52 protein-coding genes and 1 pseudogene (1 of these 53 cut by a window edge) are annotated in these 55,922 nt (G+C 61.3%); 21 read left to right on the forward strand and 32 right to left on the reverse strand.

The window, feature by feature from the left end; translation table 11 throughout:
- Positions 1 to 91: 91 nt before the first annotated feature.
- A complete protein-coding gene (locus tag DNK10_RS22070; protein ID WP_131179229.1) occupies positions 92 to 403 on the forward strand; it encodes a putative quinol monooxygenase in 312 nt (103 codons plus the stop codon).
- A 191-nt stretch (positions 404 to 594) separates the two neighbouring features.
- Here the strand turns inward: DNK10_RS22070 and amaA are convergent, their stop codons facing one another.
- The gene (gene amaA / locus DNK10_RS22075) at positions 595 to 1,881 is read right to left on the reverse strand and encodes an L-pipecolate oxidase (protein WP_131193039.1); all 1,287 of its coding nucleotides are present in this window, start codon (positions 1,879 to 1,881) and stop codon (positions 595 to 597) included.
- A 13-nt stretch (positions 1,882 to 1,894) separates the two neighbouring features.
- A complete protein-coding gene (amaB, locus tag DNK10_RS22080) occupies positions 1,895 to 3,385 on the reverse strand; it encodes an L-piperidine-6-carboxylate dehydrogenase (RefSeq protein ID WP_131193040.1) in 1,491 nt (496 codons plus the stop codon).
- A gap of 188 nt (positions 3,386 to 3,573) precedes the next feature.
- Between amaB and DNK10_RS22085 the strand changes: the two genes are divergently transcribed.
- The 3 genes from DNK10_RS22085 (at position 3,574) to DNK10_RS22095 (ending at position 6,655) form a co-directional block, all read left to right on the forward strand.
- Entirely contained in the window at positions 3,574 to 4,500 is a 927-nt protein-coding gene (locus DNK10_RS22085; protein ID WP_131193041.1) for a LysR substrate-binding domain-containing protein, read from the forward strand.
- Positions 4,501 to 4,603: 103 nt separating this feature from the next.
- Positions 4,604 to 6,001, forward strand: a complete 1,398-nt coding sequence (gene hglS, locus DNK10_RS22090) for a 2-oxoadipate dioxygenase/decarboxylase HglS (RefSeq protein ID WP_131179225.1) — start codon at positions 4,604 to 4,606, stop codon at positions 5,999 to 6,001.
- A 69-nt stretch (positions 6,002 to 6,070) separates the two neighbouring features.
- Positions 6,071 to 6,655 (forward strand): eCIS core domain-containing protein, encoded by a 585-nt coding sequence (locus DNK10_RS22095; protein ID WP_131179224.1) that lies wholly within the window; start codon positions 6,071 to 6,073, stop codon positions 6,653 to 6,655.
- Positions 6,656 to 6,796: 141 nt separating this feature from the next.
- Here the strand turns inward: DNK10_RS22095 and DNK10_RS22100 are convergent, their stop codons facing one another.
- The 3 genes from DNK10_RS22100 to DNK10_RS22110 form a co-directional block, all read right to left on the reverse strand.
- Positions 6,797 to 7,222 (reverse strand): thiol-disulfide oxidoreductase DCC family protein, encoded by a 426-nt coding sequence (locus DNK10_RS22100; protein WP_131193042.1) that lies wholly within the window; start codon positions 7,220 to 7,222, stop codon positions 6,797 to 6,799.
- A 48-nt stretch (positions 7,223 to 7,270) separates the two neighbouring features.
- On the reverse strand, positions 7,271 to 7,753 hold the full coding sequence (locus DNK10_RS22105; RefSeq protein WP_131179222.1) for a hypothetical protein: 483 nt from the start codon (positions 7,751 to 7,753) through the stop codon (positions 7,271 to 7,273).
- 94 nt (positions 7,754 to 7,847) lie between these two features.
- Positions 7,848 to 8,171, reverse strand: coding sequence for a hypothetical protein (locus DNK10_RS22110; RefSeq protein ID WP_208738855.1), 324 nt, complete (start codon positions 8,169 to 8,171; stop codon positions 7,848 to 7,850).
- A 695-nt stretch (positions 8,172 to 8,866) separates the two neighbouring features.
- On the opposite strand from DNK10_RS22110, the gene DNK10_RS22115 reads away from it, so the two are divergent.
- Positions 8,867 to 10,180 carry a methyl-accepting chemotaxis protein gene (locus DNK10_RS22115; protein WP_131193043.1) on the forward strand — a complete coding sequence of 438 codons (1,314 nt, stop codon included), beginning with the start codon at positions 8,867 to 8,869 and terminating at the stop codon, positions 10,178 to 10,180.
- 56 nt (positions 10,181 to 10,236) lie between these two features.
- Here DNK10_RS22115 and DNK10_RS22120 read toward each other — a convergent pair whose 3' ends face one another.
- The gene (locus DNK10_RS22120) at positions 10,237 to 10,674 is read right to left on the reverse strand and encodes an Lrp/AsnC family transcriptional regulator (RefSeq protein WP_131179218.1); all 438 of its coding nucleotides are present in this window, start codon (positions 10,672 to 10,674) and stop codon (positions 10,237 to 10,239) included.
- Positions 10,675 to 10,804: 130 nt separating this feature from the next.
- Between DNK10_RS22120 and DNK10_RS22125 the strand changes: the two genes are divergently transcribed.
- On the forward strand, positions 10,805 to 11,704 hold the full coding sequence (locus DNK10_RS22125) for a DMT family transporter (RefSeq protein ID WP_131193044.1): 900 nt from the start codon (positions 10,805 to 10,807) through the stop codon (positions 11,702 to 11,704).
- 550 nt (positions 11,705 to 12,254) lie between these two features.
- Positions 12,255 to 14,204, forward strand: a complete 1,950-nt coding sequence (locus DNK10_RS22135) for a rhomboid family intramembrane serine protease (protein WP_131193046.1) — start codon at positions 12,255 to 12,257, stop codon at positions 14,202 to 14,204.
- A 161-nt stretch (positions 14,205 to 14,365) separates the two neighbouring features.
- On the opposite strand, the gene DNK10_RS22140 is transcribed toward DNK10_RS22135, so the two are convergent.
- Positions 14,366 to 16,369: a peptidase U32 family protein gene (locus tag DNK10_RS22140; protein WP_131193047.1), complete on the reverse strand. Its 2,004-nt coding sequence runs from the start codon at positions 16,367 to 16,369 to the stop codon at positions 14,366 to 14,368.
- Between the two features lie 256 nt (positions 16,370 to 16,625).
- Here DNK10_RS22140 and DNK10_RS22145 point away from each other — a divergent pair, with 256 nt between their 5' ends.
- A complete protein-coding gene (locus tag DNK10_RS22145; protein WP_131179214.1) occupies positions 16,626 to 17,270 on the forward strand; it encodes a YecA/YgfB family protein in 645 nt (214 codons plus the stop codon).
- 51 nt (positions 17,271 to 17,321) lie between these two features.
- Here the strand turns inward: DNK10_RS22145 and DNK10_RS22150 are convergent, their stop codons facing one another.
- Positions 17,322 to 17,606, reverse strand: a complete 285-nt coding sequence (locus DNK10_RS22150) for a BRO-N domain-containing protein (RefSeq protein ID WP_131193048.1) — start codon at positions 17,604 to 17,606, stop codon at positions 17,322 to 17,324.
- 120 nt (positions 17,607 to 17,726) lie between these two features.
- On the opposite strand from DNK10_RS22150, the gene DNK10_RS22155 reads away from it, so the two are divergent.
- Positions 17,727 to 18,143 carry a transcriptional regulator gene (locus tag DNK10_RS22155; RefSeq protein ID WP_131179212.1) on the forward strand — a complete coding sequence of 139 codons (417 nt, stop codon included), beginning with the start codon at positions 17,727 to 17,729 and terminating at the stop codon, positions 18,141 to 18,143.
- A gap of 395 nt (positions 18,144 to 18,538) precedes the next feature.
- Here the strand turns inward: DNK10_RS22155 and DNK10_RS22160 are convergent, their stop codons facing one another.
- Both DNK10_RS22160 and DNK10_RS22165 read right to left on the reverse strand, forming a co-directional pair.
- Positions 18,539 to 20,185 (reverse strand): methyl-accepting chemotaxis protein, encoded by a 1,647-nt coding sequence (locus tag DNK10_RS22160; RefSeq protein WP_131193049.1) that lies wholly within the window; start codon positions 20,183 to 20,185, stop codon positions 18,539 to 18,541.
- 478 nt (positions 20,186 to 20,663) lie between these two features.
- Positions 20,664 to 21,011 carry a cupin domain-containing protein gene (locus DNK10_RS22165; protein WP_131179210.1) on the reverse strand — a complete coding sequence of 116 codons (348 nt, stop codon included), beginning with the start codon at positions 21,009 to 21,011 and terminating at the stop codon, positions 20,664 to 20,666.
- A gap of 237 nt (positions 21,012 to 21,248) precedes the next feature.
- Here DNK10_RS22165 and DNK10_RS22170 point away from each other — a divergent pair, with 237 nt between their 5' ends.
- On the forward strand, positions 21,249 to 21,914 hold the full coding sequence (locus DNK10_RS22170) for a DUF2076 domain-containing protein (RefSeq protein WP_131193050.1): 666 nt from the start codon (positions 21,249 to 21,251) through the stop codon (positions 21,912 to 21,914).
- A 178-nt stretch (positions 21,915 to 22,092) separates the two neighbouring features.
- On the forward strand, positions 22,093 to 22,842 hold the full coding sequence (locus DNK10_RS22175) for a class I SAM-dependent DNA methyltransferase (RefSeq protein ID WP_131193051.1): 750 nt from the start codon (positions 22,093 to 22,095) through the stop codon (positions 22,840 to 22,842).
- Between the two features lie 176 nt (positions 22,843 to 23,018).
- Here DNK10_RS22175 and DNK10_RS22180 read toward each other — a convergent pair whose 3' ends face one another.
- From DNK10_RS22180 to DNK10_RS22240, 13 genes are all read right to left on the reverse strand, one after another.
- Entirely contained in the window at positions 23,019 to 23,507 is a 489-nt protein-coding gene (locus DNK10_RS22180; protein ID WP_131193052.1) for a hypothetical protein, read from the reverse strand.
- A gap of 175 nt (positions 23,508 to 23,682) precedes the next feature.
- Positions 23,683 to 24,159 carry a hypothetical protein gene (locus DNK10_RS22185; RefSeq protein ID WP_131193053.1) on the reverse strand — a complete coding sequence of 159 codons (477 nt, stop codon included), beginning with the start codon at positions 24,157 to 24,159 and terminating at the stop codon, positions 23,683 to 23,685.
- Between the two features lie 32 nt (positions 24,160 to 24,191).
- On the reverse strand, positions 24,192 to 24,884 hold the full coding sequence (locus DNK10_RS22190) for a GNAT family N-acetyltransferase (protein ID WP_131193054.1): 693 nt from the start codon (positions 24,882 to 24,884) through the stop codon (positions 24,192 to 24,194).
- A 201-nt stretch (positions 24,885 to 25,085) separates the two neighbouring features.
- Entirely contained in the window at positions 25,086 to 25,583 is a 498-nt protein-coding gene (locus DNK10_RS22195) for an REP-associated tyrosine transposase (RefSeq protein ID WP_165496025.1), read from the reverse strand.
- A gap of 226 nt (positions 25,584 to 25,809) precedes the next feature.
- The gene (locus tag DNK10_RS22200) at positions 25,810 to 26,187 is read right to left on the reverse strand and encodes a DUF3597 domain-containing protein (RefSeq protein ID WP_131193055.1); all 378 of its coding nucleotides are present in this window, start codon (positions 26,185 to 26,187) and stop codon (positions 25,810 to 25,812) included.
- A gap of 163 nt (positions 26,188 to 26,350) precedes the next feature.
- On the reverse strand, positions 26,351 to 26,875 hold the full coding sequence (locus DNK10_RS22205) for an REP-associated tyrosine transposase (RefSeq protein WP_131193056.1): 525 nt from the start codon (positions 26,873 to 26,875) through the stop codon (positions 26,351 to 26,353).
- Between the two features lie 170 nt (positions 26,876 to 27,045).
- Positions 27,046 to 27,510, reverse strand: coding sequence for a BRO-N domain-containing protein (locus DNK10_RS22210; RefSeq protein WP_131193057.1), 465 nt, complete (start codon positions 27,508 to 27,510; stop codon positions 27,046 to 27,048).
- A gap of 465 nt (positions 27,511 to 27,975) precedes the next feature.
- Positions 27,976 to 28,599 (reverse strand): hypothetical protein, encoded by a 624-nt coding sequence (locus tag DNK10_RS22215; RefSeq protein WP_131193058.1) that lies wholly within the window; start codon positions 28,597 to 28,599, stop codon positions 27,976 to 27,978.
- A 118-nt stretch (positions 28,600 to 28,717) separates the two neighbouring features.
- On the reverse strand, positions 28,718 to 29,971 hold the full coding sequence (locus DNK10_RS22220) for a ribonucleotide-diphosphate reductase subunit beta (protein WP_042552772.1): 1,254 nt from the start codon (positions 29,969 to 29,971) through the stop codon (positions 28,718 to 28,720).
- A 154-nt stretch (positions 29,972 to 30,125) separates the two neighbouring features.
- Positions 30,126 to 33,041, reverse strand: a complete 2,916-nt coding sequence (locus tag DNK10_RS22225) for a ribonucleoside-diphosphate reductase subunit alpha (RefSeq protein WP_131193059.1) — start codon at positions 33,039 to 33,041, stop codon at positions 30,126 to 30,128.
- Positions 33,042 to 33,055: 14 nt separating this feature from the next.
- Positions 33,056 to 33,241: a hypothetical protein gene (locus DNK10_RS22230; protein ID WP_131193060.1), complete on the reverse strand. Its 186-nt coding sequence runs from the start codon at positions 33,239 to 33,241 to the stop codon at positions 33,056 to 33,058.
- 547 nt (positions 33,242 to 33,788) lie between these two features.
- Positions 33,789 to 34,622 (reverse strand): 5'-nucleotidase, lipoprotein e(P4) family, encoded by an 834-nt coding sequence (locus DNK10_RS22235; RefSeq protein ID WP_131193061.1) that lies wholly within the window; start codon positions 34,620 to 34,622, stop codon positions 33,789 to 33,791.
- A gap of 209 nt (positions 34,623 to 34,831) precedes the next feature.
- The gene (locus DNK10_RS22240) at positions 34,832 to 36,982 is read right to left on the reverse strand and encodes a TonB-dependent siderophore receptor (RefSeq protein ID WP_131193062.1); all 2,151 of its coding nucleotides are present in this window, start codon (positions 36,980 to 36,982) and stop codon (positions 34,832 to 34,834) included.
- A 388-nt stretch (positions 36,983 to 37,370) separates the two neighbouring features.
- On the opposite strand from DNK10_RS22240, the gene DNK10_RS22245 reads away from it, so the two are divergent.
- Positions 37,371 to 38,429: an ABC transporter substrate-binding protein gene (locus tag DNK10_RS22245; RefSeq protein WP_131193063.1), complete on the forward strand. Its 1,059-nt coding sequence runs from the start codon at positions 37,371 to 37,373 to the stop codon at positions 38,427 to 38,429.
- A gap of 52 nt (positions 38,430 to 38,481) precedes the next feature.
- Here DNK10_RS22245 and DNK10_RS22250 read toward each other — a convergent pair whose 3' ends face one another.
- Positions 38,482 to 39,405, reverse strand: a complete 924-nt coding sequence (locus DNK10_RS22250) for a LysR family transcriptional regulator (RefSeq protein WP_131193064.1) — start codon at positions 39,403 to 39,405, stop codon at positions 38,482 to 38,484.
- A 321-nt stretch (positions 39,406 to 39,726) separates the two neighbouring features.
- Between DNK10_RS22250 and DNK10_RS22255 the strand changes: the two genes are divergently transcribed.
- From DNK10_RS22255 to DNK10_RS22265, 3 genes are read left to right on the forward strand one after another with little or no spacing between them, the layout of a single operon-like run.
- Positions 39,727 to 42,102 (forward strand): TonB-dependent receptor, encoded by a 2,376-nt coding sequence (locus DNK10_RS22255; RefSeq protein WP_131193065.1) that lies wholly within the window; start codon positions 39,727 to 39,729, stop codon positions 42,100 to 42,102.
- Between the two features lie 21 nt (positions 42,103 to 42,123).
- The gene (locus DNK10_RS22260; RefSeq protein WP_131193066.1) at positions 42,124 to 43,023 is read left to right on the forward strand and encodes a TauD/TfdA dioxygenase family protein; all 900 of its coding nucleotides are present in this window, start codon (positions 42,124 to 42,126) and stop codon (positions 43,021 to 43,023) included.
- 54 nt (positions 43,024 to 43,077) lie between these two features.
- Positions 43,078 to 43,977, forward strand: a complete 900-nt coding sequence (locus DNK10_RS22265; RefSeq protein WP_131179191.1) for a TauD/TfdA dioxygenase family protein — start codon at positions 43,078 to 43,080, stop codon at positions 43,975 to 43,977.
- Positions 43,978 to 44,077: 100 nt separating this feature from the next.
- On the opposite strand, the gene DNK10_RS22270 is transcribed toward DNK10_RS22265, so the two are convergent.
- The 5 genes from DNK10_RS22270 to minC form a co-directional block, all read right to left on the reverse strand.
- Positions 44,078 to 44,656, reverse strand: coding sequence for a class I SAM-dependent methyltransferase (locus DNK10_RS22270; RefSeq protein WP_208738856.1), 579 nt, complete (start codon positions 44,654 to 44,656; stop codon positions 44,078 to 44,080).
- Positions 44,656 to 45,291, reverse strand: coding sequence for an RluA family pseudouridine synthase (locus DNK10_RS22275; RefSeq protein WP_131193068.1), 636 nt, complete (start codon positions 45,289 to 45,291; stop codon positions 44,656 to 44,658). The genes DNK10_RS22270 and DNK10_RS22275 overlap by 1 nt, the downstream gene beginning before the upstream one ends.
- Before the next feature lie 185 nt (positions 45,292 to 45,476).
- On the reverse strand, positions 45,477 to 45,731 hold the full coding sequence (minE, locus tag DNK10_RS22280) for a cell division topological specificity factor MinE (RefSeq protein WP_042552782.1): 255 nt from the start codon (positions 45,729 to 45,731) through the stop codon (positions 45,477 to 45,479).
- The gene (minD, locus tag DNK10_RS22285; RefSeq protein ID WP_131179188.1) at positions 45,728 to 46,543 is read right to left on the reverse strand and encodes a septum site-determining protein MinD; all 816 of its coding nucleotides are present in this window, start codon (positions 46,541 to 46,543) and stop codon (positions 45,728 to 45,730) included. Before minD ends, minE begins: the two co-directional genes overlap by 4 nt.
- Positions 46,544 to 46,769: 226 nt before the next feature.
- Positions 46,770 to 47,504: a septum site-determining protein MinC gene (gene minC / locus DNK10_RS22290; RefSeq protein ID WP_131193069.1), complete on the reverse strand. Its 735-nt coding sequence runs from the start codon at positions 47,502 to 47,504 to the stop codon at positions 46,770 to 46,772.
- A 250-nt stretch (positions 47,505 to 47,754) separates the two neighbouring features.
- Between minC and DNK10_RS22295 the strand changes: the two genes are divergently transcribed.
- From DNK10_RS22295 to DNK10_RS22305, 3 genes and pseudogenes are all read left to right on the forward strand, one after another.
- Complete coding sequence (locus DNK10_RS22295; RefSeq protein ID WP_165496024.1) at positions 47,755 to 48,270, forward strand: GNAT family N-acetyltransferase; 516 nt, start codon at positions 47,755 to 47,757, stop codon at positions 48,268 to 48,270.
- Positions 48,271 to 48,300: 30 nt separating this feature from the next.
- Positions 48,301 to 48,501 (forward strand): annotated as a pseudogene (locus DNK10_RS22300) (MFS transporter); the annotation flags it as partial.
- 451 nt (positions 48,502 to 48,952) lie between these two features.
- Positions 48,953 to 49,621, forward strand: coding sequence for a TIGR04211 family SH3 domain-containing protein (locus DNK10_RS22305; protein WP_131179184.1), 669 nt, complete (start codon positions 48,953 to 48,955; stop codon positions 49,619 to 49,621).
- Between the two features lie 237 nt (positions 49,622 to 49,858).
- Here the strand turns inward: DNK10_RS22305 and DNK10_RS22310 are convergent, their stop codons facing one another.
- Positions 49,859 to 50,758, reverse strand: a complete 900-nt coding sequence (locus DNK10_RS22310) for a LysR family transcriptional regulator (protein ID WP_131179183.1) — start codon at positions 50,756 to 50,758, stop codon at positions 49,859 to 49,861.
- 106 nt (positions 50,759 to 50,864) lie between these two features.
- Here DNK10_RS22310 and DNK10_RS22315 point away from each other — a divergent pair, with 106 nt between their 5' ends.
- Both DNK10_RS22315 and DNK10_RS22320 read left to right on the forward strand, forming a co-directional pair.
- Positions 50,865 to 52,220, forward strand: a complete 1,356-nt coding sequence (locus DNK10_RS22315) for an MFS transporter (RefSeq protein ID WP_131193071.1) — start codon at positions 50,865 to 50,867, stop codon at positions 52,218 to 52,220.
- Positions 52,221 to 52,305: 85 nt separating this feature from the next.
- The gene (locus DNK10_RS22320; protein ID WP_131193072.1) at positions 52,306 to 53,580 is read left to right on the forward strand and encodes a glucarate dehydratase family protein; all 1,275 of its coding nucleotides are present in this window, start codon (positions 52,306 to 52,308) and stop codon (positions 53,578 to 53,580) included.
- 45 nt (positions 53,581 to 53,625) lie between these two features.
- Here DNK10_RS22320 and DNK10_RS22325 read toward each other — a convergent pair whose 3' ends face one another.
- Positions 53,626 to 54,195 carry a cysteine hydrolase family protein gene (locus tag DNK10_RS22325; protein ID WP_131193073.1) on the reverse strand — a complete coding sequence of 190 codons (570 nt, stop codon included), beginning with the start codon at positions 54,193 to 54,195 and terminating at the stop codon, positions 53,626 to 53,628.
- 248 nt (positions 54,196 to 54,443) lie between these two features.
- Here DNK10_RS22325 and DNK10_RS22330 point away from each other — a divergent pair, with 248 nt between their 5' ends.
- Complete coding sequence (locus DNK10_RS22330; RefSeq protein ID WP_131179179.1) at positions 54,444 to 54,794, forward strand: hypothetical protein; 351 nt, start codon at positions 54,444 to 54,446, stop codon at positions 54,792 to 54,794.
- 116 nt (positions 54,795 to 54,910) lie between these two features.
- Here DNK10_RS22330 and pgm read toward each other — a convergent pair whose 3' ends face one another.
- On the reverse strand, positions 54,911 to 55,922 hold the 3' portion of the coding sequence (gene pgm / locus DNK10_RS22335) for a phosphoglucomutase (alpha-D-glucose-1,6-bisphosphate-dependent) (protein WP_131193074.1). Its footprint extends 653 nt past the window's final position; only the last 1,012 of its 1,665 coding nucleotides appear in the window; its start codon lies beyond the right edge, outside the window; its stop codon occupies positions 54,911 to 54,913.

The following is a 55,922-nucleotide window of genomic DNA, read 5'->3' on the forward strand; positions in this document are numbered from 1 at the left end:
TGCGCGAGCAAATGACTATTGACTGAAAGGCATGAATGTCCGGGTTTTATGTGTTGTAGGGTTTAAATAGCACTCACCACGGAGACTCCCCATGTACGGCTTTATCCTTCACGCCCATACCCGCCCGGAACAGGCCGAGGCCTTCGAGAAACTGTTCCGCGCCTATGTCGAACCGAGCCGCGCCGAGCCCGGCTGCATCGAATACCACATGCTGCGCGATGCCGAGGATCCCACGCTGTTCATCTTCTTCGAGGTCTGGCAATCCCGCGAGCACCTGGCGGTGCACAGTGCTTTGCCGCATATGCGCGACTTCCATCAGCAGCGCATGGATTACCTGCGCCGGGATTTCGAGATTCGCGAGATAGAGATGCTCAGCCTAGCATCGGCCAGCCTGACCGATTGAAAACCCCGCCCGCTCATCGCCGGCAAGTCGGCTCATACAGGAGCTGGGCTGCCGCCAATGCGTAGGAGCCGGCTTGCCGGCGATAGGGCCTCAGGCCAGCAATGCCTACCCAGCTCGCGCAGGGGGGCGAAGATTTTCTTGACCACGATGGGTACCACGTGGTGCCCATCGAAAGGCTGGTTCGGATCCGTTCAGAGGATGACCCTGAGGCACTGGCCCGCGTGATACAGCGAGAAACCGGTTTCGTACACGCTGCTTCTCAGCTCCGCACCGCGCACTGCCTGCATCGGTGAGAACGGAATGGGCAATGCTGCGTTGTCGTCGCTCAACAGGAACTGCGCCAGGGCCTTGCCGACTACCGTACCGGTGGTGTTGCCGCGGCCGTTGTAGCCGGTGACCGCGACCAGCCCGGTCGCAGGTTCGAACAGGCGCATCAGGTGATCCGGCGTGAAGTCGATGCAGCCCGTCCAGTGCAGTTGCCATTCGACCTTGCCCAGTTCCGGAAAATAGTGCTGCTGGATGCGATCGGCCCAGCCGCGGATGAACCAGTCCGGCTTGTTGTTGGCCCGGCCCATGCTGCCCAGCAGAAGACGGCCATCGGCATCGCGGCGGATGCTGCTGAGCACTGTGCGTGTGTCCCAGGAGCCCTGGCCATGGCGCAGCACCTGGTCAGCGGCGGCGCCGTGCAGCGGCGCCGAGGCGACCTGGTAGTAATAGCCGCGGAAGTAATGGCGCTGCAGCTCCGTCCATTCACCCTCGGTATAGGCGCCGGTAGAGATGATCACCTTCTGCGCGGTCACTGCGCCCAGGCCGCTGCGTACCTGCCAGGCATCGGCTGAGCGGGTCAGCGCCTTCACCGGCGAATGTTGGTGAATACGCCCACCGAGGCGGATGACCGCCTTGGCCAAACCCGTGGTGTAGGCCATGGGGTTGATGGTGCCGGCGCGGCGGTCGAGCAGGGCACCGGTGATCTTCTCGGTACCGCAGTATTCGGCACAGGCCGCACCCGTGAGCAACTCGACATCGGCACCGCGCCGCCGCCACTGCGTTTCACGATCCTTCAGGTCGGCCAGGCCGGCGGCGTTGTGCGCCATGTGCAGGGTGCCGTCGTTGCGTGCCTGGCAGTCGATGGCAAGGCGCTGGATCTGCGCGAAGACCTCGGCGGGTGCCTGACCGAGCACGTCGTTGAGGCGGCTGCCGTGGCGTTGGCCCAGGGTGGCTTCGACATCGTCCGGTTTTATCCAGGTGCCGGCGTTGACCAGCCCGACATTGCGCCCTGAGCCGCCGTGGCCCACCTCATGGGCGTCGAGCACACAGACCGTCTGGCCCTGCTCGAGCAGGTGCAGGGCAGCCGAAAGCCCGGTGATGCCAGCGCCGATGACGCAGACATCTGCCTGCACGTCGCCACTCAGCGGCCCGGACAATGCTTCGCGCGGCGTCAGCGTTTCCCACAGACAGGCATGCTGCAATTGGCGCATGGCGTGACCTCGCTCAGTCGAAAACGATGCCCTGGGCCAGGGGCAACTGGCGCGAATAGTTGATGGTGTTGGTCTGCCGACGCATGTAGGCCTTCCAGGCGTCGGAGCCGGATTCGCGACCGCCACCGGTTTCCTTCTCGCCACCGAAGGCGCCGCCGATTTCCGCACCGCTGGTGCCGATATTGACGTTGGCGATGCCGCAGTCGCTGCCCGAGGCGCTCTGGAAGCGTTCCGCTTCACGTACGTCGAGGGTGAAGATGCACGACGACAGGCCCTGGGGCACGTCGTTGTTCAGGTGCAGGGCGTCCTCGAACTCGTCGTAGCTCAGCACGTAAAGGATCGGCGCGAAGGTCTCAAAGCGCACCACTTCGGTCTGGCCGGGCATCTCGACGATGGCCGGGCTGACGTAGTAGGCATCGGGGTAACGATCCTGCAACTGGCGCTCGCCGCCGAACACCTTGCCGCCTTCGTCCCGGGCGCGGGCCAGGGCGCTTTGCATGGCATCGAAGGCCTGCTTGTCCATCAGCGGGCCGACCAGATTGTCCTGACGCGGATCGCCGATGCGTACCTTGCCGTAGGCGGCCTTGAGGCGGGCGACCACTTCATCCTTCACCGAGCTGTGGGCGATCAGGCGGCGCAGTGTGGTGCAGCGCTGGCCGGCGGTGCCGACGGCGCTGAACAGGATGCCGCGTACGGCCAGGTCGAGGTCGGCACTGGGCGCGAGGATCATCGCGTTGTTGCCGCCCAGTTCGAGAATGCTGCGACCGAAACGGGCCGCCACCCGCGGGCCGACTTCGCGGCCCATGCGGGTGCTGCCGGTGGCGCTGATCAGCGGTACGCGGGCATCGTCGACCAGCGCCTCGCCGGCTTCACGATCGCCGATGATCAGTTGCGCCAGGCCTTGCGGTGCTTCGCCGAAACGCTTCAGGGCCTTGTCGAACAGGGCCTGGGAGGCAAGGGCGGTCAGCGGGGTCTTTTCCGAGGGCTTCCAGATCACCGCATTGCCGGCGACCAGGGCCAGGGTGGTGTTCCAGGCCCAGACCGCGACCGGGAAATTGAAGGCGCTGATCACACCGACCACGCCCAGCGGGTGCCAGGTCTCGCGCATATGGTGGCCCGGGCGCTCGGACGCGATAGTCAGGCCGTACAGCTGGCGCGACAGGCCGACGGCGAAGTCGCAGATGTCGATCATCTCCTGCACTTCGCCGAGGCCTTCCTGGGTGATCTTGCCGGCCTCGATGGACACCAACTCGCCCAGATCGGTCTTATGCTCGCGCAGCACCTCGCCGAAGATGCGCACCAGCTCGCCACGGCGAGGGGCTGGCACGTCACGCCAGGCCAGAAACGCCTGGTGGCCGGTGGCGATCTTGGCGCGCACCTCTTCGGCGCTTTCCAGGGTCACTCCGGCGATGCGGCTGCCGTCGATCGGGGTGTGCACGGCATGTTCGCCGCTCTTGAAGGCATGCGGGTTTACACCGAGGCTTTCGAGCAGTTGGCCAACCATCGTTCTCTCCTGCGTTGCAGCCTGGCGACGATCTGTGCTGCTTCGGCAGCAGGCTCTGAATGGATTCATCGTTTGCAGCGACTTCACGCAGTATCGACCCGAATGTTTTTTTCGAACAAACGACCTTTACGCACCACATCATTCCCCCAGAGAATGAACCGCAGTCCAGTGTCTCTCTCGGAGCCTCCATGTCCAAACGCCTGCTTCCCACCATGGCCGCCCTGCAGTGTTTCGAATCGGCAGCCCGGCACATGAGCTTCACCCGCGCCGCCGAGGAGCTGCACCTGACTCAGAGCGCAGTCAGCAAGCAGGTCGCGCAGTTGGAGGAAATGCTCCAGCACCTGCTGTTCCATCGCATTCGCCGACGTCTGCAACTGACTCCCGCGGGCGAGCTGTACCTGGCCGAGGTCGACAAGATCCTGACCCAGGTCGATATCTCCAGCCGCTATATCCTCTCCTACGGCGGTGAGACCGAGGTGCTGCGCGTGTCGACCCAGCCGACCTTCGGCGTGCGCTGGCTGATCCCCAATCTTAAGGGGTTCTCCAGGGCGCATCCGAACATTCATCTGGATATCCGCAACGAGCTGGAGCCCTTCGATCTGGTGCAAGCCAAGGCCGACGTGGCCTTCTTCTATGGCAACGGCACCTGGCCCGGCGCGGTGTGCATCGAGTTGTTCGGCGAGGACGTGATCGCGGTCTGCGCACCGTCGATCCTGCCAGCCACGGCGTTCACCAGCGCGGGTGACCTGACGTCGCTGGTGTTGCTGCAATGCGCTTCACGGCCCGAGGCCTGGCATGAGTGGTTCGACGAGCAGGGCATCGACACCGAGTACAGCTATCACGGCCCGCGCTTCGACACCTTCTATATGTGCATCCGCGCCGCCCAGGACGGTTGCGGTGTCGCCCTGGTGCCGCGCTTTCTGGTCGAGGACGAGCTGGCCGAAGGCAAGCTGGTGATTCCCTGGCAGCACCTGAAGGTCAGCGAGGGCGCGCATTATATTGCCTGCGCCGAGCAGTCGCTGGAGTTGCCCAAGGTACGGGCGTTGGTCGAGTGGGTGCTGGACAAGGCCGGGGTGAAAGCGGAGGGCGGCGCTCTGCATTCCCTGGGGGAATGAAAAGCTGACGAGATGTCGGTTGCCAGGGCCAGGCTGGCTGCGCAGAATCCAACCCAGGCGTCAGCCAGCCGCTGGTGCTGATCCGAGGGAGAAACCGCTCACCATGAACAACCCGGCATTCGTCAGCCCGGACAGCATCCGCGCGCAGTTTTCCCGCGCCATGTCCGACCTGTACAAAAGCGAAGTCCCGCTCTATGGCACGCTGCTGGAGCTGGTGGCGCAGATCAATGCGCAGGTTCTGCAGCGCCAGCCGGAGGTCGCCGAGCACCTGCGAATCACCGGCGAGATCGAGCGGCTGGACGTGGAGCGCCACGGCGCCATTCGCCTTGGTACGGCCGACGAGCTGTCGACCATCCGCCGGCTGTTCGCGGTGATGGGCATGCAGCCGGTGGGCTATTACGACCTGGCACCAGCGGGCGTGCCCGTGCATTCCACGGCGTTTCGCGCCACCCATGAGGCCTCGCTGCAGGCCAGCCCCTTCCGGGTATTCACCTCGCTGCTGCGCCTGGAGCTGATCGAAGATGCCGAACTGCGCACGATGGCTGCCGATTTGTTGGCCAGGCGCCGGATCTTCACCCCGCGGGCCATCGAATTGATCGAGCAATGCGAGGCCGCGGGTGGCCTGCTGGCCGCCGAGGCGGACGAGTTCGTCGGCGAAGCGCTGGAGACGTTCCGCTGGCACACCCAGGCCACGGTCAGCGCCGAGCAGTATCGGCAACTGCACGACCAGCACCGCCTGATCGCCGACGTGGTGGCCTTCAAAGGCCCGCACATCAACCACCTGACGCCGCGTACCCTGGATATCGATGCGATCCAGGCCGGCATGCCACAACAGGGCATCACCCCCAAGGCGGTGATCGAAGGGCCACCGCGGCGCAACTGCCCGATCCTGCTGCGCCAGACCAGCTTCAAGGCGCTGCAGGAGGCCGTGGCCTTCGTCGGCCAGGACGGGCCGCAGGGTAGCCACACTGCACGTTTCGGCGAGATCGAACAGCGTGGCGCGGCACTGACGCCGAAAGGTCGCGAGCTTTACGACCGACTGCTCGACAGCGCCCGCGAGTCCCTGGGTGAAGCGCCCAGCGAAGCCAATGCCGAGCGCTATGACGCGCTGATGGCCGAACACTTCCAGGCCTTTCCCGACAGCCATGAGGCGATGCGCCGCGATGGCCTGGCCTACTTCCGCTACTTCGCCACGCCCGAAGGTATTGCCGCAGCGGAGCAGAAGGATCGTCCGCAGCGCCTGGATGCCCTGATCGAAGCCGGCCATGTGCGCTACGAGCCGTTGGTTTATGAAGACTTTCTGCCGGTCAGCGCTGCCGGGATCTTCCAGTCCAACCTCGGTGACGGCGCCCAGGTCGATTACGCCATCGACTCGAACCAGGCGGACTTCCAGGCTGCCCTGGGCGCCAGGGTGCAGGACGAACTGAGCCTGTACGCCGACACCCAGCGTCGCTCGCTGGACGCCTGTGCCGAGGCGCTGCGGCTCGACACGCTGGGCTGACGCGCGCGGGACTGGACAACCGTCGCCGCTGACGCCATGGTCGCTCCTTTGCGTAATCGAGAGCGACCGATGTCAAAGGCTGGCCTGGTGCTTGTTCTACTGGCTGTTTTCCAGGCGTCCCCCGCGCTAGCCTGTGCGCCCGGCGAAACCCAGGTCTGCCTGGGCGGCTGCATTTGCGTACCCGATCCGAACGGTGTGCTCGGGCCCATGCAGGAGCGTGCCGGGACGATCACGGCGACCGCGCTGGAAGGCTGGATCCTGCGCTCGCGGGAGTCGGCGGCGCGTGAAGGCACCTTGCCGATTCCCGCTGAAATCCGTCGCCAACTGCTGCCGTTCTATTCCGCCGAACTGCTCGATGCGGTGCGCTACAAGGTCGGTGACAACGACGAATTGAGCGCCGCCCGCAATGTGATGCAGAACCCCGATATCAAGGCGGTCACCCTGGTCGACATCATCGTTTTTCGCAGTGCCCGGATGGCTGAGCAGGATGTGGCCCTGTGGGCCCACGAGCTGCTGCACGTGCAGCAGTACCGGGAATGGGGCAGCGCCGGGTTCGCGGCGCGTTACAGTCGCGACTTCAACGCCGTGGAGGCGCCGGCCTATCGTCGTCAGGCCGAGGTATCGCGGCTGCTGCGTGAGCAAGGGCGCAACTGAGTCACGCCTATTCGACGCGTTTGGCACGCAACGCGATCTCAGCGATCGCTGCCATGCCGTGAGGCAGTTTGGTGACGCAGTTTCGGCACCAGGCTGTGGCAGATGACGATCACCTCCAGGGGCAGATGCGCGAGCAGGGCATCAGTCATGCAGGAAGCGTTCGCGGTCTTCGGGGCGAGGCAGCTGACAATGCTCGTGGCGGCCGAACAGGCGATAGCGATTGCGGGCGACGCGGTCGTAACTCCAATCGCGCAGGCCCCGGGGCAACACGCGCAGCACCGTCAACCAGCGCCAGGGCGCCGGCAGTTGCCGGAGGATCGCCAGAATGGCATCGCTGCGCTGCAGCGCCTGAGCGCCCTCGACATACAGTAGCGTGTCGAAATGATCCAACGGCATAGCGAACCAGGCGAGGATCGCCTGGCCCTGTGTGGATTGCGCGCTGCACAGCTTGAGCCTGCTGTTAGGGTCATGGCGAATCAGGAAACGGATCCAGCCATTGCATAGCTTGCAGACGCCATCGAACAGCACGACCCGATCACCGGCCTGCAAATAGGGTGGATAAGGCATCTGCATCCTCCGCATTAGCGATGCGCTCAGGGTAGCGCAGCTGCAGGCTCAGTAATGAATATCTTCCCGTGCATGGGAGCACTGCCTGACCAGCGCGTAGATGGATACGGCGAGCAGTCCGAAAATAGCAGCGATGCAGGCCGTGAAAACTAGAAAGTTCATGCGGCTGTGCTCGTAGCGCTCACGCGGCATTTGAACATTTGGGAACAGGCGCGACTGCATGATCTCAATGGTTTGGCCCACCGAGTAGGTTGGCGTGCCAGGTTGGCGATACAGTTCGAAAACATCCACAAAGCGGGTTCCGTCTGCCTTGTCGAAACGGTATTCATACTGTCGAACATTGTCGTTATTCGGCAGTGTTTTTACCGACGTAACGACGCCTTCCATGGTTGCCGGCCACACCTTGATAATTGCAACCGTGGCGCCGCTCTGCGCCAGAAAGGCGATGAAGGCGAAGACGGGAATCATCCAGAGGGCAAAGGAGGATAAGGTGAACAGAAAGTCGCGCTGTTCTTCTCTGGGGTAGTACATGCTCATCAATCCTTGAGTGCGTAAACGCTGTCCATCCGAGTGGCTGTTCAGGGACGCGAGCATCGAACTCGCAGCCCCTTTTGATTGCGTCAGATCAGCTTCTGGCGTTGCGCCTCTTCCAGGCTGCTGCGGGTAAGCTGGACAAGGGTGTGGCGGGAAAACTGATCACTTCCTCGAAGTACTCGCCGCGTTCCACACGGCGGGCCAGTTGCTCGGTGAACTGGGCGCTGAGTGTCTTGCGCCGTGCATCGTTGACCTTGCTGTCGGTGATCACCACGTCTTCGACCATCGCTGCGCGAGGCTGGGTGGACTGCGCTTTCTGGGCCGGGTCACCGATAGGGCCGGCAGGTATGAAGGACACACAACCGGTCAGGGTGAGTGATAGGAATACGGTGCAGAGACAAAGCAGTTTTTTCATGCTTCTTCCTTGAAGAACGGATAGCTGGGGGAGAAATCTGTACAGGCGTCTGACGGCCTGGTCAGCGGGGCGCGCTATCTTAGGGGGCACGCAGGCCCGAGGCCAGAGCTCGCGGCCAGGTTTGTGAGGTAAGCCTGATCTCGCTGTGCCCCGAGCGGTGCTTCAAGGAGTCGACTGGTTTCTTGCCGCTATAGAAGAGGGTTCTTGCGACGCTGTTTTGCTGCCGCACTTTTATCGAAGGTTGCTCCAAGAGCCTGTTCACGATTTTTCGACGAGACTCCACGTGCAATGGCAGCCAAAAGGGGCGGATTCAACCGGTCGTAGGATGGGTGAAACCCATCAATTGCCGATGGGTTTCACCTGCGCGGCCCGACCCATCCTACGGGCTGGTGGGCAAAAAGAGCGTTAGCTACGCGCCCCGATCCACCCTACGGCCGCTAACGCCTTATTGCCGTAGATCTATAGGGATACGCTTCCTATTTGCCAAGTACACAAAGATCGTGAACAGATTCTAAGTGTGCTGCCACGCCGGTCGCTCGCTCACAAGGGCTGCGCCTTTTTAATTCCTGAAAATTGTCATGACTGCGTACTTGCCTTCTATGCTTGATGGCAGATTGGCATGTAGTCGCGCCATTCACTCAATAAAACGGCTGGATGGCCGATGGTCTTCAATAAGATTGCTTTGGAGAAAGAGCATGTTCGGTAGTCGCTTGAAAAAAGAATTGCAGGCCAGGGATGCCGAACTGTCATTCTTTCGGCAGCTTTACCATGGCATCGAGACCGAGATGATCATGCTGACGGTCGATCCCGACTACCGAATCATCGATTTCAACGCCAATTTCACCCGTTTCGTGGGCTACAGCCCGGAACAGCTGAGCAATCGGCCGATGAGCGATATCGTGCCCGCTTATGTAAAGACGTTGCCGTGTTTCAAGAACCTGCGCGAGGGGGTTAGAACCGGTAGTTCGGTACGTGACCGCTACCGCTTTTTGCGAGCCGATGGCGCGCTGGTGTGGATTCAGGCCTGCTGGCAACCGGTGGTGGACGAGAGCGGCGTGGTGCAACGGATCCAGTGTTTCGGCTGCGAAATTACCGCATCCATGGATCGGGCCCGGGAGAACGAGGATTTCATCAACGCGCTGTTGCGCTCCACGGCGGTGATCGAGTTCGACCTCAGTGGCAACGTGCTGACGGCCAACGATCAGTTCCTCCATGCCATGGGCTATGGCATGGAGCGCATCAAGGGCAAGCACCACAGCATGTTCTGTGAGCCTCAGGAGACCCACTCCGCCCAGTACACGCAGTTCTGGGAGCGGCTCAACCGTGGCGAGTTCGTCGCCGGCCGTTTCAAGCGCGTCGACAGCCATGGTCGGGTCGTCTGGTTGGAAGCGACCTATAACCCGGTACACGACACCCAGGAGAAACTCTACAAGGTGGTGAAATTCGCCACGGTGATCACCGATCAGGTCAACCGCGAGGAGGAGGTCAACGATGCCGCAGGCATTGCCTATGGGATTTCCCAGCAGACCGATACCAGTGCCCAGCGCGGCGCCCAGGTGGTGACCGATACCGTGCAGACCATGCAGCGTATTTCCGAAGAGATGACTTCGGCATCTCAGGGCATCGAGGCACTGGGCAAGCAGTCGATCCTGATCAGCACCATGGTGCAGACCATCGGCAGCATCGCCCAGCAGACCAACCTGCTGGCGCTCAATGCGGCCATCGAAGCGGCGCGTGCGGGGGAGCAGGGCCGCGGCTTCGCCGTGGTAGCCGATGAAGTCCGCCAACTGGCCAGCCGCACCAGTAGCGCCACTGAAGAAATCGTCGGTGTGGTTCAGGAGAATCAGAAACTGGTGGACGCTACCGTACGTGATATGGCCAGCAGCCGTACCCAGGCCGAAGCAGGCCTCGAACTGGCCAAGCAGGCAGGCGACGTGATCGTCGAAATCCGCCAGGGTGCCAAGCAGGTGGTGGCAGCGGTGGAGCGCTTCAGTAGTCAGTTGACGTAGTCCGCCATCCTGCGAACCTACGGTAGAGGGCGGTAGCCTGTTCCCGTAGGTTCGTGTCATGCCATCGGCGGCAAGCGCCGTTTTACCGTGGTCTTCTTGATGATGGCGGTGTTGCTCACGGCATAGATGTTGATGCGGTCGAGTATCTCGTCCAGTTGCTCCATCGAGCGCACGTGAAGCCTGGCGATAAAACAATCCTCCCCGGTGACCTTGTCGCACTCGGTGAATTGCGGGGTCGCCTCGATTTGCCGTTCCACTTCATGCAGCTGACCAGGCAGTGGGCGAATCCGTACGATCGCCTGCAACTGGTAGCCGAAGGCACGTGGATCGACATCCACGCCATAGCCTTTCAGCACGCCTCGTTCTTCGAGTTTGCGCAGCCGCTCCGCAACACTCGGTGAGGACAAACCGCTGATCTGTGCCAGCGCTTTGAGCGAACGTCGAGAGTCTTCTGTCAGTGCAATGATCAGTTGCTGGTCGATTTCGTCAGTCATAAAAGGCACCGAAGGTGGATTTCGTCATTTGCCTTGATAGTAAAGGTTAAGGTGATTATTTGCCTTTCTTTAACCATGGAACGCGGCAGGGCCGCTTGCAATACTTTGCGCAACGCAAAGGAGCTACCTGATGGACAAGAACGTAAATCGAGGCTCGCTGGAAATGGTCGCTGCCATGCTCATTTCCGGCACCATTGGCTGGTTTGTCATGCTGTCGGGCTTGCCGGTTATCGATGTGGTGTTCTGGCGCTGCGTTTTCGGTGCCGTGACCTTGTTGCTGGTCTGCGCATTGATGGGCTTCTTGCGCCCAAGCCTTTTGACCCGAATCACCGTGCTGCTGGCGATGGCCAGCGGCGTCGCCATCGTCGGCAACTGGCTGTTGCTGTTCGCCTCCTACTCGCGCGCTTCCATCGCCATCGGCACCGCGGTGTACAACGTTCAGCCCTTCATGCTGGTCGGTCTGGCGGCCCTGTTTCTCGGCGAGAAACTCACGGTGCAGAAGCTGGCCTGGTTGTCGGTATCCTTCATGGGCATGCTGGCCATCGTCAGTGCGCACGGCAGTCAGGAGCAGAGCGGCGAAGATTATCTGCTCGGGATAGGGATGGCCCTGGCTGCCGCGTTTCTTTACGCCATTGCCGCCTTGATAATCAAGAAGCTCAAGGAGGTACCCCCTCACTTGATCGCACTGATCCAGGTCAGTGTCGGCGTGGTGATGCTCGCACCGCTCGCCGATCTCTCCAGCCTCCCGCAGGGTGAGGATGTCTGGTCGATTCTGATCACCCTGGGCGTCGTCCATACGGGCGGTATGTACGTACTGCTGTACGGCGCCATTCAGAAACTGCCCACGGCGTTGACTGGCGCATTGTCGTTCATCTACCCGATCGCAGCGATTGCCGTTGACTGGATCGCGTTCGACCACCAGTTGAACATGCTGCAGTGGCTGGGCGTCGCGGCGATCCTGCTGGCCGCCGCGGGCATGCAGCAGGGATGGAGTCTGCGCCTCAAGATCTGGCATGGCGTCAGCCGCTAAGCGCTCAAATGCAGGGTGGATCACGCTTCATCGATCCACCTTAGGCCGCAAGGATGGATGGGAAAAGCGCCATCCACCCCTTCCTGGCTACATCATCAGGACTGGCAGGCGTTGCATGCCCGTTCCCAGGCCATGCCTGCCTCAAGAATACGGCGCGGCGGTTCACAGCCTGTTATCTCTAGGGTCTGTTGACGCTTCAGCGCAAGCCGCGTTGCCGCGAGAAATCACGCCAGGCTAGGCGGAGGACGCCGGGAATGGCATTCCCTTTTCAAGTCCTCCAACGACGCATGGCGAGATTTCCCGCGCAACCCGAAGGGCCGGGCCCGTTTTGTCGCGATGCTGCGTTTCTCGCCGGCTCATTTAGCCAGCTAAACTTCGCGGCTCGTGCCTTGCCTCGCGGCAAAACGGGCTCCGGCGCGGTCGTGCTGAAACGTCAACAGACCCTAGGGGTGACCTTTACGGCGATTTGCGGGAAAGTGGCACGCTTCATAGCGTACAACGCGGCTGGGCAGCGTATGCCTGACGTCTTGAAAGAAGGAGTGCACAGCAGATGGATCTCACCGGCCAACATCGTTTGCGCCTGCCCTGGCTGACCCTGTGTCTGATCATCGCCAATATCGGCGCCTATTGGTGGATGGCCCACACGGTCGGTCATTTTGGCCCCTATGACGAAACCGAGCTGATGCTGCTCGGCGCCAACGTCGCCTCGTTATCGGCCACCGGCGATTATGCGCGTCTGTTCACCAGCATGTTCCTGCATGGTTCCTTGCTGCACCTGGGGCAGAACATGCTGGCCCTGCTGCTGATCGGCGCCACCCTGGAAAGCCTGCTGGCACGCTGGCAATGGCTGGCGCTGTACCTGCTCGGCGGGCTGTTCGCCAGCTTCGCGTCCGCCACCCTCAACTTCGACCGCGAGCAGGTCTCGTTCTTCGGCCAGGTAACGCAGATCATCTACGTCAGCGTCGGCGCCTCCGGTGCGATCATGAGCCTGGCGGGCGCCGAGCTCGGCGTGGCGCTGGGCCTCAAGCTCAGGGCGATGAACGAGGGCGGGGAGACTACGCAGCCCGACAAGCTGCTGCGCAGCGCTCTGCTGATGCCGATCCTGGTGCTGATCTATGGCTTGCTGGATGGCGGCACCGACAACGCCGCGCATATCGGTGGTTTCCTGTTCGGCCTGTTGGCGGTCGCACCGATTGCCGCGGCGTATTTCATCAGTTCCTGGCCGCCACGCGTCGCATTGGGCCTGGGCGCATTGCTGGTGCTCGGGCTCAGTGGTCTGCAGTTGTTCAACCGGGTCGCCAGCCATCCGGACAGCGAGGGATTACGCCAGCTGGCGCTGTGGGAGGTCGAGGAAACACAACGGGTGAGCGATCTGCATCAGCGTATCGCGCAGGAGCGCCAGGAGCCGTTGCCGCCGGCTACGACCGAGCAGGCCAAGGGCCTGGTCATTCCCGTTCCCTTCGTCGGGCGCATGGTGCCGACCTCCGATCCGCAACGGGTGTTCCTGCTGAAGAACTACGACCAGGCGCAGATCATCGAATACGACCTGGCGCGCAATGCGCCGGTGCGCACCCTGATCGATCACCCTTACGCCGGCAACGACCTGTGGGGGTGCCCCGTGCAGCAGTGCTTCGGTGTCGGTGTCTCCGATCTGCAGCTCGACGAGGCCAATGGCAAGGGCTACGTCAGCAGCCTGGTCAAGGGTGCGCTGAGTCGTATCGATCTGGCCAGCGGTAACATCGACTGGACGACCGTGACCGGCAAGTTTCCGAGCCGCCTGCTGCTGCGCGATGGGCGGCTGTATAGCCTGGATCGCGCCGACAGCAGCTTGGTGATCCTCGACGCCGAAAACGGCAAGCTGCTGGCTAAGGTGCAACTGCCAGGCGAGGGCGATTACTGGCATCGCTGGCCGACAGGCGAGACCCTGCAGTTCTCCAGCCAGGGCGATGCACTCTACCTGCTGCCGGCTGGCGGCCAGCCGTTGCGCATGGATCTGGCCAGCCAGGAGCTGACATCGGTGGGCGATGAAGGAGCCAGACAGATGGGCCACGACGGCCAGGGGCGCCTCTGGCTGCTGTATGAGGACGGGGTGTTCTATCCCGAGCTCGATGCGCGCCGCGAGCAGGTGTTCTACCGCATGGAGCGACCTTCGCCAGCGCGTTACGTCAATACCACCTTTATCGATCGTGATGGCCGACAGCCGCTGATCCTGCACCTGGAGTCCAACTTCGTACTGGCCAGTTCGGGTCATACCGGGCAACTGTTGCGGCTGTATCCGCTGGCTCATCACGAGGAAAACCAGCTGTACCTGCAGGCCCTCGATGGCGGACGGTTTTATGTCAGCGGTCGACAGGCGACGCAGTTGCTGAATATCGACACGGCCTTGCCCGCGGCCGGAGCCGGTGACGCCTATCAGGCGCAACTGGAAGAGCAGCCGCAGTGGAAGCGTCAGTTCGAGCGTCAGCCATCGCCGCAGGAAAGGCCTGGTTGGGAGTGGTAGCCGGTTACATCCCTCTGGATGCGCTCAAGGATTGCGCGGAACTGCTCGACTGGCTGAGCCGCAAGGACAATTTCGTTCAGACCTGAGTTGTCGCCGCCAGCGATTCGTGGCGCATGGCGGCTGACACCCGGGCGCAATTCATGCGCCGGGGCTGTATGAACTCAGTGCGGCGCGCGCTGGCGTGCGGTCTTGAGCAGGTCTTCCGGGGTGATATGACCGACCACCTGGGCCGCGGCGCTGCCGGGAAGCGGCAGGTCGAGGATATGGCCCTTCATCTTGCCCACCACGTGCATTTCGCAGGGTTTGCAGTCGAATTTCAGGGTCAGTACTTCGTCGCCGTGCACCAGCTGCATTGGAGCGACCTTGGTGCGTACGCCGGTGACGCCCTTGGCCTGTTTCGGGCACAGGTTGAAGGAGAAGCGCAGGCAGTGCTTGGTGATCATCACCGGTACTTCACCCAGTTCCTCGTGGGCCTCGTAGGCCGCGTCGATCAGTTGCACGCCGTGGCGATGGTAGAACTCGCGAGCCTTGTGGTTGTACACGTTGGCGAGGAACGACAGGTGCGACTCCGGGTACACCGGCGGCGGTGTGCTTTCGGCCTTGCGACCACCACGCGGATGCGCGGCGATGCGCGCTTCGGTCAGTGCTTCGATGGCCTCGCGGCGCAGGCTCTTGAGCTGCGAGTTCGGCACGAAGAACGCCTGGGGCGCATCCAGTTCGACGCTCTGGGCGTGGTAGATGGTGGTGCCCAGTTGGGTGAGCAGATCGCGTAGCCCATCGAGGGCCTGTTCCGGCTTGTTCGCGGTACCGAACGGGCCGTCCAGGCTTACCGAGGCGCTCAGACCTTCCTCGCTGGTGGCGGTCAGGGTCAGCTGTCGTTCACGTAGCGCGGCTTTCCACTGGATGCCGATGCGCCGCTCGGCTGAAGTTTTCAGCAGTGCCTGTTGCCAGTTGTGATCCAGGTTGCGCGAGAGCGGATGGTTGGGGCGCACGCGATGCAGCGCTTCGGGCATCTCGTTGGGTTCGACGCGGTAGCGCCAGCGCTTGGCACCGTCTTCCTCGAACTCGCCTCTGGACTCGGCGATATTGGCGCGGAACCCCACCACTTCACGCTTGATCAGCACGTTGAGGCCGTCGCCGTTGGACAGCGGCTCGTGCGTGACGGCGATCAGGTCGCGTTTGCCGACCTTCTCGATATGGCCGACGGCCAAACCGGTAAAGGTCGGCGAATCGAAGGCGCCGATATCGACCTTGCGGTCGGTGACGAAATAGTCGGTGCTACCGCGGTGGAAGGTCTTGTCCGGATCGGGCAGGAAGAAATGTGCGGTGCGGCCGCTGGAGGCGCGAGCCAGATCCGGACGGTCTTCGAGAATGTCGTCGAGGCGCTGGCGATAGTAGGCGGTGATGTTCTTCACGTAGCCCATGTCCTTGTAGCGCCCCTCGATCTTGAACGAGCGCACGCCGGCCTCGACCAGGGCGCGCAGGTTGGCGCTCTGGTTGTTGTCCTTCATCGACAGCAGATGCTTCTCGAAGGCGACGACGCGGCCCTGATCGTCTTTCAGGGTGTAGGGCAGGCGGCAGGCCTGGGAGCAGTCGCCACGGTTGGCGCTGCGACCGTTCTGGGCGTGGGAGATGTTGCACTGGCCGGAGAAGGCCACGCACAGTGCGCCGTGGATGAAGAACTCGATGGCAGCATCGGTTTCATCGGCGATGGCGCGGATTTCCTGCAGGTTCAGCTCGCGAGCCAGTACCAGCTGCGAGAAACCGGCCTGGTCGAGGAACTTGGCCCGGCCCAGGGTACGGATGTCCGTCTGGGTACTGGCATGCAGTTCGATTGGCGGGATGTCCAGATCCAGCACGCCCAGATCCTGCACGATCAGCGCATCCACGCCCGCGTCGTAGAGCTGATGAATCAGCTTGCGTGCCGGCTCCAGCTCATCGTCATGCAGGATGGTGTTGATGGTGGTGAACACCCGCGCGTGATAGCGGTGGGCGAACTCCACGAGCCCGGCGATATCACTGACTTCGTTGCACGCATTGTGCCGCGCGCCGAAGCTCGGGCCGCCGATGTAGATGGCGTCGGCGCCATGCAGGATGGCCTCGCGGGCGATGCTGACATCACGGGCAGGGCTGAGCAGTTCCAGGTGGTTCTTGGGCAAGGACATGGTTTTTCTTTATAGGGCTGAGCACGGTAGGGGCGCATTGTACCGGCCCGCGGGGCCGAGGGCATCCTGAGCTGCCGGCTGGTCGCTACGGGGCGATTACCCGTCCTGCCTGGCGGGGGCCAATAACGATCCGGCTACGTGAGCGTTTCATCGAAACCATCGTGGCAGGGCACAGAGGTACAGGCGTCTGACAAAGCTTTTTGACGATGGCCAACTGTGGGAAAGTAGCGACCTTTCTGAAGGGGTAGGGTGTCTGATGGACAACAAGGGGCTTGCAAAGCTCGACGAGCTGCTGCTCAAGCACGGCAACGATAATTCCATTCTTTCCGCCAGCGAGCTGGATGGCTATTTTGCCGCCATCGTTTCGGGCCCGCGGCAGATCGATCCCGGCCTCTGGTATCCGGTTATCTGGGCCGAACAGAATCCGAAATGGGCGAGCGACAAGGAAGGCGAGCGCTTCATGAAACTGGCCGTCGAGCTGATGAGCGAAGCGGCGTTCATGCTCGACGAAGAACCCGATGATTACGAAGCGATTTTCCTGGCCGACAATAATGGCCAGGGGGAAAAGCTCATCGTGTCGGAATGGTGCGCGGGTTACCTGCGTGGCGTCGCAGTCGCTGGTTGGGGGGATGATGAGCTGCCTGAGCCGATCGCGGCAGCGTTGGCGACCATTACCTTGCATGGCGCCGAAAGTGGCTCGGAACGGCTCAACGCAATGTCTGACGATGAGTACGACGCTTCCGTCGCGACCCTCGAACCTGCTGCCGTGGCGATCTATCAGTACTGGCAGCAAAATCTTCAACCAGTGCTGCCGGTACGTCGGGACGAGCTCAAGGTCGGCCGTAACGATCCCTGCACCTGCGGCAGCGGCAAGAAGTACAAGCAGTGCTGCATGCAGTGATAGGACGTGGTTTTTTATCTGGCACGCACCACGCACAGGTGTTTACGGTCTTCATGGGCGCTGCAACTGACGTAGCCAGTGATGCAGACGTCTGGTCTGGGGGCTGACGGCGTGGGTAGTGAGTCTTTGCAGGTTGTCCAGGCTGATGAACGGCTGTGGTATTTCGTCGTCGCCAAACAGGATCCCGGCAGGATGGCAGTGTTCCAGTAATGCACTTTGCCAATCGGGGTAGCCCAGCAAGTTGCACAGCGTCAGCGCGTCGAGCCACGGCTGGTCATCGTTTGTGTAGCGTATGGCAATGTCATGACCTTCGAACATCAGGTGGTGTGATCGCATCGTTCGCTTCCTTGGCGAGTTGTTTTCCTGTTCAGCTGTTAGTGATGAAATCATTAATTCCACTAGATATACAACTGAATGTTCAGTTAAGCATGGACGCGGAATTTAACGTCCGCCTCCATGACTGAAAAAATCGAATTCTCCCAACGTTTGCGTAACGCCATGCTCGCTGCAGGCTATCCAGATCGCCCGGCTGTATTGGAGCGTGAGTTCAATTCGCGTTATTGGGGGCGCTCCGTGACCTTCCAGGCGGTTTCTCGTTGGTTGCGTGGTGAGGCGATTCCTTCCCAGGACAAGCTCCAGGTGCTGGCCGCATGGCTGCGGGTAGAGCCCCAGGCCTTGCGCTTTGGCGAGCGTGCTGCCCTGGCTGCGCGCGAGCAGCGCGGCCGCTGGGAGGATCCGAAGTTCTATCCGGAGCGTGAGGCCATCGAGGCCTTTCTGGTTCTGCCACCGCAGCAGCGCAAGGTCGTCCGCGACGTGATCATGGCATTCGCCCTCGCCGCAGAGGCGGGTAACAAGAGACCGGGCTCCGATTGAGCCATCCCGGAGCCAGCGTGATGGGGCCGGCCATTAGCTACAAGCCGCAAGCTGCAAGTAAAAGCGGGAAGGCGCCCGCCACCCCCTGGGCCGCAGGATGGGTACAACCCATCAATTGCCGATGGGTTGTACCTGCGCGGCCCGTCCCATCCTGCGGCTAGAAGGCGAAAGCGGCCAGTCGATGATCCGCGTTGAACGACGGATCAGGCCTTCGGCCCCGGATTACGCCTGCGGCTAATCCAGGCTACATTCGTGCCATTATCCCGTAGGTTGGATCGGGGCGCGTAGCCTAGCGAAGCGTAATCCGACATTTGGCTGGCACATCCAATACAGTTTTTGAGCGGCCGCTACCGCCACGTAGCTGCCATCTGTACCGGACACCTTGCAAGGGGTTCTCAGAGCTGGAAGCGGGCGATGTTTTCCCGTAGCGCCTCGCTGGTTCTGGCCAGGCTCTCGCTTTCCCGCTGGGTAGCGGCGAAGGCCTCGGCGGACTGGGCACTGCTGTCGCGCACGGCGACGATGCTCTGGCCGATCTGCTCGGCAACCGTGCTCTGCTCTTCCGCCGCGGCGGCGATCTGCTGGTTCATGCCGTTGATTTGTTCGATCATGCCGACGATCCGCACCACCGCTTCGCCGGCTTCCGACACACCTGCGACCGACTGCTGGCTGGAGTTCTGGCAGTGCTGCATGTACTGCGCGGTCTCGTCGGCGATGCGCTGCAGGTTGCCAATCAGGCTTTCGATTTCCGCGGTGGCGCCCTGGGTGCGCTGGGCCAGGCCGCGTACCTCGTCGGCCACCACAGCGAAGCCGCGGCCGGCCTCGCCGGCGCGCGCGGCTTCGATGGCCGCGTTGAGGGCCAGCAGGTTGGTCTGGTCGGCGACCGCCTTGATCACGTCGAGCACGCTGCCGATATTGCCGCTTTCCTGCTTCAGTCGGGCCATGGCCTCGGCGGAGCTGTCGATGACGCCCGCCAGCTCGCCGATCAGATCGACCGCATGACGGGTCTTGTCCTGGCCGAGGATGGCGGCCGTGTCCGCTTCGCCGGCTGCCTGCGCTGCCGCTTCAGCGTTGCGCGCCACGTCCTGGACGGTGGCCGACATTTCATGAATGGCGGTGACGATCTGCTCGATTTCCTGCTGGGCCTTGGCGACACCGGCCGTGTTGAGCTGGCTCGATTCGGCCATTTCCTGGCTGGCGGCGGCCACCGATTGCGAGGAGGCGTCGATGCGCTGCGCCATGTCGCGCAGGTTACGCTGCATCTGTCGCAGCGAACCGAGAACTCCCTGGCTGCTTTGCGCACCGTCATGCTGGCGCAGGTCGCCCTCGGCTACCTGCTGGGCGAGGCGGTCGAGGTCTCCCGGCTCAGCTCCCAGCGCGCGCAGCAGTCTGCGGGTGATGAGGTGGCCAAGCACAATGGCGAGCAGGGTCGAGAACAGGGCAATGCCCAGCAGCAGGGTGCGTTGCTGGCGGTAGCTGGCGTCGTTCTGCTCGAGTCGTTCGGCGGCCAGTTTCGCGGTGTAGTCCAGGTATTCGTCGATCGCTACCGTCAGTTCCCGCAGTAGGGGTGTGCACTGCCGGGCGATCATCTCGATGGCCGTCGCGTCCTGCCCGGCGAATACCAGGTCGGCGATGTTCTTGGCGATGGGCTCGTAGCGCCGCTCGATGACCTGGATGTTGTTGAACAGTTCGCGTGCCGTGCTGGAAACATCCTTGTCCTGGGCAATCTCCAGGGCCAGGGCGTCGAGTTGCCGGGTGACCTGGTCGTTCGCCGCCTCGATGGCGGATCGCTGGCCGGCGCGTTCGCCATGATCCACGATCAACACCAGGTTGCGCAGGGCAATAGCGCGATCCTTGGCGGCGTTAGCCAACTGGCCGGCGAGCTTGGCGCGATGGTCAATGCCGTTGATATAGCGCGAGAAACTGTCTTTCGCGGCTGCCAACTGGTAAAGGGAGGCGCCGGCTACCAGCAATAGAAGAACGACCAGAACGGCGTAGCTCAGGTAAAGCGTCATACGAATGGATAGCTGGCGAGTTTGCGACATACCGGGTCTCTCTCGGGTCGGCGGGCATGAAAGGGTTATCGGCAGGCCAGGGGAAAATTGAGGTATTCGCTGGCTGCAGCTGTCATTGATCATGAAATCATGATCATTTTCTTTATTAAACTATAGGTTTAATAATTCGCAGAGTAATTGACCCAAGGCATGCTGGCGAAACGATATTTTTCAGCCCGTTGCAGCTCGGCTTCGACCAGACAACGCGTGGCTGCTTCCATCAATCGACGGGGTTCGCCGTTTGCCGATGCAATGCCGGCAAGCGCAGGGCGAGCTAGGACGGTCGTGACAAGAGTGATGCAGGAAGAGGGCATATGTGGCTGGGGGATGGCAGTCAGGGCGAAAGTGCTGCCGTTTTCTCGGCCCGGGTGCGAATGATCTTGCCGCACCTGGCCTGTGCCATCCCACCGGGAAGCGATCGACGCTGGTACGGCTCGCTGCCCCGGCGTCTCAAGGTGTGGGCGTATCCTCAGGCAAACACAAAATACTTGCGCACCGTTTCCACCACTTCCCAGGTGCCTTTCATACCGGGCTCGACCACGAAGATATCGCCGGCTTTCAGGTGGATCGGCGCCATGCCGTCCGGGGTGATGATGCAGTAGCCCTCTTGAAAGTGGCAGTACTCCCACTTCACGTAATCCACGCGCCATTTGCCGGGCGTGCAGATCCAGGTGCCCATGATCTTGCTGCCGTCATCGGAGGTGTAGGCGTTGAGGTTGACGGTATGCGGCTCGCCCTCGATGCGTTCCCACTTGCAGGCATCGACGACGGGTATCGGTTGGGTGTCGCGCAGCACGGTGATTGGCTGGTTGGTCATGGTCGTCTCTCTGTTGCGGTAAAGGTCGTTCACCATAGAGCGGCGTGGTACCGGCCAATTGTCTGGGCTCGACATGCGAGTGCCCATCCGCGCTATCGGCGGTTTGCCTTTACTGACGGTCAGTCAGGAACTTGTATTTTTCCCTCTCAGTCCAACACCTCGATTCAGCGGCGATGTAGCGCCGCATCAGCAAGCCGAACAAGGATGTCTCACCTTTCATGCTCAATCGAGGCGCCCATGAATTCCGAAGAGCAAACCCTGATCGATGGCCTGTTCTCCCGTTTGCAGGAGGCCGAGCACGAGGGCGGCCTACGCGATACCAAGGCCGAAGCGCAGATCAAGGGGCACCTGGCCCGTCAGCCCGCTGCGCCGTACTACATGGCCCAGGCGATTCTGATTCAGGAAGCGGCGATCAAGCGCCTGGATCAGCGCGTGCGTGAACTGGAGGCTCAGGCAGTCGAGCAGCGACGGCAACGCCCGAGCGGCGGTGGCTTTCTCGCCGGCCTGTTCGGTGGCGCCCAGCCCAATGCCGCACCACGGCTCGCGCAGCGCCCGGCGGGCTGGGGTGAAACCCGATTCTCCCAAGGTGCAGCGGCAGGTGTTGCGTCTACGGCCAATGCGCAGAGCACCGCGTCGGCTGCCCAGGGCGGCGGTTTCATGCGCGGTGCGTTGCAGACTGCCGCCGGTGTGGCAGGTGGGGTGATGGTGGCGGATCTGCTGACCAACCTGTTCCACCACGATCAGCCCCAGGAAATTGTCGAGGTCATCCGAGAAGACATGCCAGCGCAGACCGACAGCTTTGCCAGCGGTCTCGACGATGCTCCCTATGCCGGCACCGACGATATCGATACCGATGCTTTCGACAGCTCGGTCTTTTTCGACGACGACGGCACGTTCAGCTAATTCGCTATGGCGCTGGTAACCGGTCAGGCGCGACGTTTGGAGAAAGTGACCGCCCAACGCAGTGTGAAATTGGCATCGCTACAGGGTGTGGGCAAGCGAGTCGGGACTGATATTCCTGTGACCTGGGTTCGGATATGATGCGCCACCCCAAAAATCGATCGAACATCACCAGGTCACTATGCCCGTTAATGCGCTTTATACCGACCTGTCTGATTACTACGATCTGATGTGTGCCGATATCGACTATCAGGCACAAAGCCATTGTATTCACAGGCTGCAGCAGATTTTCGGTAACGGGGGCTCCAGGCATCTTGATCTGGCCTGTGGAACCGGGCCACATGTTCGCCACTTCATTGAGGCCGGCTACACAAGCAGTGGGCTCGATATTAACCAACCCATGTTGGATAAAGCGGCCATTCGCTGTCCGCAAGCGCACTTCTCCTTGCAGGATATGTGTAATGTCACAGTGAGCGAGCCCGCGGATCTGATTACCTGTTTTCTCTACTCCATTCACTACAGTGGCGGGATCGAGCGGCTCAAAGCCTGTATCGCCAGTGTGCATGCTGCACTCGAAACCGACGGGCTCTTCTGCTTCAACGTTGTCGATAAGAACAAAATCGACAACAACCTGTTTGCGGCGCACACCGTCAAGGATGATGAAAGTCTGTTCACCTTCAGTTCTGGCTGGAACTATGGCGGTGAAGGCGAAAAGCAGTCGTTGAAACTCAGTATTGAAAAGACCACAGCCGCCGATGTGCAGGTATGGCACGACGAACATCCCATGGTCGCCGTGAGTTTCGCTGAGTTACAGGTGCTTTTACAGCTGCACTTCGACGTTCATATGTTCGAACACGATTACGAAAAGATCATTCCCTGGGACGGTGCTTCCGGGAATGCCATCTTTGCCTGCGTAAAGAAACCGCTCTGATACGCGTTCCGGGCCTAGGGTAGGGTGGAAGACGCCTTTTTCTTCCACCGTTTGGCCATCCTCACCACGCATCAACGGGATTCGGCCTTGTCCAGGCGATTGGCAAAGGCGAACTTGATGACCTCCTGCGCGGCGAAATCGGCATGTTAACTCGCTGCTGCATGAGAACAATCAGATCAGGTGCTTTTGATCTTGGCGGCCAGAACGGCTGCCTGGATCGTGGCCAGGGTTTTCTTGCCCGCTGGAAACTCGAAGACTGCACTTTCAACCAACGTGTACAGGCGTTCACCGGTGTTCAGCGTGAACTCCACGAACGCCAGATGCTCGACCCATGAGCGGTAGCGCCGCACCATGAAGATGCTGTGCTTTGACCTTACCGAACCAATCTTCGCAAGGGGGATTTGCCGGTGCCCCGCTGCACTGGAAATGAACAGCTCGTCGTTGTGGATGGAGGCCGGCCCGGATTTCTTCAAACGCCGCCATTCCACGGCGAAGCGCCACACCATGATGAACAGAAAGGCGCCGGCCAGAAGCAGATCGGGGAGGGGAGTGTCAGGCCCTTTGATCAGTATCAAACCACCGATTGCCGCGAGAATGGTCAGGGTAATGGAGCGGTAGAAATAGACGCTGTGAAACTCAGGGAAGGTCAGAAAGCGGATATCCATAGGCGGTTTCCTGGTGCCGGAATTCCCGATGCGCTAATTGGGGGCTGAATAGGTTGAGGCGCCGCGCAGCATTATCGGTGTTGGTGAGATGGAAAACCGTACCTTGTTCCTGTTTCTGCTGAAGACCTTCGCAGAGCACGATCAAGTCCGGATTCAGGGCAGGACGCCGCCAGGTCTAGTCATCTGGCCTGCCCTCGAAACGCCGGGCGAGAAAGCCCATCACGATACCTCCGACGATGCCGATGGCACCGCAGGTCAAACCCATGGAGCGGTTGCTCACGAAGCCGACGTTTTTCACATGGGTTGGCAGACCGACCAGCCCGGTAAAAAACAGCATCGCGACCGAGAGGGCAATGAGGTATATGCCGCCGGCTCGCCAGGACTGGGTAGCAATGCCCTTGCTCCGGCAATAGGCGTAACCCAGGCCGATTGGTAGCAGGAACTGGGTCGCGAGGAAAAGGATCAGGTTACTGCTGTCGTTCATCGCTGTCTGTTTCAGAGGGGCCGGATCAGGGTATTGCATCTGCTTGCCATGCTGCGTGACATGCCACGCAAATCGCTGGCGGAACAGCCATAAGTGCGGAGGGGGATCGGGGCGTGTAGCTGACGCTTTTTTCATCCACCCTTTGGGCGGTGAATATTCAGGCTCCATGCTAATCATGCCTACATAGAACGCGGGCATGCTCAATGGATGGTCGGCGTGAGGCGTTCGCTGACCAGCTGTTGAGCCTGATAGGCCATCTGATCGAGCAGGCGGTCGCGCTTTTTCTCGGCCTCGCTCATGGCCTTCTTGCCGTGCTGCTTCAACAGGTAGGTGTGGATCTGTCGAACTTCGGTGGACTGGTAGATCGGCGTGAGATCCTGCACCGCCACCATCCCGTCCGAGCGATAGGCGCGAGTATTCATCAATACTTGCGGCCCCTGCGCCGCCAGAACCCGAAAGCCCAGGGCCTCGAAGGTCGGCACCTTGCCCGCCGCGCAGGCCAGTTCGACATGCGGGTGGCGCTCGATGATCTGCTGCAGCATGGCCCGCGCAACACCGCGCCTGCGATGGCTGGCCTGCACGGCCATATAGGCCAGGGTGCAGGCCTCGGCGTCATCCTGGCTCGGCAAGTACAGAGCAAAACCCAGCACCTGGGAAGGATCCTCATCATCCAGCGCCAGGATCAATTGCGCAGGACTATCCGCGGCACCGTTCATGGCCTGCAGGTACAGGTGCACCTCGTAGCCGATCACATACTGGTACAGCTGATAGAGCGGGTTGCTGGGCGTCAGCGACACCGGGCTGATATCGCTGAAGTAGTCCACCACCATCTGCAGCACCTGGGCTTTCAGGGATTCGGGCGGCGAAGCGTTCAGGTGGATGAGGGTGAACATCGAAAGGCTGGCTCCGAGGCGGACGCGATTGGGGGGATCGGCGGTGGCGCTATTGTAACGCTTGCGCTTGGGTAGGGTGGATGACGCTCTTTTCATCCACCAAGCGGGTTGTGAAGTTAATGTCAATCTTCCGTTCTGACACGTTTCGATGACGGCCGATCTGCTTGTGATTTCAATCCACATCACTCGCCGTAATCACCATCAGCCTGCTCTGGCTCTGGTGTAACGTCCCATTGTCACCGCCCGGTGAAAACTCGAATACGGCCAGTCTGCCCACCGTTCGACATGTCCATGTTTCAATGGGTTGAAATGGATGTAATCGAAGTGGCGCTGGTAATTTCGCTCGTCGCGGATCAGGTGTTCCCAGTAATGCCGTTGCCAGATGCCACGCTCGCGCCGTCGTTGCTGGTCGAGGATCCGGGCTTCGGTGATCGGCAAGCGCTTGGCGAAGGCGAATTTGATTACCTTCCAACGCAAGGCAACGTTGGCGTCGCCTTGCGGTAGCGTCCACAGGCAATGCATATGCTCGGGCAGCACCACCCAGGCGTCGATATGGAAGGGATGTCGAGCCCGTGTGGCCCGCACCGTCTCGCGCAGCAGCTCTATTTCTCGGATCAGCAGATCGCTGGTGCGGTCGTGCAGATTGACGGTAAAGAGCCGGGAACGAGGGCGCGACGGTAATCGGGCATGGCGGCTCATCCTTGAGCATATGTGTGTCTGAGCCATGGTGGACAAGCTTCGCGTTGTCCACCCTACATCCAGGATTGCCGCTTCGTGTAGGCGGTGGTCGTCTGGGCTATTTGCAAGCCGAGTTTGACGTTCGTGAGATCGAGGTGCTCAGTCCGGCCATACATGCCTGCAAGGCAAGTCGGGACGCAGGAGGGTGAAGGGCCGTTGCCGTGGGCAACGGCCTTGTCAGACGGGATCAGTCGAGCAGGTCGGCCGGTACGTTGCCACCGTTGTCGGCCAGCTTCTGAAGCACGGTCTTGTGCAGCCAGGTGTTCATCTGTGCCGAGTCACCGAGTTTTTCTGCAGGGCAGCCCAATTCGTTGGCCAGTTCCTTGCGGGCGGTCAGGCTACTATCCAGCCCCAGTAGTTTGAGCAGGTCGACGATGGAAACCTTCCAGTTGAGTTTCTCCGGGTGTTTGGCAGCCAGCCCCTCCAACTTGGAGACCACGTCCACCACCGGGATGGCCTGAGACGTGGCAGAGGGCGCTGCAGCAGGCGCAGAAGCTTCAGCGGGCGCAGCCTGCGCCTTGGAACCGAAGCCCAGGGTGTCGAGAATTTTACCGAACAGACTCATGAGATTCCCTCTTCATTTGTATGAATATTGCCTAGGCAGCATAGCTCAGCGGGTGCATGACGCATTGATTGGCGAACAAGTAGGGTGGATGACGCTCTTTTCATCCACCAATCAGGCCTGACCACTACGCCTATCGTTCTCTGTCACACATGTTCGCTCCGCCTCACTCCCCGTAATCACCATCATCCGCTTCGACACACCAGTCTTCGGGATAAACGCCCATCGCCACCGCCCGATGGACGCTCGAATAGGGCCAATCCGCCAGTCGTTCGACATGCCCATGTTTTATCGGATTGAAGTGGATGTAATCGAAGTGGCGCTGGTAATCCTGTTCATCACGAATCAGGTGTTCCCAGTAACGCCGTTGCCAGATGCCGCGCTCGCCCCGCCGCTGCTGGTTGAGCGTGCGTGTTTCGGTGATCGGCAGGCGTTTGGCGAAGGCGAATTTGATTACCTTCCAACGCAAGGCGAAGTTGGCGTCTCCTGGCGGTAGCGTCCACAGGCAATGCATATGCTCGGGCAGCACCACCCAGGCATCGATATGGAAGGGATGTCGCGACCGTGTGGCGCGTACCGTCTCGCGCAGCAGGTCGATTTCGCGGATCAGCAGATCGCTGGTGCGGTCACGCAGATTGACGGTAAAGAAGTAAGTGGCGCCGGGAACACGGGCGCGACGGTAATCGGGCATGGCGGCTCATCCTTGAGCATACGGGTGCTTTCACCATGGTGGACAAGCTTCGCGTTGTCCACCCTACAACCTTACTTCGGGCTTCCGTAGGGTGGATCGGGGCGCGTAGCTGACGCTTTTTCCATCCACCGTTGCGGTGGTTGTCGGGGCTATTTGCTGGATGGCCATTGTCAGGCCGGCCGGTAGGGCATCCACACATCGCCTTGCCAGTGCAGCAGTGATAATCCCCGTCGGTTTTCGCGTCGTGGGCGGTGAGTGTTCGCCTGTTCGCCCTCGCGCAGCATCGGTACCACGTCGGTGCTGAGCCAGCGGCGGATGCAGCGGTTTTCCGGGTGGTAGTAGTGGATCAGTGCGGCGTACACGCCGGACTCGCTGATCAGCCGGGTCGTCTCCGGTTGGCCGTGGGTGTTGAGCAGCACGGCATCGAGCAACTGGTCGGCATCGAGGGTGCGGGTGGCGCGCTCTTCCAAATGCGGCTGGCCGATCAGCCGGCCCAGGTCGCGGGCGCTGAACCAGCATTGTGGCTCGAGCAGAACGACGCGCAGTTGGCGGCGGTGGCGGGTGAAGGTCTGGGGAATCAGGATTTCGCCGGTGGTGTCCGGCAGGGTGTTGGAGCTTGGGATGTGGGTAGGCATATCCATCGACCTCAATGGGATACACCGCTGCTGTCGGGAGCAGTATTGCCGCTGCGTGAAGCGTTTCTTAGGCGCCGTTGAGTAGGGTAGGGATGTGGACGGAACCGGTCAAGGACAACGGCTCGTGCGGGCGCCGCGTAGGGGATGGATTTTTTATCCACCATTGCCGAGTTCGTCCGGGCTTCCCGCTGGATTTGGTCGTCCTGAACGGTGGACAAGCTTCGCGTTGTCCACCCTACGCCACGATTCCCGCCTCGCGTAGGGTGGATGACGCTCTTTTCATCCACCATTGCGGGGTGTCCGGGCTACTTGCTAATGGCGGTGATTGTCCGAGCTACTTGCTGAACGGTGGACAAGCTTCGCGTTGTCCACACTACGCCACGATTCCCGTCTCGCGTAGGGTGGATGACGCTCTTTTCATCCACCACGGGGTGCCCGGGCTACTTGCAACCGGGGCGTTTGGCCTCATTCTGAAGTGCTTAAATAAGGAGCTATTTTCCCAAAGGGATAACTACCCATGCTGATTCTCAAGGGAGTGATAAGTTTTGTAGTTGAGCCAATCACTGCGACGCTATCGACTAAGACAGTTTCTCCTGGTGCACGATTGTCCGCTGCTACGATTAGATAATAGGTTTCATTTTCTGATACATATCCTGTCAACGATTGGTTAATCGATCCGACTGCGCCAGTGATCTCTCCAAAACCTTCAGTTAATACTTGGCCTTTTTTGTCTATTAAAATCAGATAGGGAGTAAGTGCGTATTTTTTAAAGCCTAAGCATGCATTTACGCACCATGAGTTTACTTTGATACGATGGGAAAAGTTTGCTGCTAGCTCTACGGAAAATATTCGATAATTAGACACGCTCCCTTTGATTTTAATTCGTGGCTCTGCTGCAGTTATCTCCCAGCTAGGTAGAGGCCAAGTGGGGTCGGTGGGGAGTGGTATTGCTTGCTCTAGTAAAGCATCGGCAGGGCGCTCTGCTATGGGAGTGTCGCTATTAATTACTTTTTCTTGATAGAGATTTTTAGGGTCGCTGGAGCAGGCGGCTAATATCGATAGAGTGATTAGTAGAAGTGCTTTATGCATGAATTTTCTCTTTAAAAATAAAAAGCCCCGCAAGGTGCAGGGCTTCTTTAGTCGCTGCCCCAAAATCCATTTTAGGTAAAAGCGCTTATTCGTATTTCAATTTTTTGAGTTTACGTGATCAATCCCAGCTCAACGCCCCACCAGTCTGATACTCGATCACACGGGTTTCGAAGAAATTCTTCTCTTTCTTCAAGTCCATGATTTCGCTCATCCATGGGAAGGGGTTGCTGGCGCCTGGGTATTCTTCTTTCAGGCCGATCTGGGTCAGGCGGCGGTTGGCGATGAATTTGAGGTAGTCCTCCATCATCGCAGCGTTCATGCCGAGTACGCCGCGGGGCATGGTGTCGCGGGCGTATTCGATTTCCAGCTGGGCGCCCTGCAGAATCATCTGAGTCGCCTCGTCTTTCATCTGGGCGTCCCACAGGCTCGGGTTTTCGATCTTGATCTGGTTGATCACGTCGATACCGAAGTTCAGGTGCATGGATTCGTCGCGCAGGATGTACTGGAACTGCTCGGCGGTGCCGGTCATCTTGTTGCGGCGGCCCATGGAGAGAATCTGGGTGAAGCCGCAGTAGAAGAAGATGCCTTCCAGTACGCAGTAGTAGGCGATCAGGTTCTTGAGGAACTGGCGGTCGGTTTCCGGGGTGCCGGTTTCGAACTTGGGATCGGAGATCGAGCGAGTGTACTTGAGGCCCCAGGAGGCTTTCTTCGCGACGCTCGGAATCTCGTGGTACATGTTGAAGATCTCGCCTTCATCCATGCCCAGCGATTCGATGCAGTATTGGTAGGCGTGGGTGTGGATCGCTTCCTCGAAGGCCTGGCGCAGGATGTACTGGCGGCACTCGGGGTTGGTGATCAGGCGGTACACGGCCAGTACCAGGTTGTTGGCAACCAGGCTGTCGGCGGTGGAGAAGAAGCCGAGGTTGCGCATGACGATGCGGCGCTCGTCCTCGGAGAGGCCGTCGGTGCTCTTCCACAGAGCGATGTCGGCGTTCATGTTCACTTCCTGCGGCATCCAGTGGTTGGCGCAACCATCCAGATACTTCTGCCAGGCCCAGTCGTACTTGAAGGGTACGAGCTGGTTGAGGTCGGCACGGGCGTTGATCATCTGCTTGTCGCCGACTTCCACGCGTGCGGAGGTGCCTTCGAGCTCGTCCAGGCCTTCCTGGATGTCGAGGTCGTTCAGGGCCTTTTTCGCACGGGCGATGGCATCGGAGTCGTTGGCGTCGATGGCGCGCGCTTCGAGGGCGGCGGCGTCGCCTACCTGGTTGAGCCTTTCCAGGCTCATGTCGGCACTGGCTTGTGCCGCGGTCTGTTTGGGAGCGGCAGCTTCTGCGCCGTCTTCCTTGTCGAATTCATCCCAGCTCAGCATGAGGGGGCTCCTTTCAGGAGCAGCTTCAAGCGGCAAGCTTCAAGCTGCAAGGGGTTACGGGGTGTGGCGGACACTGATGTCCGCCCTGTTCAGCGCACGTCACGGCGATGATCACGGCAAGCTTGCAGCTCATGGCTTGCAGCTTGCCGCTGCTTTATTGGCAGGCTTCGCAATCCGGCTCGTCGATGGCGCAAGCCTTCGGTACCGGAGCCGGACCAGGCGAGGCCTGGCTGGCCGGCGCGGCGGCAGGGGCCGCGCTGAGGCCTTGGTCACCGCCGCTGGATACTGCGTTCAGCTTGCCGGTGTTGATGGTCGACTTCTCGGTGCTGGTCGCGGCCAGGGCACGGAGGTAGTAGGTGGTTTTCAGGCCACGGTACCAGGCCATGCGGTAGGTCACGTCGAGTTTCTTGCCCGAGGCGCCAGCGATGTACAGGTTGAGCGATTGCGCCTGGTCGATCCACTTCTGGCGACGGCTGGCAGCATCGACGATCCACTTGGTGTCGACTTCGAAGGCGGTGGCGTACAGGTCTTTCAGTTCCTGCGGGATACGCTCGATCTGCTGCACGGAGCCGTCGTAGTACTTGAGGTCGTTGATCATGACCGAGTCCCACAGGCCGCGCGCCTTGAGGTCGCGAACCAGGTAGGGGTTGATCACGGTGAATTCGCCCGACAGGTTCGATTTCACGTAGAGGTTCTGGTAGGTCGGCTCGATGGACTGCGACACGCCGGTGATGTTGGCGATGGTCGCGGTCGGCGCGATGGCCATGATGTTCGAGTTACGAATGCCTTTCTGTACGCGAGCCCGTACCGGAGCCCAGTCCAGGGTTTCGTTCAGGTCGACGTCGATGTACTTCTGGCCACGGGCCTCGATGAGGATCTGCTGGGAGTCCAGCGGCAGGATGCCCTTGCTCCACAGCGAACCCTGGAAGGTTTCGTAGGCGCCACGCTCGTCGGCCAGGTCACAGGAAGCCTGGATGGCGTAGTAGCTGACCGCTTCCATGGATTTGTCGGCGAAGTCGACAGCGGCGTCGGAGCCGTACGGGATGTGCTGCAGGTACAGCGCGTCCTGGAAGCCCATGATGCCCAGGCCGACCGGGCGGTGCTTGAAGTTGGAGTTGCGCGCCTGCGGCACCGAGTAGTAGTTGATGTCGATGACGTTATCGAGCATGCGCACGGCCGTCTTCACGGTGCGGGCCAGCTTGGCGGTGTCCAGTTTGCCGTCGACGATGTGGTTCGGCAGGTTGACCGAGCCCAGGTTGCAGACGGCGATCTCGTCCTTGTTGGTGTTCAGGGTGATCTCGGTGCACAGGTTGGAGCTGTGTACCACGCCCACGTGCTGCTGCGGGCTGCGCAGGTTGCACGGATCCTTGAAGGTCAGCCATGGGTGGCCGGTCTCGAACAGCATCGAGAGCATCTTGCGCCACAGGTCTTTGGCCTGGATGGTCTTGAACAGCTTGATCTTGCCCGGGTACTCGGTCAGGGCTTCGTAGTACTCGTAGCGCTCTTCGAAGGCCTTGCCGGTCAGGTCGTGCAGATCCGGTACTTCGCTTGGCGAGAACAGGGTCCACTGGCCGTCGTCGAAGACGCGCTTCATGAACAGATCCGGGATCCAGTTGGCGGTGTTCATGTCGTGGGTACGGCGACGGTCGTCACCGGTGTTCTTGCGCAGCTCGATGAACTCTTCGATGTCCATGTGCCAGGTTTCCAGGTAGGCACACACGGCGCCTTTGCGCTTGCCGCCCTGGTTGACCGCCACGGCGGTGTCGTTGACCACCTTGAGGAACGGTACGACGCCTTGGGATTTGCCGTTGGTGCCCTTGATGTAGGCGCCCAGCGAACGAACCGGTGTCCAGTCGTTGCCCAGGCCGCCAGCGAATTTGCTCAGCAGGGCGTTGTCGCGGATGGCGTCGTAGATGCCGCCCAGGTCGTCAGGCACGGTGGTCAGGTAGCAGCTGGACAGTTGCGGACGCAGGGTGCCGGCGTTGAACAGAGTCGGGGTCGACGACATGTAGTCGAACGACGACAGCAGGTTGTAGAACTCGATGGCGCGGTCTTCGCGGTTCTTCGGCTCTTCGATGGCCAGGCCCATGGCCACGCGCATGAAGAACACCTGCGGCAGTTCGAAACGGATGCCGTCCTTGTGGATGAAGTAACGGTCGTACAGGGTCTGCAGGCCCAGATAGGTGAACTGCTGGTCACGCTCGTGGTTGATCGCCTTGCCCAGTTTTTCCAGGTCGTAGGTTTTCAGTTTCGGGTCGAGCAGTTCGAACTCGACACCGGCCTCGACATAGGCGGGCAGGGCCTTGGCGTACAGCTCGGCCATCTCGTGGTGAGTGGCGCTGGCGGCGACGTTGAGGAAGCTCAGGCCTTCGGCGCGGATGTTGTCCATCAGCAGGCGGGCGGTGACGTAGCTGTAGTTCGGCTCACGTTCGACCAGGGTACGGGAGGTCATCACCAGAGCGGTGTTGACGTCTTTCTGGGCAACGCCGTCGTACAGGTTTTTCAGGGTTTCTTTCTGGATCAGCGCGCCGTCGACTTCCTGCAGGCCTTCACAGGCTTCGGTGACGATGGTGTTGAGGCGGCCCATGTCCAGCGGCACCAGGCTGCCGTCAGCCAGGGTGACGCGAATGCTCGGGTGCGGCTGGGCGATGCCATCGGCTGCGCCAGCGGTTTTGCGCTCCTGGCTGCGGGCTTCGCGGTAGATCACGTAGTCGCGGGCGACTTTCTGCTCGCCGGAACGCATCAGGGCCAGTTCGACCTGATCCTGGATCTCTTCGATATGGATGGTGCCGCCCGAAGGCATGCGGCGCTTGAAGGTGGCGGTGACCTGCTCGGTCAGGCGCGCGACGGTGTCATGGATACGCGACGAGGCAGCGGCATTACCGCCTTCCACTGCGAGGAACGCCTTGGTGATGGCGACGGTGATCTTGTCACCGGTGTACGGCACGACGGTGCCGTTACGCTTGATCACACGCAACTGGCCAGGGGCGGTGGCAGCCAGATCCTGGGTGGCGTCTGCACCCTGAGGCGCCTGGGCCTGAGGGTTCTCGCGAGTGGTGTCGGTATGCATGGAGGTCTCCGTGATCAATGAAATTTTCCGGGATGAGCGTTCTGCCGCTGATCGTTACGTGGTACCTGGCTTTCATTCCATTCGACAAAGCCTGAGGCCTGCACAAGGCTGGCAGCAGAGTGTTGCAAAAAGGCGCTGATGGACTGGCTGGCGCCGTGCGCCGCTGCAGTCGGTACTGTTTCGATGCCGGAACGCTTCATCCCTGGCTTTACTGGTGCTTCCTGCTGCGCGCGGCCACTAGATATAGTGTTGCCGGCGCATGCGCGGCGTGCTGTGTTCTGTATTGGCCGAGCGACCCGGGTCGTTCGATACCAGTGTGACTCTGGTTGCCGGAGCGTGGTACTCGGTGACTGCTCAATGCACCGAAACGACTCTGGGCATGGACTTTTTCAGGGCATTTGTGCTTGTACCCGTTTTCTCGGAAAACCCAACATATAGGTGTTTGGCGAGCTGTGGATACAAGATAGTGCGGTGAAGGAGCTAAGGCAAGCCCTACGGCCTGTGGATAAATCTGTGGGTTAATGCGGGGTAAGTGGCGCAAACGCCCATGAATACTGGCGATGCCCGGATTACGGTCGCTATTGCCGCAGGCAGATTTTTTTCTGGGTCTGGCGGGGGAAATCCACTTCGTCACATAAACACAATATGTAGGGTTTATTCGCGCATTTTGGCCTGCAATATGCAGACGCGTGGCGACTGGCTATTGGCAGTCGCCACGGTGCGAATAGTCCATGGAATTCATCAGGTTTACGGCAGGATCAGTGCCTTGTGCTTCAAGGCACGCTTCTGCATTTCCGGCAGGTCGTCGCGATCTTCATAAGGCGCGGTGTACCAGCCGCCGTAGGTCGGGTTTGGCAGCAGGAACCAGCGTTGGCCGAACCAATCCTGGTAGGGCACCGTTGCCTTGCGCTGCTCGCTCAGGCGATTGGGTGCGGCGATGAAGTCGCCGTAGCTGTCACCCACCAGCAGGAGAACCCGTGCGCGTTCACCGACCCACTGGCGACGGCAGGTCTTGTCCGAGCCGGCTTGCTGGCAGCCGCCGATGGCGGTTCCTGCCGTGAGAATCTGCCCCACGTCATCGATGGGAAAGCCAGCCTGGCGCAGGTTGCGCAGGGTGTCGGCTTCCTGTCCGGGCTCGCGGTTGGTCAGGTAATAGGGCGTGACGCCGAGTTTCGTCGCTGCCTGCATGAAGGCCACCGAGCCGGGCAGGGCGCGAGCCTCGGCCTTTTCCACCCAGCGATACCATTCGGTGTAATCGTAAGAGCCACCATCGACCACCGATTTGGCATTCACGGGTGTGTTGTCGAGCAGCGTTTCATCGATGTCGACGATCAGCGCTGGCGGCAGGCCCGTCAGGTTGCGCGGCGGTTGCGCCAGGGCATCCCATTGCGGGTCGGCCAGCGCCGGTTGCAACTGGCGGGTCGCGGCGGCATAGACCTGGCGATAGAGCAGCTCGTGCTCGATGGAGGTTTGCGTCCACAGCACAGCGTCGAGCTGATCATGTTCCTTGGGTGCTTGCTGGCAACCAGTCAGCAGGCTTCCCAGCAAGCAGATGGTCACTAACGATGCTGTGCTACGCATTTGGGATGCTCCTTGGGCTTTTGCGACGATAGTTCATATGAAACGGCAGCAAAGTGGCGCAAGCGGACGGTCGTAGGATGGGTGAAACCCATCGGAAATTGATGGGTTTCACCCATCCTACGGGCTGGTGGATGAAAAGAGCGTCATCCACCCTACGTCTGCTCCCGCCTTTTTTCTGCCCATCACAGATACGACTTCCCCGTCGCCTGTTAAAAACTCACGGTTGCGGACAGGCGGGCGGTGCGCGGGTCACCCGGGAACAGGTAGCCATCGCCCTGGTAGGCGCCGGTGTCGCGCCAGTAGCGTTTGTCGAACAGGTTGTCGACGGTCAGGCGCAGCACTGTTTCGTAGCCTTCGATGCGGGTGGTGTAACGGCTGCCGAGGTTGAATACCGTGTAATCGGCGACCTTCACCGTGCCGTTCGGGTTGGCGTACTTGCTGCCGCTGTACTGCAGGCCGCCAAGTAGCGACAGGCCCTGAACACCGGGCACCTGGTAATCGGCCGACAGGCTGGCGCGCACGCGCGGTACGTTGACCGCCTGGTGGCCTTCATAGGCTTCGGTGCCGCTGTCCAGTGCCCGTGCGCGAATGGCCGCGGCGCTGGCCGACAGTTGCAGATTGCGGCTGGCCTGCCCGCTGGCGGAGAGCTCCAGGCCGATATTGCGCTGCTTGCCCTGCTGAACGTAGGTAAGGCTGCCATCATCGTTCGGGCGGCTGTATTGCAGCGCCTGGTCGATACGGAACAGCGCGGCACCCAGGCTCAGGCCCTGCCAGTCGCGCTTGAAGCCGGCTTCCAGTTGGCGGGAAGTAGTCGGGGCGAGGATTTCGCCATCGTTACTGGTGAACCACGGTGCCTCGCCGCCCAGGGACAGGCCCTTGCTGTAGCTCACATATAAGGTCGTGTCGGCCTGCGGTTTGTAGAGCAGGGCGGCATTGGGCAGGAATTCGCTACGACGGGTGCGGCGGTCGCTGATACCGCTGCTGGTGAAGGCTTCCTCGTCCAGGCGTACTTGTCGCCCGCCCAGGAGCACCTGCCAGTGCTCGTCGAAGCTGATACGGTCGCTGAAGAACAGACCGTACTGGCGGCTGTCCAGGCGGCGGTTCTTGGGATTGAGCGGTACGTCGGTCGGGGCGAAGTCGACAACGTCCTGATGGATATTGCCCGCGCCTATCCATTCATTGACGGAGCTGCGCCTGTCCACGGTTCGGCGCAAGGCACTGGTGCCCATGGTCAGCTCATGGCCGATCCTGCCGGTGGCAAAGGCGCCGGACAGAGTCGCCTGCAGTTCGTCATGACGGCGGGTATCATCCGGGCTGCGGTAGTCGGAGATGTCGTAATCGCCCTCCGGGCTGAAGTGCGAATACCAGTCGTCGCATCCGGAATCAGGGCTGCAGCCGAAGGGAAAGGTACTGTAGTCGTCGATCACCACCTGGCTGCGGGACGCATCGACTGCGGCTTTCCAGTTGTCGTCGAAGCGATATTCGAAGCGCCCACCGAGGTTCAGCGAGTCGATGCTCACCGGTTTCGACCAGCTCTGATGGCCGAGGCGGGTGTCCGGATCGACGCCGCTTGGCACCCGGGTGCCGCCGAGCAATTGATAGCCGGCGACCGAGCGCTGCTCGCGAGCCTGGTATTCGGCGTCCAGCTGCAGTGTGGCGTTGGGCGAGAGGTTCCAGTCCAGCGCCAGGGAGATGAAGTCGCGCTTGCCGTCGGCGTGTTCGACGAAGGAGCGGATGTCCTCGTGGGCCAGGTTGAGGCGCAGGCCCAGCTCCTGCTCGCTGCCAAACCAGTGGCCGAGGTCGGCGGCGATATAGCGCTCGCCATCCTGATTGCTGGCCACGCTCAGCGAGCGCACGTTTTCGCTGCGCTTGGTCACGTAGTTGATCAACCCGCCGGGCTCGGTCACGCCACTCTGCAGGCCGGAAAGCCCCTTGAGCAGCTCGACCTGCTGCTTGTTCTCCAGCGCCACGTTCTGTTCGCCCACCACGCTACGGCCATTGACCCGGTAGCTGTTGGCGGCATTCAGCGAGAAGCCGCGTACCACGAAATTCTCGTAGTAACCGATCGGCGCGTAGGCTTCGCCTACCGAAGCGTCGTTCTTCAGCACGTCGCTGAGCAGGCGAGCCTGCTGGTCATCCAGTAACTGTCGGGTGACTACCGAAACCGACGCGGGCGTATCCAGCAGGGGCGCGTCATCGAAACCACCGACCGAAGCACTGCGGGCCTGGTAATTGTCGCTGGCCTGATCTTCGATCGTGGTGGCGTCGAGGGCGACCACCGAGTCGGCGGCCCAGGAAAACGTCGGGCTCAGGGCCAGAGCGAGCAGAGTCGGTGCGAAACGCGGGCGAGGCAGGGCCATGCAAATTCCTTGGATGCGGAGGTCGGCGGTTGGCTATCCGGTACGCGGGCGATTTGTTGTCGGCAGGCGGCTGCCATCGCTTGGCGGGGCGGCATTGTCGCTTATCGGGGGAGCGGTTGCCACGTCCGAGGAGAGGTACGGGCTGGCGGGAGGAATTCGAATCGGCCATCTATTTCACACAGGGCACAAGGCTTTGGCCAATGCCTTCGCATCATATTTTTTATGCGCGCAGGGCATCTGCACGGAATGTCCCATCATTGATGGCTTATTCCCTAATGTTTATGAAATGCATTTTTTTATTATTTAAATAACCATGTGGCCTGTGCCTTCATAAGTATTCCGGTGGCCTCAAGAGCCACGGCGTAGATGGTTCAGGAGCGTTATTACAATGAAGCGTGCGTTCGATAAAGGCTTACAGCGGGTGGTCGCACCCATATTTTCGGGACTGCTGGCCCTGGTCGGTGCCACGGCCGTGCTGGCGGAGCAGCCTCTTAAGGAAATTCGCATCGCCGTGCCGGATCTGAGTGCGGGCGGCAAGCCGAGTGGTGGCGGTATCGTCGATGTGCTGCGCAACCAGGAGACTCTGGAAAAGGAGTTCGCAGCAGACGGCATCACCATCCAGTGGAGCTTTTTCAAGGGGGCCGGGCCGGTAGTCAACGAGGCGCTCGCCAACGGCCAGGTGGATCTGGCTTATCTGGGTGACATGGCGTCGATCATCGGCAAGGCCAATGGGCTGGATACCCGGCTACTGAGTGCTACCGCCCGTGATATTCGCCTGTACCTGGGCGTGGTGCCGGGGTCGGCGGTGAAAACCCTGGCGGATCTGCGCGGCAAACGGGTGGCGATCTTCCGTGGCACCGCCTATCAGTTGTCCTTCGCACAGGCACTGGCCAGTCAGGGCCTGCGCGAGCGTGAGTTGCAGATCATCAATCTGGACGGCAATGCGTCATCGGCCGCTTTGGCAGCCAAGCAGATCGACGCCACCTGGGGCGGTGCCAACCTGATCTCCCTGGAACAGCGAGGTCTGGCCGAGTTGCCTCTGAATACCGACGACTTGGGCGGCGCCGGCAGCGTGCAGACCATGCTGGTGGGCGCGGGGGATTTTGTCGATCGCCATCCGCAGGCAGTCCAGCGCTTGATAAGAGCTCAGCAGCAGGCGGTGCAATGGCTGCGTGACGAGGCCAACAAGCAGGCTTACGTGGCGTTGGTCGCGGATTTGTCCGGCTACCCGCGTACCTTGTTGCAGAGCGATCTCGAGGCCAGCGATGTGCAACACATGTTCGACCCGCATCTGGATGCCGGCTACCTGGCTCGGCTGCAGGCCGGAGTCGATCTGGCGGTCGAGCAACGTCTGATCCGGAAAGGCTTCAAGGTCGCTGACTGGGCGGATCCGCGCTTTCTCGATGCCGCGTTGCAAACATCGCCGGCTGTCGCTGCTCGCCCCTGATCGTTGTGCGAAAAAGGCCGCAGCATGACTGCGGCCTTTGCGTCTTCGGTGTTCAGGCTGCCGCAGCGGCAGCGGCCAGATCCTGATCGCACTGCTTGATCAGGTCGATCATCGCCCGTGCCGCCGGTGACAGCCGGTAGCCAGTGCGCGTGACGATGCCGCAATGAGCCTGCAGGGTCATACTCTGTGGCAAGTTACGCAACTGCAGGCGTACCAGCTCGCCGCGGTTCAGGGCCTCGTGCAGGGCCTCCAGCGGGCCGACGCCAATGGCATCGGTGTTGCGCACGATCTGCTCCAGCAGCGGGAAATGCTCGCACTCGATGTGTTGTTCGAAGCTGGCTTTGCCACTCAGGTTGGCCAGAGCCTTGCGGGTGCCCACGGGGATGCGCACCGACGCCAGCGGGTATGCGAACAGGTCGTTGGTCGACAGGCTTTCCTTGGCGACCAACGGGTGTGTTGCCCGGCAGAAGAAAGTAGCCGGCCGTGGCGTCAGGGCGTAGGCCTGGAAGTTCGGATCGGCGTGGAACGGGCGGATATCGGCGATGAAGAACTCGATCTCGTTGCGGCTCAGGCTGCGCCCCAGGCTTTCCCAGTTGTTGACCAGCAGACGCGGGCGAATGCCCGGGTAGTTCGCCATGAACTGCATCAGGCTGTCCGGCACCAGCTTCGCCGCCGGTACCGGGCCCGAGCCGAAGTGCAGCTCACCGGCATCGAGCTTGCTCATCTGGCTGACTTCGTTGGTCAGGTTACTGGCGCCCTGCACCAGGCTCAGGGCGTGCTGCAGCACTACCTGGCCTTCGGGGGTAAGGCGTAGATCCTTGCTGCCACGATCCACCAACTGGCAGCCGAACTCATGCTCCAGCCCTTGAATGCTGCGACTGAACGCCGGCTGAGTGATGTTCATGGCTTCTGCCGCGCGAACGAAGCTGCGGTGCTCTGTCAGGGCGATGAAGTAGCGAAGTTGGCGCAGATCCATGATGCATTCCCGGCATTTGAAAAATAGGTTTTAGGCATTTGCGGCTGCCCTGGACGGTGGTTTTAAATGCAAGCTCTTATTCCGTCAAACGTATTTTTATTATTTAAATAGAACTTAATGGAATATTTGCCTGCTGAGCGATTGCAAGGATCTGTCCATGAAAAAACCTCACCCGACCTCGCGTCTGGCATCTGCGTGTCGCTGTTGCCCCGGTTGATCCGGTTCGCCTGACACCTTTACACCCTGCCTTTCCCTTACAGAGCTACGCATTCATGTGGCGCGGCTTCGTGCGGCCTGTTTCTTGACCAAGGATTACCATTGATGAGTTCGACACCCCCTTTCATTCAGCGCCGCCTCGCGGGTCGCACGAGCATCGTGCAGCGCCTCGCATCGCCGGATTACGTCCTGAGCCTGCTCCTGGCGCTGGGTGGTCTGGCCGCCAGTGGCCCGCTCTATGCGCAGAGCGCCACGGCGGATGCCAGCGCTGCCCAGGACGACGCGGCGCTGCAGAAGGTAACGGTCACCGCCCGGCGCCGGGAGGAGGACGCCCAGGACGTACCCACGCCGATCACCACCCTCAGCGGCGCCACGCTGGAGTTGCAGAAGGTCTACCGCGTGCAGGAACTGCAACAGGTGCTGCCGAGCGTCAACGTCGCCTACATCCATGCGCGCCAGTCCAGCGTCGCGGTGCGCGGCATCGGCAACAACCCGGCCAGCGACGGCCTGGAGGGCAGCGCTGGCATCTACCTGGACAATATCTACCTCGGGCGGCCCGGCATGGCGGTGTTCGATCTGCTCGATGTCGAACAGCTGGAGTTGCTGCGCGGCCCTCAAGGTACGTTGTTCGGCAAGAACACCACGGCGGGGGTGATCAACATCACCACCCGCAAGCCGACCTTCACGCCCGAGCGCAGCTTCGAGGTATCGGGCGGCGAGCGTGGTTACTTCCAGGGCAAGGGCAGCGTGTCCGGCGGCTTGACCGACACCCTGGCCGGGCGCCTGTCGTTCTATCGCACCCGTGAAGATGGCTACATCGACAACCAGCATGACAGCCGCACGTTTCTGGGCGGCGAGCGCGAGGGCTTGCGTGGGCAGTTGCTGTTCGAGCCGAACGAGGATTTCAGCCTGCGCTGGATCACCGATTACAACCAGGAGAAGTCCACCAACGGCGTCTGGGCGCTGTACGGGGTTTCCGACCGTTTTCGTGAGCGTGCCGCGCTGATCGGCGCCAACCCGCAGTACGACATCAAGAAGCGTGAGGTAAACATCGACTCCGAGCAGGCGGTCAACGTCTGGCAGGGCGGCACCTCACTGGAAGCCAGCTGGCAACTCGATGGTGGCTACACGCTGACCTCCATCAGCGGTTATCGCTATTGGCACTTCATCCCGCTCAACGATACCGATCTCACCGATCAGCCGGCGGTTCGTCACGGCGGCGTGGAAGTGCACGACCGTCAGTTTTCCCAGGAGATTCGCCTGGCCTCACCGGCCGGCGAGCGCTTCGACTACGTGCTTGGCGCCTATATGTTCCGCCAGAACCTGGGTAACAAGACGGTACAGCGCTATGGCCCGCAGGCCGATCTGTTCCTGACGGGGGTCGATCGTGGGGTGTTCAACGATGTCAGCACGCAGACCAATGGCAAGATCGTCACCGACAGTTTCGCGCTGTTCGCGCAAGGCAACTGGCACCTTACCGATCGCCTGGATCTGACGATTGGCGTGCGCGGCACCTATGAAGAGAAGCAGGCGCGGTTGCACCGCTTCGATCCGCAAGGCGGTGCCGATCTGGCGCCTGAGGTGGATGCCATCCGCCAGCGCCAGATGGGCGGGCTGGATACCGGCGAATTCGGTCTGCACAACGCGGCGCCGTCGGGCCTGATCAGCCTCAGCTACCGGGCCAGCGACAACCTGCTCGGCTATGCCTCCCTGGCCCACGGCGAGAAGTCCGGTGGGGTCAACCTGGTCGCGCCCCAGACGGGCCTTGGCAGCGATTCTCTGGTGGTCGGGCCGGAGCGGGCCAACGATGCCGAGCTCGGCTTCAAGAGTACGCTGCTGGGTGGCCGGCTGCAGTTCAACGCCAACCTGTTCTGGACGGGGGTTCATGGCTACCAGGCCACCACGCTGACCACGCCACCGGGCTCACTGACCGCGACCTCGGTGATGGCCAACGCCGGTAGCGTGCGTTCGCGTGGTCTGGAACTGGAAACCAGCTACCGGCCGATTCGCGGGCTGACCCTGAACTTCAATGGCTCGTTCAACGATGTCACCTACCTGAGCTTCAAGAACGCGCCCTGCCCAGGCGAGGTCAGCACGGTCAATGCCGCGGCGATCTGCGACCTCACGGGCGAAAGGGTGGTCGGTGCCTCGCGCTGGATCGGCAACTTCAACGGTGAGTACCTGTGGCAACTGGACAGCGGCCTGCGACCCTACGTGACCGCGGGTTACTCCTACCGCTCCGAGGCGGAAGGCACGCTGGACAACTCCGATCTGTCGAAGATCGACGGCTATGGCTTGCTCAACCTTTCCGCCGGGGTGCGTATCGACCTGGGTGATGGCGAGCTGGATACCTCGCTGTGGATGCGCAACGTCACGGATCAGGACTACTACCTCACCGCTTTCGCATTTACCAACGGTTCCTACACCGCATCCGTCGGCCAGCCGCGTACGGCCGGCCTCACCCTGCGTTACGACTTCTAAGCACGCCCCAAGGAGAACGCCATGACTCGATCTGCCGTCGTATCAATCCCTCACGTAGAACTCGACCTGTTCCCCGTTGCCGGCCGCATCGGCGCCGAGGTGCGCGGTGTGCAACTGTCCGCGAGCCTCGACGAAGCCAGCGTAGATGCAATTGGGCAAGCGCTGCTGCGCTACAAGGTGCTGTTCTTCCGCAACCAGATGCTGGATGACGCTCAGCAGGAGGCCTTTGCCAAACGCCTCGGCGAGCCGGTGGCCCATCCCACCGTGCCGGTGCGTGATGGCAGCAGCTACCTGCTGGAACTCGACAGCGCGCAGGGTGCCAGGGCCAATACCTGGCACACCGATGTGACGTTCGTCGATGCCTACCCCAAGGCCTCGATCCTGCGCTCGGTGCTGGTGCCGTCCGCGGGTGGCGACACGGTGTGGGCCAATACCACTGCGGCCTACGAGGATCTGCCCGTCGAACTGCGCGAGCTGGCTGACAGGCTGTGGGCGGTGCATAGCAACGATTTCGACTACGCAGCGAAAAGACCCGACGCCGACCCGGTACGCCTGGAACAGTATCGCAAGGTATTCGCCTCCACGGTGTACGAAACCGAGCATCCACTAGTGCGCGTGCACCCAGAAAGCGGTGAACGCACCTTGCTGCTGGGCCATTTCGTCAAACGCATCAAGGGCCTTTCCCAGCACGATTCGCAGCGCCTGTTCGAGGTTTTTCAGGGTTATGTGACTCGTCTGGAGAACACCGTTCGCTGGCGCTGGAGCAATGGCGACGTCGCGATCTGGGACAACCGCGCCACCCAGCACTACGCGGTCAATGACTACGGCGACCAGCCTCGCATCGTGCGCCGCGTAACCCTGGCCGGTGATGTGCCGATGAGCATCGACGGCCAGCGTAGCAGAACCATCAGCAAATCCTGACCTGTGCCTGCCACCTGCGTGGCAGGGCAAACCCATTACTCAAGGTGAACGACCATGACCCAGACCACCCACGTGCTGCAGCCGGCAGCGACCCATGATGACTTTCGTATCGAGCCCCAGCAGGCACCGCTGGGGGCCATTGTCCACGGCCTGGACGCCCGGCTGACGCCGAGTGCGGAGCAGATTCTGCAACTCAAGCGGGCCTTGCGCGATCACCACATTCTGATCTTCCGTGGCCAGCAGCTCGACGACGGGCAATTCCTGCAATTCACCTCCTGGTTCGGCTCGGTGTTTCAGCCGCATCCGGACTTTCTAGTGCTATCGTCCGGTGCGGACGGCAAGGCACCGGATATCGTCAAGGTGGCCAATACCGAGGATGGTGAGCTCGGTAATAACGAGCTGCCGGCCCATTCGGATCACCACTGGACGCCCACGCCCTCAAGCGGTTCGCTGCTGTATGCCCAGGAAGTCCCGCAGGACGGCGGCGAAACGGTATGGACGAACCTGGCATTGGCCTATAGCACGTTGGACGAGCAGACCAAGGCGGAGATCGAGGGACTGCGGCTGATCAACTACAACCCTTTCGTGCGCCTGCGTAACGGTGATTACGGGCGTATGGGAGCGATTACCTATCGCACGCCGGAAATCGAGCCGATCCAGGGCACCGAGCATCCGCTGGTGCGTACCCATCCCGAGAGCGGCAAGCGCCTGCTGTATCTCGGTGTGCGCACGGAAGTGGAGCTGGCCGGCGTCGAGCCCGAGCGTGGCCAGGCACTGATCGCGCGTCTGCGCGAGCACCTGGCCAGGCCCGAGCTGTCCTACACCCATCGCTGGCAGGTGGGCGATATCGTCTACTGGGACAATCAGGCCACCCTGCATGCACGCAACGCCTTTCCGGCCGAACAGCGCAGGCGGCTGCAGCGAATCAGCCTGGCGGGAAGCCGGCCGTTTTAAAGCAGTGGCAAGCGTCAAGCCACAAGCGGCAAGCTGCCCGTGGTAGAGGAGGGCCATGTGGACAACGCGAAGCTTGTCCACCGAGCGGGCGATGAGGTCATTACGATTGGCGCCTGGCCACCACGGCAAACAGGTGCCAGTGCTTGGCGCGGCCGACGGCGGTCTGGCCCGGGCGGTCGATTTCCTGCAGGTCGATGATCTGCCAGTGCTGGAGCAGGGCTGCGACCTCGGCGCGGGTGTGGATGGTCAGGCCGTCCGAGGCCCAGTCGTCGCGCTCGCCGAAGAAGTGCCCGGCGAACAGGCCGCCGGGTTTCACGGCCTGCTCGATGCGTCGCCAGAGCCCGGGAAAGTCAGCGGGCGCGCAGAATGGCAGGGCGAAGCTGCCGTTGATCAGTTCGGCGGCGGGCAGCTCGACGCCCTGGAACGGGCTGCAGGTGCAGCGCAGGGCCGCGTGCTGCTCGCCGGGCACCAGCGGTTGCAGGTAGTCGAAGGCCAGCGGTTCGGCATCCACCGCCAGCACCTGCCAGCCCTGACGCAGCAGCTCCAGGGTGTCGCGGCCGGCGCCACAGCCCAGATCCACGGCCAGGCCGGGTGGCGCCTGCCAGTGTTGCAGGGCCAGCAGCAGCGAGGGCATTGCCGGTGCGCCCTTGGTGTTCTCGTAGAAGCGCCGGGGATCCATCAGAACGGCGCCGGGCACTCGAAGCGCTGGCGTTCGCCGGTTTGTGGGTGAGTCAGGCTGAGCATGCTGGCGTGCAGGCACAGGCGCGGGTAGGCGGCCAGGGCCTGTTCATGGGCATAGAGACCATCGCCGAGCAGCGGATGACCGATGGACAGCATGTGCACGCGCAACTGGTGCGAGCGGCCGGTGATCGGGGTCAGCTCGACGCGGCTGTAATCGGCATGGCGCTCGAGTATGCGCCAGAAGGTCAGGGCGTGTTTGCCGTGTTCATGGTCGACCACGTGGCGCGGTTTGGTCGGTGGGTCGTAACGCAGGGGCAGGTCGATGCTGCCGCTGTCGCCCTCGGGCGAACCCCAGCACAAAGCGGTGTAGGCTTTTTCCGTTTCGCGGTCGTGGAACTGCCGGGACAGCTCGCGGTGGCTGTCGGCATCACGGGCGAGGACGATCAGGCCCGAGGTTTCCCAATCCAGACGATGCACGATACGTGCTTCGGGGTAGCCGTTTTCCTGCAGGCGGGTGACCAGGCAATCCTTGTTGTCTTCGGCGCGACCGGGCACCGAGAGCAGCAGGGTGGGCTTGTTGATCACCAGCAGGGCGGCATCCTGATGGACGATTTCGATTTGGCTGAGCGGCATGGGCGTTCTGTTGGTTGGGCGATAAAAACGAAAAGCGGCCATCGGGGCCGCCATTCGGGGAGCGAGTTACCGCAGAAGGTCGATGTCGTCTTCGGCATCGCCTGGTGGGTTACGCAGCGCACTGACTCTGGTAGTGAATTGAAGGTCACGACCAGGCGCTGCTAACCCACCCTACGGTACGCGGATCAACGATCCGGCAGGGTGATGTTCAATTCCAGAATCGAACAGCTGCCCTGGTTTTCCAGTGCGACCTGAACCTGATCGGAATCGATGGCAACGTACTTGCGGATCACCTCGACCAGTTCCTGCTGCAGGGCAGGCAGGTAATCTGGCTGGGTGCGCTGGCCACGTTCGTGGGCAACGATGATCTGCAGGCGCTCTTTGGCGATGGAGGCAGTGGCTTCCTTCTTGCGCGAACGCAAGAAGTCAAAAATATTCATTCTCGACCTCCAAACAGACGTTGCAGGAAGCCCTGCTTCTTCACATCAAGGAAGCGGTGCACCACTTCCTTGCCGAGCAAACGATCCACTGCATCGCTGTAAGCCTGGCCGGCATCGCTCTGATCATCGAGGATCACGGGCACGCCCTGGTTGGACGCCTTGAGCACGGCCTGGGATTCCGGGATCACGCCGAGCAGGCGGATGGCGAGGATTTCCTCGACGTCTTCCACGCCGAGCATTTCACCGCGGGTCACGCGCTCCGGGTTGTAGCGGGTCAGCAGCAGGTGTTCCTTGATCGGCTCACCGCCTTGTTCGGCGCGGCGCGATTTGCTGGCCAGCAGGCCGAGCATACGGTCGGAGTCGCGTACCGAGGAGACTTCCGGGTTGGTCACCACGATCGCTTCGTCGGCGAAGTACATGGCCAGGTGGGCGCCTTTCTCGATACCGGCCGGCGAGTCACAGACCACGTATTCGAAGTTTTCGCGCAGTTCGTTGATGACCTTTTCCACGCCTTCCAGGGTCAGGGCATCCTTGTCACGGGTCTGGCTGGCGGCCAGCACGTACAGGTTCTCCAGACGTTTGTCCTTGATCAGGGCCTGGGACAGGGTGGCTTCGCCGTTGACGACGTTGACGAAGTCGTACACCACGCGGCGTTCACAGCCCATGATCAGGTCGAGGTTACGCAGGCCGACGTCGAAGTCGACGATGACGGTCTTGTGGCCGCGCAGGGCGAGGCCGGTACCGATGGCGGCGCTGGTGGTGGTTTTACCGACGCCACCTTTGCCGGAAGTGACTACGAGGATCTTGGCCAAGGTGATTCACCCCAAAAATGAATAAGAAACAGGAACCTGCCAGCAACTGGTGGTCTGTCGAAAAAATCCGTTGAGCAGGGCTCTGGTGCGACTCGCAAGGCGGGAAAAGCGATTCGCTTCAGGCGCCGAGCGATGCCGACTGGCTGTTTGCCAGTGATTGTTTTGACAGTCTGCCTGAAGGCTTCCAGATGCCCTTTATGTCCGTTAAAAGTGGCGGCAGTATCCGTTAAAGACGGGTTATGTTCAACACGTCACCCGTCAGGCCAACCTGTACCGCACGCCCCCAGTTCGGGTCACGACGCAGGTCTTCGGCAACCTTGTACTGACCCGCGATGGAGAGCAGTTCCGCGCCCATCTGCTGGCAGAAAATCCGTGCCTGACGATTGCCCTTGATACCGGCCAGAGCGCGGCCGCGCATAGGGGCGTAAACATGGATGTTGCCATCGGCGAGAAGTTCCGCACCGGCACTGACCGGAGCGAGCACCACCAGATCGCAACCCTGGGCGTAGATCTGCTGGCCGCCACGCACCGGCGTGGTGACCACACGGGTCGGTTTGACTTCGGGCTCGGCCGGTTTGGCGGGTGGCTCCTGCGGTTTCGGCGCCGGGTCGATGATTCGCTCGCGGGCACCGGAGGGTGGCAGCACCGGTAGATCCAGTGCGTTGGCTGCGGCGATATCCTCTTCGCGGTTGGCGCGCACGGCCAGGGTACGCAGGCCGTGCTTGCGGCACAGGGTCATCAGCTCGCCGAGATCGAGGCTGCCTTCATCCTTCGGCAGTTTGTCGAGGGCCAGCACCAGCGGGGTGTTGCTGAAGAAGTTCGGGGCCTGGGCGACTTTCTCCGCCAGTTGCAGGTCTAGGCGGGCGAGGTCGTTGTGCGCCAGTTCCATCACGGTGATGGCCAGCATGCTGCCTTTGAGCTGGAACACGGGGTCTTGGTCGAGGAGATCAGCTTGGCTCATGGTCTGCCTGATACGGCCTTGGAAAAGTAGCGGGACTTATAACGAGAACGGCGGCGAGGCTCAAGGGTAAAAGCAGCAACCTTCGTTCGATGCTCGGGCTTTCAGTGACAACGCCACGAAACATTGGTGCCTCGGTTGCCTATATAGAGAGGTGCGTGGTTGCGAGCAGGGCAGGTGCGAGCTATGTTGCCGGCACTTTCACCAGTGGGCCGCTTCGTCTGCAAGCGTGCCGATGCAGCCCGGGAGGGGCATGAGCACGTCACCCATCCATATCGCCCGCGTCCAGGCGAGCGATATCGCCGAGTTGGTCGATTTCGTCATGGCTGCCCGTGCGGAAATCTTCCCCATGCTCGACGCAACGGTATTGCCGGCGGATCTGCAGTATTTCGAGCAGGTGTACCTGGATGGCGAGGATGGTGGTTTCTGGCTGGCGCGCTGTGACGACGAGATCGTCGCGGCCGTTGGTTATCTGCCTTATGACCACCGATTCCCTCAGCTCGACTATGTCGGGCGCCGAACCGTGGAGATCGTGCGTCTGTTCGTTGCTCGGCAATTTCGCCGCTTCGGCCTGGCCAGGGCGTTATATGCGCGGCTGCGCGAGCATGCCGCCGCTGCCGGTGTGCAGGTGCTCTACCTGCATACTCATCCCTTTCTACCGGGCGCCATCCGCTTCTGGGAAAAGCAGGGGTTCGCCGTCGTCGATGTCGAAGCCGATCCGCTCTGGCAGACGACGCATATGCAGTGGCTGCTGCCCGACTTGAGCTAGAGTCAGAGCCGGTCAGGCCTCGGAAACCTATTGAATGTCAGCGTGCCGGTGGCGCTGGTGCTGTTGTTCGCCTTCTGCTGCGGCGCCATCGTCGCCAATCTCTACTACGCTCAGCCGATCACCGAGCTGATCGCGCCAGCCGTGGGCCTGTCGATGCACAAGGCCAGCCTGACCGTTTCCCTGACCCAGATCGGCTACGCCCTGGGCCTGCTGTTTCTGGTGCCACCGGCTCGGCCATCGCCAGCCCGATCTACGAAAGCTTTGGCTGGCAGGGTGCAGCACTGATCGGCGGAACATTCCCCGCGCTGGCGCTGCTGCTGGCTTTATGGGCGGGATGGCGAGCTGTTGCACTGCAAACGGTCGAGCAGGGCGTTCGGCCACGCTGATTAACGCGGTAATCCTGGCAGCGCTGGTACGTGCCGGTCATGCCGTGATTGCCTTTTGCCAGTCTGGCGACTTACAGCATTTGCCGATCATCGGGCGTTGCAGCGGATCATGTCGATGTACCGAGTGCTGAGGAACCCGCCCGTTTCACTGCTGTCTTTGTGCAGTCGGCCAAACCGAGCAGGCAGCATGGCTTTGGGCCATTTGCGCTGTGTGACTCGCCTTCACAACAAGTTGCCTGGTCGACGTTAGCGCGCTGTGTCGCATTGTGTTCCACCGCCGAGTGAAGATCGTTTTTATGTCCCTAGCCCGCCCTTTTTCCGTCTCCTTTTCCCTGCCGCAGGTTCGCGTGCTCGGGGCTTCGCTGCTGTCCGGTTTGCTGCTGATTGCGGCGCCGGTTCACGCTCAGCAGGCCAGCGACAACGTGCGCTGGGTCAGTGACAGTTTGAATACCTATGTGCGCAGCGGTCCGACCGATGGCTACCGCATCGTCGGTACGCTCAGTTCTGGTATGCGCGTACAACTGCTGCGCACCCAGGGCGATTACAGCCAGGTGCGTGGCGAGAATGGCAATGCCGTGTGGATCGCCAACCGTGACCTTCAGGAAGTGCCCGGCCAGGCCGAGCGACTGCCGCAACTGGAGCAGAAGGTGACCGAGTTGAGCAGCGAACTCGAAGGCATCAACGACACCTGGAAAACCCGCGTGCAAGGCATGCAGGAGACCTTGGATTCGCGCAAGACCCTGATCGACGAGCTGGAAGCCAGCCGCAGCGCCCTGGACATCGAACTGAATCAGGCCCGCTCGGAATTGCGCGAAGCCCAGGCACAACTGGGTAGCGAGCAGAAGCAGGTGCTGATGCGCTACATGGTCTACGGTGGCAGCATCGCCGGTGCCGGCCTATTGGCTGGCTTGATCCTGCCGACCATGTTCCGGATACGTCGCAAACGCAACGATCAGTGGGTGTAACCGATCTCGGGGCGAAGCGATCGTAGCCATTCTGCGATATCGCATCACGGCCACGAATCGCCGCGGGGCGTGGCTCCTACCAAATTGCGGAAGCCAACGCCGCGTAGGAGCCCCGATCTCGGGGCGAAGTGATCGTAGCCATCCTGCGATATCGCATCACGGCCACTAATCGTTGCAGCGCGGTTCCTACAACATCGCGTGAAGCCTCCAGCCACGTACAAGCCCCGATCTTCGTACTCAATCCGTCCCTGTCGCCACCGCCGCACGAATGGCTTCCAGCAGCATCATGCAGGCCGGGTTGTCGTTGTTGCTGCGCCAGGTCAGGTGCAGTTCGCTCTGGATGCCTTCGCCCAGGTCGATCTCGCGGAAGGTCACGTTCCTGAACACCACGTTGGTGGCGCAGCGCGGCACCATGGCCAGGCCCATGCCGGCGTTGACCAGTGCCAGAATGGTCAGTGACGACCCCAGCCACTGCACGTATTCGGGGGCCACGCCGGCCGAGCGGAACATGCCGGTCAGCAGTTCGTTGAACGGTGGGTAGGCCGCGTGGGAATACATCAGAAAAGGTACGCCATCCAGATCCTCGACCCTTGCCTGATCCGCCGTGGCCAGGGGGTGCTGATTCGGGATGGCCAGCACGAACGGCTCACGCACCAGGCATTCGTTTTCGTAACCCGCCTGCAGCAATGGCTGGCGCACGATGCCCAGATCGATACGGCGGGTGCGTAGCGCTTCGTGCTGCTGGTGGGTGTTCATCTCGCTCAGGGAAATCTTCACCTGGGGCTGATTCAGCCGTGCCTCGGCAATCACCCTGGGCAGGAATTCATACACCGCACTGCCGACGAAACTGATGCTCACCGAGCCGATATCGCCTGCCGCGAAGCGCCGCGCCGAGGCTGCTGCCTGGTGGGCGCGTTCCAGCAGATGCTGGGCTTCGATGAAGAAGGCCCGGCCTGCCGCGGTGAGTGCGACGCTGCGGGTGCTACGGGTGAACAGTTCGACACCAAGGCTGTGCTCGAGCAGCTGGATCTGCCGGCTTAGCGGCGGCTGGGTCATGTTCAGCCGTTCGGCGGCGCGGCGAAAGTTGAGTTCGGTAGCCACGGTGGTGAAGCAGCGCAACTGGGCGAGTTCGAACATTGATCTAATCCTGGTATCAATCGAGTGCCAATCTAGATTAGACGGGATCAATGTCCGCGTACATGATCGGCGCATCCCACAAAAACAATCCTCGGGAGCGCCCCAATTGAATAACGTCCAGAGTTCTGCCGACCCGCAGGTTGTCGCCCGCGCGGTCTCCAAGGTGAAACGCCACGTCTTGCCGCTGTTCGTGGTCATGTTCATCGTCAACTACATCGACCGGGTGAACATCGGCTTCGTCCGCAGCCACCTGGAAACCGACTTGGGTATCGGTGCCGCGGCCTACGGTCTGGGTGCCGGCCTGTTCTTCATCGGTTACGCACTGTTCGAAGTGCCCTCGAACATGCTCCTGCAGCGTTACGGCGCCAAGATGTGGCTGACCCGCATCATGTTCACCTGGGGCATCGTCGCTACCGCGATGGCCTTCGTGCCCAACGAAACCTGGTTCTATATCCTGCGCTTCCTGCTTGGCGTCGCCGAGGCCGGGTTCTTTCCAGGCGTGGTGTATTACTTCACCAAGTGGCTACCCGCCGGTGAGCGTGGCAAGGCCATGGCCATCTTCCTCAGCGGCTCGGCCATCGCCTCGATCATCTCCGGTCCGCTGTCCGGCTTGCTCCTGCAGATCGACGGCCTGGGCATGAAGGGCTGGCAGTGGATGTTCTTCATCGAAGGCATGTTCTCGGTGCTGCTTTGCGGTTTCGTCTGGTTCTGGCTGGATTCGCTGCCCAAGGACGCCAAATGGCTGACTCGCGAGGAAAGCCAGGCGCTGACCGACTGCATCGACGAAGAACAGCGTCAGCGCCAACTGGCGGCAGGGGAGACCGGCGCGGTCAAGCACTCGGCGTTCACGCTGTTGCGCGACCCGCAGATCATGCTGTTCTGTTTCCTGTACTTCTCCATCTCGCTGACCATCTACGGCTGCACCTTCTGGCTGCCGAGCATCATCCGCTCGATGGGCGGGCTGGATGACCTGCAGATTGGCCTGTTCAATTCGGTTCCGTGGATCATCTCGGTGGCCGCCATGTATGCCTTCGCCAGTCTGGCGGCGCGCTACAAGTGGCAACAGGCGTGGGCATCGGCGGCGTTCGTGATCGCCGCGTTCGGGCTGTTCATGTCCACCACCGGCGGGCCGATCTTCTCCTTTATCGCCATCTGTTTCGCGGCCATCGGCTTCAAGGCTGCGTCCTCGCTGTTCTGGCCGATTCCCCAGGCGTATCTGGACGCTCGTATCGCCGCTGCAGTGATCGCCCTGATCAACTCGGTGGGCAGCCTGGGTGGCTTCGTCGCCCCAGCCACCTTCGGTTACCTCGAAGAACACACCGGTTCCATCGAAGGTGGCCTGATCGGCCTGGCCGTGGTCTCGCTGATCGCCGGCATTCTGGTGTTCATGACCAAGACCAGCAAGGGCGCCAAAGGCAAAGACAATGGCATTACCTCCAAGCCGGCCGTATCGCCAGCTTGAAAAACTATCTGCGTGGCTACAAAAGCCCCGCGAACGCGCTGGCCAGCCAGCGCAGCAACATCTGTCAGATTTCGGAGTGTGAGTTATGAAGATCAAACAGGTTCGCGTAACGCCGATTGCGTTTCGAGACGCACCGCTGCTCAACGCCAGTGGGATTCACGAGCCTTACGCGCTGCGCTCGATCATCGAAGTGGAAAGCGACAACGGCTACATCGGTCTGGGTGAAAGCTACGGTGATGCGCCGGTGCTCAGCGTGTTGCAAGCCATGCAGGAGTCTCTGGTCGGTCTCGATCCGTTCGATCTCAACGGCCTGCGTGCCCGTGTCGTGAAAACCGTCGCCGCGCTGAAGCCCGGCACTGCTGGCGCCGAGCTGGCGCCTGGCTCTCACCCGAGCAAGCAGGTGGCGAACGCCTACTCGGCCTTCGAGGTGGCCTTTCTCGACCTGCAGGCGCGCGCTCTGGGCATGCCTCTGGTCGATCTGCTGGGTGGCGCGGTGCGTGACGAAGTGCCGTTCAGCGCCTATCTGTTCCTCAAGTACGCCGAGCATGTGGGCTCGCCCTACAAGCCGGATCGCTGGGGTGAAAGCATCAGCCCCGAGCAGATCGTTGCCCAGGCACGCACCATGATCGAGGAGAACGGCTTCAAGAGCATCAAGCTCAAGGCCGGTACCTTGCTCGGCCCGGAACACGAAGTCGCCTGTATCAAGGCGCTGCGTCAGGCGTTCCCGGGTACGCCGCTGCGCATCGACCCCAACGGTAACTGGTCCGTGGAAACCTCGCTGCGCATGGCCGAGCTGATGGGCGATGACCTGCAGTATTACGAAGACCCGTGCCCTGGCCTGGAAGGCATGGCCGAGGTGCACAAGCGCACCGGCATTCCGCTGGCGACCAATATGGTGGTCACCGACTTCGACGAATTCCGCCGCAGCGTGGCCCTGAACAGCGTGCAGATCGTGCTCGCCGACCACCATTACTGGGGTGGCCTGCGTGATACGCAGATCCTGGCGCGCATGTGCGACACCTTCGGTCTGGGCGTATCCATGCACTCCAACTCGCACCTGGGCATCAGCCTGATGGCCATGACTCATGTGGCAGCGGCCGTGCCGAATCTGTCCTACGCCTGCGATACCCACTACCCCTGGCAGGAGCCGGATGAAGAGGTGATCAAGGGCGGCAAGCTGCCCATCGGCGACGGTTGCGTGAAGCTCAACCGCACGCCTGGGCTGGGTGTCGAGCTGGATTACGACCAACTGGCCAAGCTCAACGACCAGTATCTGACCTGCGGCATTCGCCAGCGCAACGACGTGACCCAGATGCAGAAGTACGACCCGAGCTGGAAAGCCCTGAAACCACGGTTCTGAACCCTGTCTTGCCGAGGTGGCCAGAAATGGCCACTTCGGCTTCGCTTAGTGCGGCAGTTCTGCCGTGTACAGCAGATTCCTCGCCTCAGCGCTGCCAATCACCCGCGCATACTCGCCCTGCAGATTGGCCAGCGCCATGGCATGTACCTCTTCGGCGCTGCGTGACACGCCGTTGTAATCGACCTTGGCAAAGGCGAAGCACGCATCTGCCGCGACATGGGTGGCGAACCCCAGATTGCTGGCCGACCGCGCCGTGCCCTCGACGGAATTGTTGGTACTGACGCCGACGATCACCAACGACTCGATCCCCCGAACCCGCAGCCAGCGCTCCAGCGCGGAGTTGATGAACGCATCGGGTACGTTCTTCTCGACCACATGTTCATCAGGCAAAGGCTGCAGTGGGGGCTGAAATTCGACCCCGGATTGCCCCGGCGCGAAAAGCGATGTGGACGACCTCGATATATGACGCACGTGCACGATCGGAGCGCGCGCCTGTCGCCAGGCCTGCAAAAGCTCTGCGATACGTGTCGGCGCTTCGGGATTGTTGCGTTCCCCGGCAGCCGCCTCGAGCATGCCGCGCTGCATATCGATAATGATCAGAGCCGGTTGGGTCATGGATGAAGCCTCGTTTTTGGGGACTCGGGCACTTCTGGGTGGATTTTCCTACCTACAGCCTGCGTGATTCCTGATCAGGCATTGCATCTTGCACGACCGAATAATGGTCACCGTGCAGGATGCATAGTTCAATTAGTTTTTTTATAAATTTAATCGTTATAAATCAATGACTTATTTTTTGTAAGAGGCTGGCATGCACTCTGCAATAACCCTCTCGACAAAGGAAAACCACACAGAGGGTACGAGCCATGCAATACGCCATCCAGCAGCTGATCGAAAATCTCCCGGATCATGTTGTCGATTTCAAGAAGCGCCCCGACGGGATGTTGCTGATGACCTTGCGCAAGGACAATGAAGTGGTGTTCGTGAAGGCGATCGATTGCCAGACCGTGGTCTGCGAAACCCGCGTACAGGCCCTGCTGCATGAAATCATGCGTGACAGCAAACTGGTCAGCGGCGAGATCAACTGGAAAGGTCAGGGTGCTCAGTGGATCGACCGCACGCTGCCGACCTTCACCGGTGCACCGATCAACCCGACTGCCGCCAAGATGATGTGGGCACGTCGTGCTCGCGATGGCGGCTACCGCGCTATCGCCTAGAAGCAGCTAGAACATTCGGAAGCCCCGCATAAGCGGGGCTTTCTGCATCTGCAGTATTCGATTCTGCGGGTTAGCGCGCTTGACCGACGCCCTGTATCGGGCGCCGGCTGCGTGGGTCAGCCCGCCAGTACGCTGTCGACCAGCGCCTTGGCTTCTTCCTGAATGCGTTGCAGATGGGCATCGCCCTCGAAGCTTTCGGCGTAGATCTTGTAGACATCCTCGGTGCCGGATGGGCGGGCGGCGAACCAGCCGTTGTCGGTGACCACCTTGAGCCCGCCAATGGCTGCACCGTTGCCCGGTGCTTCGGTGAGGATCGCGGTGATCGGCTGGCCGGCCAGTTCGCTGGCGGTCACTTGGGAGGCGGACAGCTTACCGAGGCGGGCTTTCTGCTCACGGTCGGCGGGTGCGTCGATACGCTGGTAGACCGGCGCACCAAAACGCTCAGTCAGCGCTGCGTAGCGTTCACCCGGATCCTTGCCCGTCACGGCGGTGATCTCTGCCGCCAGCAGGCCGAGGATGATGCCATCCTTGTCGGTGGACCAGGCGCTGCCGTCCTTGCGCAGGAAGGAAGCGCCAGCAGACTCCTCGCCACCGAAGCCGAAGCGGCCTTCGATCAGCCCGTCGACGAACCACTTGAAGCCCACCGGCACTTCCACCACTTCACGACCGATGCCTTTGGCGACACGGTCGATCATCGAGGAGGACACCAGGGTCTTGCCGATGGCGGCCTGGGCAGCCCATTGCGGGCGGTGGGTGAACAGGTACTCGATGGCCACGGCCAGGTAGTGGTTGGGATTGAGCAGGCCCACCGAGCGGGCGACGATGCCGTGGCGGTCGTGGTCGGTATCGCAGGCGAAGGAGACGTCGAAGCGATCCTTGTTCTCGATCAGGCCGGCCATGGCGTGGGGCGAGCTGCAATCCATGCGGATCTTGCCGTCCCAGTCGACGCGCATGAAGCGGAAGGTCGGGTCGACGCGGGTCGACAGCACCTCCAGCGGCAGGCCGAAGCGCTCGGCGATACGTGTCCAGTAATGCACACCGGCACCGCCCAGCGGATCGACGGCGAACGTGAGGCCGGAGCCGCGAATCGCCTGCAGGTCGAGTACCTGCTCGAGATCGCCGACATAA

The organism is Phytopseudomonas daroniae (assembly GCF_004327275.1).
GTDB classification, from domain to species: domain Bacteria; phylum Pseudomonadota; class Gammaproteobacteria; order Pseudomonadales; family Pseudomonadaceae; genus Aquipseudomonas; species Aquipseudomonas daroniae.

Bases quoted from the DNA above. Each gene is read 5' to 3' on its own strand.
- DNK10_RS22125 (WP_131193044.1), top strand. From the start codon at position 10,805: ATGGACAAGAACGTAAATCGAGGCTCGCTGGAAATGGTCGCTGCCATG.
- DNK10_RS22170 (WP_131193050.1), top strand. From the start codon at position 21,249: ATGAATTCCGAAGAGCAAACCCTGATCGATGGCCTGTTCTCCCGTTTG.
- DNK10_RS22150 (WP_131193048.1), bottom strand. From the start codon at position 17,606: ATGCGATCACACCACCTGATGTTCGAAGGTCATGACATTGCCATACGC.
- DNK10_RS22195 (WP_165496025.1), bottom strand. From the start codon at position 25,583: ATGAGCCGCCATGCCCGATTACCGTCGCGCCCTCGTTCCCGGCTCTTT.
- DNK10_RS22120 (WP_131179218.1), bottom strand. From the start codon at position 10,674: ATGACTGACGAAATCGACCAGCAACTGATCATTGCACTGACAGAAGAC.
- DNK10_RS22265 (WP_131179191.1), top strand. From the start codon at position 43,078: ATGACCCAGACCACCCACGTGCTGCAGCCGGCAGCGACCCATGATGAC.
- DNK10_RS22260 (WP_131193066.1), top strand. From the start codon at position 42,124: ATGACTCGATCTGCCGTCGTATCAATCCCTCACGTAGAACTCGACCTG.
- DNK10_RS22160 (WP_131193049.1), bottom strand. From the start codon at position 20,185: ATGTCGCAAACTCGCCAGCTATCCATTCGTATGACGCTTTACCTGAGC.
- DNK10_RS22225 (WP_131193059.1), bottom strand. From the start codon at position 33,041: ATGCATACCGACACCACTCGCGAGAACCCTCAGGCCCAGGCGCCTCAG.
- DNK10_RS22115 (WP_131193043.1), top strand. From the start codon at position 8,867: ATGTTCGGTAGTCGCTTGAAAAAAGAATTGCAGGCCAGGGATGCCGAA.
- DNK10_RS22135 (WP_131193046.1), top strand. From the start codon at position 12,255: ATGGATCTCACCGGCCAACATCGTTTGCGCCTGCCCTGGCTGACCCTG.
- DNK10_RS22100 (WP_131193042.1), bottom strand. From the start codon at position 7,222: ATGCCTTATCCACCCTATTTGCAGGCCGGTGATCGGGTCGTGCTGTTC.
- amaA (WP_131193039.1), bottom strand. From the start codon at position 1,881: ATGCGCCAATTGCAGCATGCCTGTCTGTGGGAAACGCTGACGCCGCGC.
- DNK10_RS22220 (WP_042552772.1), bottom strand. From the start codon at position 29,971: ATGCTGAGCTGGGATGAATTCGACAAGGAAGACGGCGCAGAAGCTGCC.
- DNK10_RS22105 (WP_131179222.1), bottom strand. From the start codon at position 7,753: ATGTACTACCCCAGAGAAGAACAGCGCGACTTTCTGTTCACCTTATCC.
- DNK10_RS22330 (WP_131179179.1), top strand. From the start codon at position 54,444: ATGCAATACGCCATCCAGCAGCTGATCGAAAATCTCCCGGATCATGTT.
- DNK10_RS22085 (WP_131193041.1), top strand. From the start codon at position 3,574: ATGTCCAAACGCCTGCTTCCCACCATGGCCGCCCTGCAGTGTTTCGAA.
- DNK10_RS22325 (WP_131193073.1), bottom strand. From the start codon at position 54,195: ATGACCCAACCGGCTCTGATCATTATCGATATGCAGCGCGGCATGCTC.
- DNK10_RS22250 (WP_131193064.1), bottom strand. From the start codon at position 39,405: ATGGATCTGCGCCAACTTCGCTACTTCATCGCCCTGACAGAGCACCGC.
- DNK10_RS22175 (WP_131193051.1), top strand. From the start codon at position 22,093: ATGCCCGTTAATGCGCTTTATACCGACCTGTCTGATTACTACGATCTG.
- DNK10_RS22320 (WP_131193072.1), top strand. From the start codon at position 52,306: ATGAAGATCAAACAGGTTCGCGTAACGCCGATTGCGTTTCGAGACGCA.
- DNK10_RS22190 (WP_131193054.1), bottom strand. From the start codon at position 24,884: ATGTTCACCCTCATCCACCTGAACGCTTCGCCGCCCGAATCCCTGAAA.
- DNK10_RS22245 (WP_131193063.1), top strand. From the start codon at position 37,371: ATGAAGCGTGCGTTCGATAAAGGCTTACAGCGGGTGGTCGCACCCATA.
- DNK10_RS22095 (WP_131179224.1), top strand. From the start codon at position 6,071: ATGTCAAAGGCTGGCCTGGTGCTTGTTCTACTGGCTGTTTTCCAGGCG.
- DNK10_RS22275 (WP_131193068.1), bottom strand. From the start codon at position 45,291: ATGCCGCTCAGCCAAATCGAAATCGTCCATCAGGATGCCGCCCTGCTG.
- DNK10_RS22070 (WP_131179229.1), top strand. From the start codon at position 92: ATGTACGGCTTTATCCTTCACGCCCATACCCGCCCGGAACAGGCCGAG.
- DNK10_RS22110 (WP_208738855.1), bottom strand. From the start codon at position 8,171: ATGAAAAAACTGCTTTGTCTCTGCACCGTATTCCTATCACTCACCCTG.
- minE (WP_042552782.1), bottom strand. From the start codon at position 45,731: ATGAATATTTTTGACTTCTTGCGTTCGCGCAAGAAGGAAGCCACTGCC.
- DNK10_RS22270 (WP_208738856.1), bottom strand. From the start codon at position 44,656: ATGGATCCCCGGCGCTTCTACGAGAACACCAAGGGCGCACCGGCAATG.
- DNK10_RS22295 (WP_165496024.1), top strand. From the start codon at position 47,755: ATGAGCACGTCACCCATCCATATCGCCCGCGTCCAGGCGAGCGATATC.
- DNK10_RS22180 (WP_131193052.1), bottom strand. From the start codon at position 23,507: ATGGATATCCGCTTTCTGACCTTCCCTGAGTTTCACAGCGTCTATTTC.
- DNK10_RS22210 (WP_131193057.1), bottom strand. From the start codon at position 27,510: ATGCCTACCCACATCCCAAGCTCCAACACCCTGCCGGACACCACCGGC.
- DNK10_RS22255 (WP_131193065.1), top strand. From the start codon at position 39,727: ATGAGTTCGACACCCCCTTTCATTCAGCGCCGCCTCGCGGGTCGCACG.
- DNK10_RS22165 (WP_131179210.1), bottom strand. From the start codon at position 21,011: ATGACCAACCAGCCAATCACCGTGCTGCGCGACACCCAACCGATACCC.
- DNK10_RS22235 (WP_131193061.1), bottom strand. From the start codon at position 34,622: ATGCGTAGCACAGCATCGTTAGTGACCATCTGCTTGCTGGGAAGCCTG.
- DNK10_RS22155 (WP_131179212.1), top strand. From the start codon at position 17,727: ATGACTGAAAAAATCGAATTCTCCCAACGTTTGCGTAACGCCATGCTC.
- DNK10_RS22140 (WP_131193047.1), bottom strand. From the start codon at position 16,369: ATGTCCTTGCCCAAGAACCACCTGGAACTGCTCAGCCCTGCCCGTGAT.
- DNK10_RS22145 (WP_131179214.1), top strand. From the start codon at position 16,626: ATGGACAACAAGGGGCTTGCAAAGCTCGACGAGCTGCTGCTCAAGCAC.
- hglS (WP_131179225.1), top strand. From the start codon at position 4,604: ATGAACAACCCGGCATTCGTCAGCCCGGACAGCATCCGCGCGCAGTTT.
- DNK10_RS22215 (WP_131193058.1), bottom strand. From the start codon at position 28,599: ATGCATAAAGCACTTCTACTAATCACTCTATCGATATTAGCCGCCTGC.
- DNK10_RS22185 (WP_131193053.1), bottom strand. From the start codon at position 24,159: ATGGAGCCTGAATATTCACCGCCCAAAGGGTGGATGAAAAAAGCGTCA.
- minC (WP_131193069.1), bottom strand. From the start codon at position 47,504: ATGAGCCAAGCTGATCTCCTCGACCAAGACCCCGTGTTCCAGCTCAAA.
- DNK10_RS22305 (WP_131179184.1), top strand. From the start codon at position 48,953: ATGTCCCTAGCCCGCCCTTTTTCCGTCTCCTTTTCCCTGCCGCAGGTT.
- DNK10_RS22240 (WP_131193062.1), bottom strand. From the start codon at position 36,982: ATGGCCCTGCCTCGCCCGCGTTTCGCACCGACTCTGCTCGCTCTGGCC.
- DNK10_RS22205 (WP_131193056.1), bottom strand. From the start codon at position 26,875: ATGCCCGATTACCGTCGCGCCCGTGTTCCCGGCGCCACTTACTTCTTT.
- DNK10_RS22310 (WP_131179183.1), bottom strand. From the start codon at position 50,758: ATGTTCGAACTCGCCCAGTTGCGCTGCTTCACCACCGTGGCTACCGAA.
- DNK10_RS22230 (WP_131193060.1), bottom strand. From the start codon at position 33,241: ATGAAGCGTTCCGGCATCGAAACAGTACCGACTGCAGCGGCGCACGGC.
- DNK10_RS22200 (WP_131193055.1), bottom strand. From the start codon at position 26,187: ATGAGTCTGTTCGGTAAAATTCTCGACACCCTGGGCTTCGGTTCCAAG.
- amaB (WP_131193040.1), bottom strand. From the start codon at position 3,385: ATGGTTGGCCAACTGCTCGAAAGCCTCGGTGTAAACCCGCATGCCTTC.